We start from the raw sequence: 48218 nt of genomic DNA, 5'->3' as shown, positions 1-48218 counted from the left end.
GTGCCGGCAGCGGCAGCCGCCGCGGGCCGGGCGGCTGGGCGGCGCTGGCGGTGCTGGCGCTGCTGCTGGCCGGGGCCTTCCTGCTTTATCAGCGCATCGGCCAGCCCGAGCGCCCGGACGCGCCCATCGCCCGGCGCTTCGCCGAGGCCCGGGCGCTTTACGAGGACCGCCCCAGCCAGGCCGAGGCCGAGGCCAGGGCGCCGAAGCCGCAGCGCCCCGAGCCGGATGCCGAATATGTCGCGCTGATCGGGCGGCTGCGCGAAGCGGTGGCGAAGAACCCCAACGATCCGCGTGGCCTGGAACTGCTGGCCGAGCACGAGGAAAAGCTGGGCAACCTGGCCGCCGCCAAGGAGGCGCAGCGCCGTCTGGTGGCACTGAAGGGCGACAAGGCCGGCGCTGAGGACCTGGCCCGGCTGGCCGGCCTGACCATCGAGGCCGCCGGCGGGATCATCACCCGCGAGGGCGAGGAAGCCGTGGCCGGGGCGTTGCAGCGCGACCCGCACAACCCGCAGGCGCGGTTCATGGCCGGACTGCTGCACCTGCAGAACGGCCGCCCCGACCAGGCCTTCCCGATCTGGGCCGGGCTTCTGGCCGAGGGGCCGGAAAGCGCACCCTGGATCGCGCCGATCCGCGCCGCCATCCCCGATCTGGCCTGGTTCGCCGGCCGCCCGGACTATACCCCGCCCGAACCGGCCGCCCCTGCCCTGCCCGGCCCGGATGCCGACGCCATGGCCGCGGCCGGGGACATGACGCCCGAGGAGCGCCAGCAGATGATCGAGGGCATGGTCAAGGGGCTGGAAACCCGGCTGGCCACCCAGGGCGGCACGCCCGAGGAATGGGCGCGGCTGATCTCCTCTCTGGCGGTGATCGGACAAAAGGACCATGCCGCCGACATCCTGGGCGAGGCGCGTCAGCGTTTCTCGGGCAATCAACCCGCCACCGACCTGATCGAGGCGGCGGCGCAAAAGGCGGGGCTGCAATGATCTGCGAGGCCATCGAGGATTTCGCCGCCGCCCTGCCCCGCGCCGGTGCGGTGGCCGGGCTGGACCTGGGCACCAAGACCATCGGCGTCGCGGTCAGCGACGGGCTGCGCTCGGTCGCCTCACCCCTGACGGTGATCCGGCGCGAGAAATTCACCCTGGACGCCCAGGCGCTGCTGAAGATCGCCGCCGAGCGGGCGCTGGTCGGCCTGGTGCTGGGCCTGCCGCGCAACATGGACGGCAGCGAGGGGCCGCGGGCGCAATCCACCCGCGCCTTCGCCCGCAACCTGGAGCGGCTGACGCCGCTGCCCATCGCCTTCTGGGACGAACGGCTGTCCACCGTCGCCGCCGAGCGCGCGCTGCTGGAAGGCGACACATCGCGCAAGCGCCGGGCCGAGGTCATCGACCAGGTGGCGGCGGGCTATATCCTGCAGGGCGCGCTTGACCGGCTGCGGCATCTGGGGGCATGACCGTCTCGACCCCCTGCATCAAGGTCTGCCGCATCGACGCGGACAGCCGGCTCTGCACCGGCTGCTGGCGCTCGCTGGACGAGATCGCGGCCTGGGGCGGCATGACGGAAGCGGAAAGGCTGGCCGTGATGGCCGGCCTGCCCGAACGCAGGGCGCGGCTTATTTCGCCGCCGTCTGCGTCCCCAGCGTGAAGGACCACAGGAAGGTCTCGCCCGAGGCATCGTCCACGCCATCGTTGTCGGTCACGGTCCAGACCGTGCCGGCGGGCGCGATCGCCATGCCCTCGACCTTGTCCTGAACATAGCCGTTCCACTGCTTCAGGTCGGGGATCAGGTCGCGCTCGACCCGCTTCTCGGCCAGCGGCAACTCGCCGCCCAGGGGCGCGGGCTCCAGGCCCTCCAGCGCCACCGAAGTCACCTGCTTCAGCTTCGCCGCCTGGCCGATCAGGTTGTCGCGCTCGATCAGGTAAAGGCGGTCGCCGTGGATCGTCAGCTCGGACAGGCCCACCCAGCCCTCGCCGGATTCCAGCGGATAGCGCACGCCGGACCAGTTCCCAGTCGCCGGATCGAAGTGCAAGAGCTTGGCCTGGCCCTTGGGATCGTCCTTCCATTCGCGCTGCACCGCCATCCACAGTGTGCCGTCGCCGGCCATGGCGATACCTTCCAGCCCGAAGCGGGTCGCCTGGGCAGTCAGCGCCTCGGGCAGCGGGACTTCCTGCCGGATCGCGCCCTTGCCGTCGACATGCAGGATCTGGTGCGGGATCTGCTTTTCCGCATCGCCCTCGCTCGCCAGCCAGAAGCCGCCCTCGCCGTCGGCGGCGATGCCCTCCAGGTCCAGCTTCGACGCCGGCGCACCGTCGCGGGTCACGACGATCTTGTCGGTGATGGCGGCAGGCTGGCCGGACCGGATGCGATAGATCGCCGGCTGGTCCTTGTAGGCGCTGTCGCTGACCGCATAAAGCCCCGCCGGGTCGGCCGGATCGACGGTCAGGCCCGACAGCGCGCCCCAGCCCAGCAGGTCCTCGGACGCGATGGTCGGATAGGCCGGCACGCCCTCGGCGCGTTCGTAGATCATCACATGCGCGCGGGCGCCGCCATCCTCGCCCAGGTCGGTCTCGTTGGCGCTGGCGAAAAGATTGCGGCCGGGGATCGCCACCAGCCCCTCGGGGCCGATGCCCGAAGGCAGGATCTGCTTCAGCTTCGGCGCGGAAGGGTCGGCCACGTCATGGACGCCGATGGCGCTGCCGCGTTCCGAGCCGACGAACAGCAGTTTCTCGCCGTCGAACTCGGCATATTTCAGCGCCTCGGGCTCGACGCCCTTCTTGCCGGACCGCCCCTCGGGGTAATGGCCGATGCGGACCAGCGCCTGCTCGAAGGCGGCGCCGGATTCATGGACCACCGTGCCGTCGCGGTTCCAGATGGTGAAGCCGCGCGCGCCGCCCTGCCAGTCGCCCTCGTTCGCGGTGGCGAAATGGTCGTCGTCCAGCCAGGCCACGGTGTCGGGCTCGCGCGGCACGGCCTTGAGGCTGCCGGTGAAATCCAGCTTGCCGTCCTTGTCGATGTCGATGCCGTCCAGATCGACGCTGCCGGCGCTGAAATGCGATGCGACGGCGCCATCGGCACCGATCACCACGATGTGGTTGTTCTCCTGCAAGGTCACGACCAGATCGCCCTGGGCGTTGAAATCGACATATTCCGGCTCGGGATCATCGGGCGCGACCTCGGCCAGGCTGGTCAGGTCGATGACCTGCTTTCCGGCGCAATCAATCGCGCCGTCCTTGACCGGCAGGCGGACAACGAAACCAGCGGGCATCTGCGGGATGGCGCCGTCGTTCACCCCCTCGTCGCGCTCGTTCTCGATGGCGACGGCGATCATGTCGCCCCTGGGTGACAGGGCGACCGAATCGGGCTGGCCGCCCAGGTCGCAATTCGCCACCACCTTGCGGCTTTCCAGATCGACCGAGCGCAGCACGCCCGAGGGCTTGGTAAAGCTTTCCGAGGTGTTCACGCCCACGAAGGCGGTCTCGCCAAGGACCACGGTGGTCGTGGGCTCGCCGTCCATGGCAATGTTGCCCAGCGGCTTCGGCGCGCGGGGGTTGGCAATGTCGATCAGGCCGATCGCGCCCAGCGGGCTGTCGGAATAGATCAGCCGGTTGCCATCGGGCGTCGCGGTCATGATCTCGGCCGAGGTGGCGCGCGTCCGGTCCTCGCCCTCGGCCATGTTGTCCAGGGTGGCGAAGCTGGCGATGCGGTTGAAGACCGGCTCGGCCAGGGCGGGAGAGGCCGCGGCCAGCGCGATCAGCGAACAGAAGGTCAGGCGGAATGTCATGGCATCCTCGGGGGTTGGGTCCTCCGGGGATGTGGCGGCTTTCGGTGACAGGGCGCTGACGGATCGGTGACGTTTGGGTGACGATCAGTCCCGCACCGTCACCCGCACCTCGCGGATCGCGGCCTTGAGCCGCACCCGCGTCTCGACCGGCTCGCGCGCCACGGCGTCCAGCATCGCCCGCATGTCGCCGCGCAGCCCGTGCAGCTGATCGACCAGAGACAGCACCAGGGCCAGCGCCTCTTCGTCCAGGTGATAGCCCTCGGCCAGGTCCACCACCAGGTTCAGCCGCGCCAGGTCCAGCTCGCGGAACAGCGGTCCCTGCGCGGACTGCACCGGCACCACGACGCCGGCGCGGATATAGCGCTGCAGCTGCTCGGCCGTCAGATCCTCGACCAGGGCGAGCGTCTCGGCCAGGGTGTAATGGCGCTGGGTCATTTGCCCCTCCTCGGATCATAGGCGTGGCTCCGGCGCCATTGCTCCATGAACCGCGCCAGCTCGTCATCGACCTTGGGCGGCATGACGATCTTCAGCGCGACATGCTGGTCGCCGCGCCGGCCGCCGGCGCCCTTGATGCCGCGCCCCTTCAACCGCAGCTTCTGGCCCGAGCTGGCGCCGCGCGGCACCGTCAGCATCACCGGGCCGTCGATGGTCTGCGCCTCGACCTTGCCGCCCAGCACCGCCTCGTCGATGGTGATGGGCAGCGTGGTCTCGACATCGTCTCCGTCGCGCTTCCAGTCGGGATCCTCGGCCACGATCAGGGTCAGCAGCGCATCGCCCGGCGCGCCGTCGCCCATGCCGGGGCCGCCCTTGCCGCGCAGGCGGATGACCTGGCCGTCATGCGCGCCCTCGGGGATCCTGACCTCCAGCACCGCGCCGTCGGGCATGGTGATGCGGGTCGAGCCGCCTCGGGCGGCGGTCATGAAGTCGATCTCCAGCGTGAAGCGCTGGTCGGGGCCGCGCATGTCGAAGCTCCTTGCCCCGCCGCCGCGCCGGGCCTGCGCGCGCTGGCCGAACAGGTCCGAGAACACGTCCGAGAAATCCTCGAACCCGTGGCTCTGGCGATAGGGATTGTCGCCCTGCTCGGCATATTCGCGGTAGTAATGCCGCTGCGGCCGCTCCTGCCCCGAGGCGTCGATCTCGCCGCGGTCGAAGCGGGCGCGCTGTTCGGGATCCTTGAGCAGGTCATAGGCCGAGGATGCCGCCTTGAAGCGTTCATGTGCCGCCGGGTCGGGGTTCAGGTCCGGGTGGTCGGTCTTGGCGATCTTGCGATAGGCCTTCTTGATCTCGTCCTGCGTGGCATTCTTGCCCAGCCCCAAGGCCTTGTATGGATCGTCGGCCATCGCCGCGGCTTCCTTTCTTCACCTGTCATCCCGGGAACGCAGGGCGCGCGCCGCGGGTTTCCTGCCCGTTCCGTCCCGGCCGCGGGGCGGTGAAACTGCCGCCCGGCATGAAGCCGGCGCTGAGCGGCAGCGCCGCCGCCCCCAGCGTGCGGGCCCGGCGACCCAGGGTTCCGGCGCGCACCTCGGGCAAGGTGACACCGTGATGGCGCATCGCGGTCAGCCCGTCGGCCGTCGCCTGCACCAGCGCATCCCGCAGCGCCGCCGGCATGGCGCCGTCGATCACCACCAGCGGCAGGTCCAGCACCGCGACCGCCCCCAGCGCCGCATGGGACAGCACCCGCGCCGATTCGTCCAGCCATTGCCGGGCGACGGCCTGCGGCAACTGCCAGTCGGCATCCTCCAGCGGCAGGTCGCGACCCAGAGCCGCCTCCAGCACCGAAACCGAGGCCACGTCCAGCACCTGCCGCCCGCCCGGCACCGGGCAGGAGCCCATCGCCCCGGCATTGCGCGACGGTCCCAGCCGCAGCCGCCCGTCCAGCACCACGCCGCCGCCGCCGAAATGCGCGAGGTAGAAATACAGGAAATCCTCGGGCAGATCCTCGGTGCCGAACATCATCTCGGCCCCGCAGGCGCAGGAGCCATCGTTCTCCAGCCAGACCGGCAGGTCCAGCGCCGCGGCCAACTCGGCGCGCAGGTCGCGGCCGCGCCAGGGCTGCATCTCCTCGGCCCAGTCCCACAGGTAGAAGGGGCTGGCGATGCCCATGCCCGATAGCCGCGCGCGCTGCGCCCCGGTCAGTTCGGCCAGGATGGCGGCGGTGCCGGCGACGGCGAAATCGCGGATCGCGTCGGGATGCGGATAGGCATGCGGCAGCACCCGGATCTGCCGGATCGCGCCCGCGAAATCGACCAGCACCAGTTCCGCCACCCGGCGCCCGACCTTGAGGCCCAGGAACAGCGCCCCCTCCGGCGCCAAAGCCAGCGGCAGCAGCGGCTGGCCGACCTTGCCGCGCCGCCGCTCGCCCCCGGCATCCAGCAGGCCGGCGGCGATCAGTTCGCGGGTGATGTTGGTGACCGCCTGCGCCGACAGGCCCGTGGCCTGCGCCAGCGCGGCGCGCGGCATCGGCCCGTTGCGGCGAATCAGCCACAGGATCAGGCGCTCGTTCTGGCTGCGGACCCCTTGCGGCGTCGCCGCCGCCGGCATGGTGTTCGGCATGGTTCCATCCTCCCCTCTATATAAATCAACGAAATTGATTTATTGACAAGCCCCTCTTTCTTCGGCAGCCTTTTGGAGGAGGCGGCGGTCAGACCCGCCCAGAGGAGGAACGACATCATGACCAAGACGACACTGCTGCGCGCAGCGCTGGCGGGCACGGCCCTGACCCTGATCGCCGGCATGGCGCAGGCCGACAGCGCCTGTCTGATCACCAAGACCGACACCAACCCCTTCTTCGTGAAGATGAAGGAAGGCGCCGAGGCCAAGGCCACCGAGCTGGGGCTGGAGCTGAAATCCTATGCCGGCCGCATCGACGGCGACCACGAAAGCCAGGTCTCGGCCATCGAGGCCTGCATCGCCGACGGCGCCAAGGGCATCCTGATCACCGCCTCGGACACCAAGGCCATCGTTGATTCCGTGCAGGCGGCGCGGGATGCCGGGCTGCTGGTCATCGCGCTGGACACGCCGCTGGACCCGATCGACGCGGCCGACGCGACCTTCGCCACCGACAATTTCAAGGCCGGCGAGCTGATCGGCCAATGGGCCAAGGCCACCATGGGCGACGCGGCGGCCGAGGCCAAGATCGCGCTGCTGGACCTGGCGATCTCGCAGCCCTCGGTCGACGTGCTGCGCGACCAGGGCTTCCTGCAGGGCTTCGGCGTCGAGCTGGGCGATCCGGCAAAATGGGGCGACGAGACCGATCCGCGCATCGTCGGCCACGAGGTCACCTCGGGCAACGAGGAAGGCGGGCTGAAGGCGATGGAGACGCTGCTGGCCAAGGATCCCGACATCAACCTGGTCTACACGATCAACGAACCTGCCGCCGCCGGCGCCTATGAGGCGCTGAAGGCCGTCGGGCGAGAGGGCGACGTGCTGATCGTCTCGGTCGATGGCGGCTGCCCGGGCGTGCAGAACGTCAAGGACGGGGTGATCGGCGCCACCTCGCAGCAATATCCGCTGGACATGGCCTCGAAGGGCATCGAGGCCATCGCCGCCTTCGCCAAGGATGGCACCAAGCCCGCCGCGACCGAGGGCAAGGATTTCACCGATACCGGCGTGCAGCTGGTCACCGACAAGCCGGTCGAGGGCGTCGAATCCATCGACAGCGCCAAGGGCGCCGAGCTTTGCTGGGGCTGAGCCGCGACTGAACCGCGGGGCGGGGCCGCAGCCTCGCCCTGCCACAGGCAGCGACGCCCGGACGCGGCGTCTTGCAAAGGGGGGAGACCGTCCATGTCATCCGACACCAAGACGGCCACCAGCTACGAGGAAGGCCTGCAGGGCGCCTCGGACAAGGTTGCCGAGTTCCAGGAACAGAAGACCGCCCTGAAGCGCCTGCAGCACTGGCTGCACATGACGCCCTCGGCGGTGCCGATGATCGTGCTGATCGCGGCCATCGTCGTCTTCGGGCTGCTGTCGCCGAACTTCTTCAAGGCGGTGACGCTGTCCACCATCCTGCAGCAGATCGCCATCGTCGGCATCCTGGGCTGCGCGCAGTCGCTGGTGGTGCTGACCGCCGGCATCGACCTGTCGGTCGGCGCCATCGCGGTGTTCTCCTCGGTGCTGATGGGGCAGTTCACCTTCCGCTACGGCATCCCGGCGCCGCTTTCCATCGCGCTGGGGCTGGCGGCGGGAACGGCCATGGGCTTTGCCAATGGCTGGCTGGTCGCCCGCATCAAGCTGCCGCCCTTCATCGTGACGCTGGGCACCTGGCAGATCATCCTGGCGGCGAACTACATCTATTCCGCGAACGAGACCATCCGCTCCTCGGCCATCGGCGAAAGCGCCCCCGCCCTGCAGTTCTGGGGCAATTCCATCCAGCCGGGCGGGGTGAAGGTGCTTTACGCGGTGTTCCTGCTGATCGCGCTGGTCGCGATCCTGGCCTATGTCCTGCGCCATACCGCCTGGGGCCGGCATGTCTATGCCGTCGGCGACGACCCGGAGGCGGCGGAGCTGGCCGGGGTGCGCACCAGGCGGGTGCTGATCCAGGTCTATGCGCTGGCGGGCCTGTTCTGCGCCATCGCGGGCTGGGTGATGATCGGCCGCTTCGGCTCGGTCTCGCCCTCGGCCTCGACCGGGCAGCTGGGCAACATCCAGTCCATCACGGCGGTGGTGATCGGCGGCATCAGCCTGTTCGGCGGCCGCGGCTCGATCGTCGGCATGTTCTTCGGCGCGCTGATCGTCGGCGTGTTCGAGATGGGGCTGAAGATGGTCGGCACCGACCCGCAATGGACCTTCTTCCTCATCGGCCTGCTCATCATCCTCGCCGTGGCGGTGGATCAATGGATCAGAAAGGCATCGGCATGAACGCGAACACTTCCGCAGAACCGCTTCTGAAGGCCCGCGGCCTGGTCAAGCGCTATGGCAAGGTCACGGCGCTGGACCATTGCGACTTCGACCTGATGCCGGGCGAGATCCTGGCCGTCATCGGTGACAACGGCGCGGGGAAATCCTCGCTCATCAAGGCGCTGTCGGGCGCGGTCCAGCCCGACGAGGGCGAGATCGCGCTGGAGGGCCAGCCGGTGAAATTCGCCAGCCCGCTGGATGCGCGCGGCTACGGCATCGAATGCGTCTATCAGACGCTGGCCATGTCCCCTGCCCTGTCCATCGCCGACAACATGTTCATGGGCCGCGAATTGCGCAAGCCCGGCATCATGGGCCAGTGGTTCCGCCAGCTCGACCGCCCGGCGATGGAGAAATTCGCCCGCGAGAAGCTGACCGAGCTGGGGCTGATGACCATCCAGAACATCAACCAGGCGGTCGAGACGCTGTCGGGCGGCCAGCGCCAGGGCGTGGCGGTGGCGCGGGCCGCCGCCTTCGGTTCGAAGGTGGTGATCCTGGACGAGCCGACGGCGGCGCTTGGCGTCAAGGAAAGCCGGCGCGTGCTGGAGCTGATCCGCGACGTGCGCTCGCGCGGCATTCCGATCATCCTGATTTCCCACAACATGCCGCATGTCTTCGAGGTGGCGGACCGCATCCATATCCACCGGCTGGGCCGGCGGCTCTGCGTGATCCGGCCGCAGGATCATTCGATGTCGGACGCGGTGGCCTTCATGACCGGGGCCAAGGTTCCGGACGAGGTGGCGACGGCGGCCTGAACGGCACGGCTGCGGGGGGCTCTGCCCTCCGCCCTTCGGACTCCGCCCGGGATATGTGCGCATGAGAGAAATACTGGATCGGATTGCGGGACTGGGACCCGGACGGCGCATCGTCGCCATCGTCGGGGCGCCGGGATCGGGGAAATCGACCCTGGCCGCCCGGCTGGCGGCCGGGCTTGCGGATGCGGTGCTGGTGCCGATGGACGGGTTCCACCTGGACAACCGGCTGCTGGAAGCGGATGGGCTGCGCGGCTGCAAGGGCGCGCCGCAGACCTTCGACGCGGCCGGCTTCGTGGCGCTGGTGCAGCGCCTGAAGGCCGGGGGCGAGGTGGTCTATCCGGTCTTCGACCGCGCGCTGGACCTGGCCGTCGCCGGGGCCGGCCGGGTCGAGGCGGATACAAGGCTGGTGGTGGTCGAGGGCAATTACCTGCTGCTGGACCGGGCGCCCTGGCGCAAGCTGGCGGGCCTGTGGGACCTGTCGGTCATGCTGGACGTGCCGATGGAGGAGCTGCGCCGCCGCCTGACCGCGCGCTGGCAGGGTCTCGGCCGTTCGCCGGCCGAGGTGATGGCGCATCTGGAAAACGACCTCGGCAATGCCGAGCTTGTGCTGCGCGAATCGCTGCCCGCCGACCTGCTGCTGCGGCCCGAGCCTATGACTTCGGCCGGAACGCCTTGATGCGGGCGGGGTCGGTTTCCACATAGGCCGCGCCGATCAGGTCGAGGCAATAGGGCACCGCCGCGAAAACCGCGTCGAGGCAGGTGGCGATGGCCGAGGGCTTGCCGGGAATGGTGATCATCAGAGTCGCGCCGCGGATGCCCGCCGTCTGGCGCGACAGGATGGCGGTCGGCACCTCGCGCAGGCTGGCGCGGCGCATTTCCTCGCCGAAGCCGGGCAGTTCCTTGTCGATCACCTCGGCCATGGCCTCGGGCGTCTGGTCGCGCGGCGCCGGGCCGGTGCCGCCGGTGATCAGGATCAGGTCGGCGCCCTGTTCGTCGGCCAGGTCGCGCAGGCAGTCCGCGACGATCTCGCGCCCGTCGGGGATGATGCGGCGGGTGATGTCCATGGGCGAGGTGATGGTGGCGCGCAACCAGTCCTCGGCTCCCGGCCCGCCCTTGTCCTCATATTCGCCGCGGGCGGCGCGGTCCGAGACGGTGACGATGGCGATATGGGCGGGGCGGTCGGGGTTCTGGGTCATGCCCGCATCCTGCCGCAGGCGGCGCGGGAAGGGAAGCGCGGCTCAGCCGCGCCGCGCCGCCTCTATGGCCGCGACGTCGATGCGGGTCATCTCCATCATCGCCTCGAAGGCGCGTTTCGCCTCGTCGCCGCCGGCGGCCAGCGCATCGGTCAGCACGCGCGGCGTGATCTGCCAGGAAATGCCCCACCTGTCCTTGCACCAGCCGCAGGCGCTTTCCTGGCCGCCATTGCCGACGATGGCATCCCAGTAGCGGTCGGTTTCCTGCTGGTCGTCGGTGGCGATCTGGAACGAGAACGCTTCGTTGTGCCGGAAGGTCGGGCCGCCGTTCAGGCCGACGCAGGGGATGCCCGCGACGGTGAACTCGACCAGCAGCACATCGCCCGCCTTGCCTGACGGAAAATCGCTGGGCGCGCGCCGCACCGCGGTGACGGCGCTGTCGGGAAAGGTCTGGGCATAGAAGCGGGCGGCCGCCTCGGCATCCTTGTCATACCAGAGGCAGACGGTGTTCTTGGCCATGGTCATGTCCGGTTTCCTCCCTGGGCGTTGCCTGCGGGCGAACGCGCTATGGCCGCCGAGGTTCCCCAAGCGGGGAAGCCGGGGAGCAGTGAACGAGGGGCGGGCGCCTCCGGCGGGGGTATTTGGGGGAACGAAGAAGCCGGCCAGCCCCGTGCGTCGATGGCGCGCGGGACGGCCAGCGAAAAGGCCGCGGAACCTGCCCGCGGCCTTTTGCATGCAATGCGGGTGCGGTTACTTGAAGCGGGCGTTACGGTTCGCCACCAGCTTCAGGCGCAGCGCGTTCAGACGGATGAAGCCCGCCGCGTCCTTCTGGTCATAGGCGCCGGCATCGTCCTCGAAGGTGACGTGCTTTTCGCTGTAGAGCGAATGCTCCGACCAGCGGCCGACGGTATGGGCGCTGCCCTTGTAGAGTTTCAGCCGCACGGTGCCGGTCACATGCTCCTGGCTCTTGTCGATCAGCGCCTGCAGCATCTCGCGCTCGGGCGAATACCAGAAGCCGTTATAGATCAGCTCGGCATAGCGCGGCATGATCGAATCCTTGAGGTGGCCGGCGCCGCTGTCGAGCGTGATCTGCTCGATGCCGCGATGCGCTTCCAGCAGGATGGTGCCGCCGGGGGTCTCGTAGATGCCGCGCGACTTCATGCCGACGAAGCGGTTTTCCACGAAGTCCAGCCGGCCGATGCCGTGCTTGCGGCCGTATTCGTTCAGCCGGGTCAGGATGGTGGCAGGCGACAGCGCCTCGCCGTTGATCGAGACCGCATCGCCGCGCTCGAAGCCGATCTCGAGATATTCGGGCTGGTCGGGCGCCTCCTCGGGGCTGACGGTGCGCTGGTAGACGTAGTCGGGCGCTTCCTCGGCCGGGTTTTCCAGCGCCTTGCCCTCGCTCGAGGTGTGCAGCAGGTTGGCGTCGACGCTGAAGGGCGCCTCGCCGCGCTTGTCCTTGGCGATCGGGATCTGGTTCTGTTCGGCGAACTCGATCAGCCGGGTGCGCGAGGTCAGATCCCATTCCCGCCAGGGCGCGATCACCTTGATCGACGGGTCGAGCGCATAGGCCGACAGCTCGAACCGGACCTGGTCGTTGCCCTTGCCGGTGGCGCCATGGGCGACGGCATCGGCGCCGTGCTGATGCGCGATCTCGACCAGGTGCTTGGAGATCAGCGGCCGGGCGATCGAGGTGCCGAGCAGATAGAGCCCCTCGTAGACCGCATTGGCGCGGAACATCGGGAAGACGAAATCGCGCACGAATTCCTCGCGCACGTCGACGATGTGGATGTTTTCCGGCTTGATGCCCAGCAACTCGGCCTTCTGGCGCGCCGGCTCCAGCTCCTCGCCCTGGCCGAGGTCGGCGGTGAAGGTGATGACCTCGCAGCCGTATTCGGTCTGCAGCCATTTCAGGATGATCGAGGTGTCGAGCCCGCCCGAATAGGCAAGGACGACTTTCTTCGGCGCGTCGGACATGCGGATGACCCCCAGTGAAATTTCGGCAGGGAATAGGCGCATTCGCCGGTTGTCACAAGGGGCTGCTCCATCATTGGCCGGATGCCGGGCTGGCCAATGCCCCGCGGAACTGGCAAACCTTGGGACACCTATAGCGAGAGAGGCGCCGTGTTCGCCAAGGCCACTGCAATTCTTCGTCATTCCCGGCGCCAAGTCACCGGCAATCTGGCCGCAAGCGCACGGATCGCCGGGCCGCGCGTGCTGGGGGCGGTGCTCGTGATCCTGTGCTCGGCCATGGCCATGGTCGCCTGGCCCGCCGCCTTCCCCTTGGGCCTCCTGGGCATGGTTCTTGCCCTTGCCCTGCTCTTCTCGGTCGCGGTCCACTGGCATCGCTACGTGTTGCTCAACGAGACCGGGCCGGAGCGGGATTGGGATCGGGTCGCGGCCTATTTCGGCTGGTGGGTGGCGATCTCCTTCCTGGGAGGGCTGGCGGCCCTGCCCCTGCAACTGGTGCTGCCGGCGGCGCGTGGGGGCTGGATAGAGCTTCTCATCGGCATCCTCGCCCTCTGGATCGGCTTGCGCCTGTCGCCCAAGCTGGTCGCCGCGGCGCTTGGCCGGCAGCTTGGCCTGCGCGACGCCTGGCGCGCGACGGGGCAAGAGAACGGTGTCGTCGAAGCGGTGACCGCAATGATGGGCGGGCTTTTCATCATCCTGGGCGGGCTTGCCGCCGTGACGGAAGGCCTGCGAACCGAGGATGCGCCGCAATATGTCGCATCGGCCGCCCTGGTCCTGGCTTATCTGGGGCTGGCGCTGTTCAACCTGTCGGTCATCACCACCCTTTACGGCCATTACGTCGAAGGCCGGCCGCTGCGCTGAGAGCGCGAAAACCCTTGCGAATCCGCGCGTATCGCGCCATGGCCGGGACATGGAAAACTTTGCCGCCTCTGTCCGCCAGGCAGAGATCGCGCTGCGCGACCTCTTCGAGCCGACGCCCCTGCAGAAGAACGACCACCTCTCGGCGAAATACGGCGCCGAGATCTGGCTGAAACGCGAAGACCTGACGCCGGTGCGCAGCTACAAGCTGCGCGGCGCCTTCAACGCCATGCGCAAGATCGGCGCCGGATCGCCGGGGCATTTCGTCTGCGCCAGCGCCGGCAACCATGCCCAGGGCATGGCCTTCGCCTGCCGGCATTTCGGAACCAAAGGCACGATCTTCATGCCGGTCACCACGCCCCGGCAGAAGATCGACAAGACCCGCATCTTCGGCAACGGCGCCATCGAGATCGTGCTGACCGGCGACTATTTCGACCAGACCCTGGCTGCGGCGCAGGACTTCGCCCGCACGCAGGGCGCGACCTTCCTGTCGCCCTTCGACGACCCGGACATCATCGAGGGGCAGGCCACGGTCGGGCTGGAACTGCTCGATCAGCTGGGCGGGGCGCCGGACGTGGTGGTGCTGCCGGTCGGCGGCGGCGGGCTGGCCGCCGGCGTGACCCGGCTGCTGGCCGAGCTGGCGCCCGGCACGCAGGCCGAATTCGCCGAGCCGGAAGGCGGGGCCAGCCTGCGCGAGGCGCTGCTGGCCGGTGCGCCGGTAACCCTACCGGCGGTGGACAATTTCGTCGACGGCGCCGCGGTGGCGCGGATCGGCGACCTGCCGTTTCGCGCCCTTGCCGGCTTCGGCGCCGACCGGGTCCATACCGCGCCCGAGGACCGCATCTGCGCCACCATGCTGGAGATGCTGAACATCGAGGGCATCGTGCTGGAACCCGCCGGGGCGCTGGCGGTGGACGTCTTGCGCGACATGCCCGAGCTGGCCGGCAAGCGTGTGGTCTGCATCTGCTCGGGCGGCAATTTCGACTTCGAGCGCCTGCCCGAGGTCAAGGAGCGCGCCCAGCGTTTCTCGGGCCTCAAGCGCTATTTCATCCTGCGCATGCCGCAGCGGCCCGGCGCCTTGCGCGACTTCCTGCAGCTGCTCGGCCCCGAGGACGACATCGCCCGCTTCGAATACCTGAAGAAATCGGCGCGCAATTTCGGCTCGGTCCTGATCGGCATCGAGACCACCGTCCCCGGCAACCTGGAACAGATCTGCGAAAGGCTGGAATCGGCGGGGATCGGCTATCGCGACATCACCCGCGACCCGGTGCTGGCCGAGTTCCTGATCTGACGCCCCGTGATCTGACACCCCGTGATCCGGCGGCCCGTGGCGCCCCGGCTCAGGCATGGCGCGCCGGCAGGGGCGGATACCGCTCTGCATCCAGGCGGCGCATCAGCGCCTGTTTCGATTCGGAATAGGCGCGCAGCAACCGCTCGAGGCAGATATCGCGCGGCTTGCCCTGCGAGGCATGCCGCTCTCCCTCGTCGCAGAGATGACCGAAATCCGCAAAGCCCAGGTTCCAGGCGCAGCCCTTGAGGAAATGCAGGTCGGTTTCCAGCCGCAGCGCATCCTGGCCCGACAGGCGCATCATCACCCCTTCGACCTCGTCCAGGAACAGTTCCAGGATGGTCTGGAACTCGTCGTCGCCGACTTCGCCGCGCAGCTCGTTGATCCGGTTCCAGTCCAGCATGTACAACCCTCGGAGGAATCATGCCCCCAGGATAGCAGAAGATTCATCTACCGCGTGTTAATCGTGAAAATTGTCACGATTAACGGAGTTTTCAGACCCGACGGTTTAGATGCTCGGCATGATGATCCTCGACAGCCAGGCCGTGAATTCGATCCCGCAGCATTCGCGGCTGGTGCTGCTTGTCGACGACAGCCGGGCGCAGCGGCGCACGCTGGCCGTGCAGCTGATCCGCGCCGGCTACCAGGTGGTCGAGGCCGCGGGCGGCGAGGAAGCGATGCGCATCTGCCTGGAGCGCCGGCCGGACATCGTGATCTCGGACTGGATGATGCCGGGCCAGAGCGGGCTGGAATTCTGCCGCCGGTTCCGCGACATGCAGTCGGACCGCTACGGCTATTTCATCCTGCTGACCACCCGCAACGACAAGAAGGACATCGCCGAGGGGCTGCGGGCCGGCGCCGACGAATTCATGACCAAGCCGGTCTCGGGGGCCGAGCTGCTGGCGCGGCTGTCCGCCAGCGAGCGCATCCTGCGGATGGAGGAGAACCTGCGCAACGCCAATGCGCAGCTCAGCGCCACCCTGGCCCGGCTGCGCGAGACCCAGGCCGCGATCGACCGAGACCTGCGCGAGGCGCAGCGCCTGCAGCAGGGGCTGGTGCGCGAACGCCACGGGCGGTTCGGCGATTTCGACCTGTCGCTGCTGATGCGCCCGGCCGGCCATATCGGCGGCGACCTGGTGGGCTTCTTCCCGATCAACGGCCGGCGGATCGGGCTTTTCGCGCTGGACGTGGCCGGGCATGGCGTCGCGGCGGCGCTGCTCAGCGCCCGGCTGGCGGCGCTGCTGTCCAGCGCCGCCGATCACAATGTCGCGCTGCGCATCACCGAGCTGGGCCTTTACGATTCCCGCCCGCCGGCCGAGGTGCTGCGCCACCTCAACGCGCTGATGCTCGAGGAATTGCGCACCGATTCCTATTTCACCATGGTCTATGCCGATCTGGATTTTCTCAGCGGCCGGCTGCGGCTGGTGCAGGCGGGCCATCCCCACCCGGTCCTGCAGCGCGCCGACGGCCGGATCGAGCGGATCGGCCAGGGCGGCCTGCCGGTCGGGGTATTCCCTCGCGCCGATTACGAGGAGCTGCAGCTGGTGCTGGAGCCGGGCGACCGGCTGTTCATCACTTCGGACGGGCTGACCGAAACCGAGAACGCCCGCAGTGAGCCCCTGGGCGAGGAAGGGCTGCAGGCGATCCTGCGCACCAATGCCACGCTGCGCGGCGACGCGCTGCTGGAATCGATCTGCTGGTCGGCGGCGCATTATGCCGGCGGACAGCGCAACGACGACATCTCGGCCGTGCTGATCGAACGCAGGAAGGAGGCCGATATGCCCTGGGACTAGCCTGCCCGCACAGACCGCCCCGCCGCCAGCCGGCGCAGCGCCGCCCGGACGAAGGCGCGCGAGCCGGGGTCGGGCAGCAGCGCCTCGACCCGCGGCAGCGGCAGCCAATGCGCCTCGTGTCCCGGCTCGGCGGGCGGACCCAGCCGGGCGACGGGGCGGGCGATCCAGACCGAACACAGCTTCTCGGCCCAGAACCCGTATTCCGGCATGTAGCAGAAGCGGCGATAGGCGCCGAGCCGGCGCGGCATGCCGATGGTCCAGCCGGTTTCCTCGCGCACCTCGCGATGCAGGGCAGCCAGGGCCGATTCGCCCGGGTCGATGCCGCCGCCCGGCAGCTGGAACTCGGGCTCGGGAGCCTGCTGGAAGGTCAGCAGCGCCGCGCCGTCGCGGATCAGCAGCGCATAGGCGCCCGGGCGCAGGCGATAGGCTTGCCGCCCCGGCGGCGGTCCGAAACGCGGTATCATCCGGCCCCTTCCCTTCCTTGCCCGAGGCCGCCGGCCCCCGCAGCTCCGCAGCCCGCGCCAGACCCGGCCCCTGCCCCGATCCCAGCGCCAATCCCGCCCCGGGCCCGGGGTTGGCGGCTTCTTCGTTCCCCAAATACTCAAGCGACCGCGCCACCGGCGGCCAGCCCGGCCGTCAATGCAAAAGCCGCGCAAACCCAAGGGCTTGCGCGGCTTTTGTTTCATGGTGCCCAGGAGAGGACTCGAACCTCCACGCCTTGCGGCACACGGACCTGAACCGTGCGCGTCTACCAATTCCGCCACCTGGGCAGGTCGCGTGAGCCGGGTGATTAAGCCCAGCCGCAGGGGGTGTCAACGGGGGATCTGCAAAAAACCTTCACAGGCCGCAAAAGTTTTTCCGGCCTCCCTCCGGCACCCGCTCCGCCCCCCTCCGCCCCCCGGGAACCGGCGCCCGGCGGGCCCGGCGCGGGACCGAATCCCCCCTGCCCGGCACAGCCAGCGGCACCCTGTCCTTTCATGCAGCTTGCCGGGCCAAGCCGCGCGGGACTAGAAGGCCTTGTCAGCCAGTGCCTTTTTCACCAGTTCAGAACCGAACGGATTCCTTCATGGATGATCTCAGAACCCGCGAATGGGATGCCATCGTGATCGGCACGGGTATCGGCGGGGGCACGGCGGGGCGCCGTCTGGCCGAAGCGGGGCTCTCGGTTCTCTACCTGGAAAAAGGCCCGGACCTGGGCGATGCCGACCTGCCCGCCCTGGGCGTTGACAGCCGCGACCCGGAAACCCGCCTTGCCAACGGCGCCTGGCCGCGCCTGCTCGAGGCCCGGCTGGACGGCGACTGGTGCGAGCTGGACGGCATGATCGGCACCGGGGTGGGCGGCACCTCGGCCTTCTACGCCGCCACGCTGGAACGGCCCGAGCGCCACGACCTGGAATCGGTCGAGGGCTCCCCGCATCCGACCGGCGGCTGGCCGGTTTCCTATGACGAGATGCGGCCCTGGTTCGAGCTGGCCGAGGATTACTTCCACATCAATGGCGAGGTCGATCCGCTGGCCCCGAACGGCGCGCGGCTGCTGCCGCCGGTGCTGCCGCTGCCGGCCTCGGACGCGGCGCTGATGTCGGACCTGCGGCGGGCGGGGATGCACCCCTATCGCACACATATGGCGGCGCGCTTCCTGCCGGGCTGCGCAAGCTGCTTCGGCCGGCGCTGCCCGCGGCGCTGCAAGATGGACGGCCGCTCGGCCGGGGTGCTGCCGGCGCTGGAGACCGGGCGCGCAGCGCTGATCGACCGCTGCCCGGTCATCCGCATCGAGGCCGACGGCGCCAGCGTCACCGGCGTGACCTGCCGCCGCGACGGCCAGGACTTCACCCTGCGCGCCAAGCGCTACGTCCTGGCGGCGGGCGGGCTGGCCTCGCCCTCGCTGCTGCTGCGCTCGCGCAGCGAGACCTGGCCGCAGGGCCTGGGCAACGGCAACGACCTGGTCGGCCGCAACCTGATGTTCCACCTGAGCGAGATCATCGCCATCTGGGCCGGCCGCGACCGGGGCGAGGACGGCGCCGCGCGCTCGATCAGCATGCGCGACCTGTATTTCATCGACGGGCAGCGCTTCGGCACCGTGCAGTCCATGGGGCTTTCCGCCGGGTTCGGCGAGATCCTGCATGCGCTGAACGGCCGCTTCGACCGCTCGCCGCTGCGCCGGCTGCGGCCGCTGCGCCACGGGCTGCGCATCCCGGCCATGGCGGCGGCGCGGCTGCTGGGCAATGCCAAGCTGTTCGTGGGCGTGCTCGAGGACCTGCCCTATGCCGGGAACCGCGTGCTCTCGGCCCCGGACGACACGGACGACACGGACCGGCTGCGCTTCCATTACGACATCTCGGACGAGCTGCGCCGCCGCCGCGCCGCCTTTCGCCGGGCGATGCGCCAGGCCTTCCGGCCGCATCGCGCCATGTTCATGGGCGCTTCGCCGCAGCTCAATTTCGCCCATCCCTGCGGCACGCTGCGCTTTGGCGATGACCCCGCGGAGAGCGTGCTGGACCGCGACTGCCGGATGCACGGGCTGGACAATCTCTATGTGGCCGATTCCTCGTTCATGCCGACCTCGAACGGGGTCAATCCCAGCCTGACCATCGCCGCCAATGCGCTGCGGGTGGCGGACGCGATCGTCGCAGGCTTGCGGCCACGGCTTGCCGCTGGCGGAAGCCTTGGCTATTGAGCAGACAAGCAAGCCACGAAGGGAGCGCCGCATGTCCGCAGCCAAGCTTGTCACCATCTATGGCGGGTCTGGATTCCTGGGCCGGCAGATCGCCCGGATCATGGCGGCCGAGGGCTGGCGCGTGCGCGTCGCCGTCCGCCGCCCGAACCAGGCCGGCGTCGTGCGCACATACGGCGCGCCGGGCCAGGTCGAGCCGGTGCCCTGCAACGTGCGCGACGACCTGTCGGTGACCGCCTGCATGGCCGATGCGGACGCGGTCATCAACTGCGTCGGCATCCTGGTGCGCGAGGGCAGGAACACCTTCGACGCCATCCACGAGGAAGCCGCCGGTCGCGTCGCCCGCATCGCCGCCGAGCGCGGCGTGGCGCATTTCGTGCATGTCTCGGCGCTGGGGGCCGACCCGGATTCGCCCAGCCGCTACGCCGCCTCGAAAGGCCGGGGCGAGGCCGCGGTGCTGGCGCATCGTCCCGATGCGGTGATCCTGCGGCCCTCGATCATCTTCGGCTCGGACGACCACTTCTACAACCGCATCGCCTCGATGACGCGGCTGGGGCCGATCCTGGTGGTGCCGGGCGCGAATTGCCCGGTGCAGCCGGTCTATGTCGAGGACGTGGCCCACGCCGCCGCCATGGCCGCCGCCGGCAAGGCCGGGCCGGGCATCTACGAGCTGGGCGGCCCCGACGTGCTGACCATGCGCGAGGTGGCGCAACAGGTGCTGGCCGCGACCGACCGCCGGCGCGCCATCGTCGGCCTGCCGCACTGGCTGGCCGGGGTGATGGGTTCGGTGCTGGATGCAGGCCAGGTGGTGACCGGCGGGCTGCTGACCAACCGCATCCTGACCCGCGACCAGGCCCGCACGCTGCGGCTGCCGAACAAGGTGGGCGAAGGCGTGAAGACCTTTGCCGACCTGGGCATCGAGCCGACCGCCGCCCCCGCCGTCATCGCGGAATATCTGTGGCGCTTCCGGCCCTCGGGGCAATATGAGGCGATCACCGCCTCGGCGAAGAACCTGCGCAACAACTGATGGACCACAACACCATCGTGGCCGCCGCCCTTGGACTGCTGGAGGGGCTGACCGAGTTCATCCCCGTGTCCTCGACCGGCCATGTGCTGCTGGCCGGGCATTTCCTGGGCTTCGATTCCCCCGGCCGCGCCTTCGAGGTGCTGATCCAGTTCGGCGCCATCCTGGCAATCCTGGGCGTCTATGCCGGCCGGCTGTGGCGGATCTTTTCCGGTGCCCCGCATGACCCGCGCGCCCGGCGCTTCATCGCCGCGGTGGCGCTGGCCTTTCTGCCGGCGGTGGTGATCGGCGTTCTGGCGCACCGGATCATCAAGGAGATCCTGTTCGAGACCCCGGCGCTGATCGCCACCATGCTGATCCTGGGCGGGATCGTGCTGCTGTTCGTGGACCGGATGGTCAAGCATCCGCGCTATCACGCCGCCGAGGACATCCCGATCGGCACCGCCATCGCCATCGGCTTCATCCAGTGCCTGGCGATGATTCCCGGCGTCTCGCGCTCGGGCGCGACCATCGTCGGTGCCCTGCTTCTGGGCGCCGACAAGCGTTCTGCCGCGGAATTCAGCTTCTTCCTGTCCATGCCGACCATGCTGGGCGCTTTCGTCTATGACTTCTACAAGAACCGCGACATCCTGGATGCGGCGGCGGCCGGCAACATCCTGGTCGGCTTTCTCTGCGCCTTCCTGGCGGCGGTCGTCGTGGTGCGCTGGTTGCTCGGTTACGTCTCGGCCCATGGTTATGCGCTGTTCGCCTGGTGGCGAATCGCGGTCGGTGCCGTGGTTTTGCTGGCTTTGCAGGCAGGTTGGTAACGTATGCTGACCTATTTTTCATGCTGCGGGTGCAGAAAATCGGGGGTGGGCGCAGAAAAACGGTAAATAGGTCAGCGTAGCTGACTTTTATTTGGCTGCGGCCTGACTTATCAGGCGGTGAACACCCTCGTCATCGAAGGACGCGCAGCCATGGCCACGCAGAAGATGCTCAAATTCGTCACCGTCGGGCGCGAGATGCCCGAGAAACGGGACGCGGCATCGCGCTCGGAGGATTTCCACGAGATCTATCGCGAGTTCGCCGACGCCAAGGCCAAGGAACAGGCCAGCCGCTGCAGCCAATGCGGCGTGCCCTATTGCCAGAGCCATTGCCCGCTGCATAACAACATTCCCGACTGGTTGCGCCTGACCGCCGAGGGGCGCACGCAGGAAGCCTATCTGCGCAGCCAGGAAACCAACACCTTCCCCGAGATCTGCGGCCGCATCTGCCCGCAGGACCGGCTGTGCGAGGGCAATTGCGTCATCGAGCAATCCGGCCACGGCACCGTCACCATCGGCGCGATCGAGAAATACATCACCGACACCGCCTGGGAGGAAGGCTGGGTCAAGCCCGCCGCCCCCGCCCAGGAACGCCCGGAATCCATCGGCATCATCGGCGCCGGGCCGGGCGGGCTTGCCGCCGCCGACCGGCTGCGCCGCATGGGCTTCCAGGTCACCGTCTACGACCGCCACGACCGCGCCGGCGGGCTGCTGATCTATGGCATTCCCGGCTTCAAGCTGGAAAAGCCCGTGGTCGAGCGCCGCACCCGGCAATTGCGCGACGGCGGCGTCGAATTCGTGCTGAACACCAATGTCGGCGAGGATATCAGCTTCGACGCGATCCGTGGCAAGCATGACGCGGTGCTGATCGCGACCGGCGTCTACAAGACCCGCGACCTGGACGTGGACAATGCCGAGGCCAAGGGCGTGGTGCGGGCGCTGGACTACCTGACGGCCTCGAACCGGGTCGACCTGGGCGACGAGATCCCGGATTACGAGGATGGCGAGCTGAACGCCCGCGGCAAGCGCGTCGTGGTGATCGGCGGCGGCGACACCGCCATGGACTGCGTGCGCACCGCCATCCGCCAGGGCGCGCAATCGGTCAAGTGCCTGTATCGCCGCGACCGCGCCAACATGCCGGGCAGCCAGCGCGAGGTGCAGAATGCCGAGGAGGAAGGCGTCGAATTCGTGTGGCTTTCCGCCCCCGGCGCCTTTGTCGGCCATGTCCCCGGCGAGGCGCGGCTGGCGCAGGAGCTCGACGTGGACGGCGAGCCGGTCGCGATCAGCGCCGTGCGCGTGCAGAAGATGCGGCTGGGCGCGCCCGATGTCAGCGGCCGGCAGTCGCCCGAGCTGATCGAGGGCGCCGATTACGACGAGCCGGCCGACCTGGTGATCAAGGCCCTGGGCTTCGAGCCCGAGGAGCTGCCGCGGCTCTGGGGCGTCGAGGGGCTGGAGGTGACGCGCTGGGGCACGGTCAAGGCCGATTACCAGACGCACCAGACCAGCCTGCCCGGCGTCTTTGCCGTGGGCGACATCGTGCGCGGCGCCAGCCTGGTGGTCTGGGCGATCCGCGACGGCCGCGAGGCCGCCGACAGCATCGCCGGCTTCCTGGCCGACAGCACCCGCGTCGCCGCCGAATAAGGGGGTGTGACCATGATGCACAGCAAAGGCACAGGGCGTACACAGGGCGTACACCGGCTGCGCGCGTTGCCGGCCGGGCGCCGCGCAACGCTTGCGGCGGGTGCGGCAGCCATGCTGACCCTTTCCACGCTGCCGCCTTTCGCGCTTCCGGCCGCGGCGGCGAATTTCACTCCGCCCGACGGTTGCCGGCTGGAGATCACGGTGCAGAACCGCGGCTGCACCGTCTCGCAGCATTACCGCTGCAGCGGCGACGCGCCGGGCGACCAATGGGTGACCTATTTCACCCGCGAGGGCGCCACCTACCAGTCGCGCATCGACCGCGAGACGCGCTGGATGGAAAGCACCGACCTGCGCAGCGGCCTGGTGGACGTGCTGGAGGAGCAGGCGGCCGACCATGCCTCGTTCAGCACGCTGGCCAGGACCGGGCGGGACGATTTCGATTTCTGGACCCGCTCGAACAGCGGCGAGCGGCTGCGCCATGTCGGCCATGACGAGCTGACCGGCGAGACGGTGCAGATCGACGGCGTGACGCTGGAGGTCACGCGCTTCGAGCTGACCACCTTCAGCGCCACGGGCGAGGTGCTGATCCAGCGCCAGGGCCAGCAATTCATCAGCCGCGCCCAGGGCCGGTTCTATGGCGGGGTCGAGACCTCGGAGGACTGGACCGGCGCGCGGCAAGAGACCAACGACAGCCCGGTGACCTTCTCGTTCCCCGGACAACCCGGCTTCGGCTCGACCGTGCCGGAATATGATTGCGACCTGCAGATGGTGGGCGGCCAGGGCGCCGGCACCCTCGGGCAGCTTATGAAGGAGGCACGGACGTGAAGGACTGTGAACAGATGAGCTGGGAACAGCAGGAACAGGCCCGCCGCGACTGGATGGCCGAACATTCGCTGTATCGGGCCGAGGACGAGCATTCCTCCTGCGGCGTCGGGCTGGTGGTCAACCTGGACGGCAAGTCCAGCCGCAAGGTGGTCGAGGCCGGCATCAACGCCCTGAAGGCGATCTGGCATCGCGGCGCGGTGGACGCGGACGGCAAGACCGGCGACGGCGCCGGCATCCATGTGCAGATCCCGGTGCCCTTCTTCTACGACCAGGTGCGCCGCACCGGGCACGAGCCGGACCAGAAGAAGCTGATCGCCGTCGGCCAATGCTTCCTGCCGCGCACCAATTTCGCCCAGCAGGAGGCCTGCCGGACCATCGTCGAGTCCGAAGTGCTGCGCATGGGCCATTACATCTATGGCTGGCGGCACGTGCCGGTGAACACCAGCGTTCTGGGCGAAAAGGCCAATGCCACCCGCCCCGAGATCGAGCAGATCCTGATCCGCTGCGAAAAGGACATCGACCAGGAGCAGTTCGAGCGCGAGCTCTACATCATCCGCCGCCGGATCGAGAAGGCGGCGCTGGCGGCGCAGATCAGCAGCCTTTACCTGTGCACGCTGTCCTGCCGGTCGATCATCTACAAGGGCATGATGCTGGCCGAGCAGGTCGCTGAATTCTATCCCGACCTGAAGGACGAACGCTTCGAAAGCGCCTTCGCCATCTATCACCAGCGCTATTCCACCAACACCTTCCCGCAATGGTGGCTGGCGCAGCCCTTCCGCATGCTGGCCCATAACGGCGAGATCAACACGCTGAAGGGCAACTCGAACTGGATGCGCAGCCACGAGATCCGCATGGCCAGCCGCGCCTTCGGCGAGATGGCCGAGGATATCAAGCCGATCATCCCCGGCGGGTCGTCCGACTCGGCGGCGCTGGATGCGGTGTTCGAGGTGATGGTGCGGTCCGGCCGCTCGGCGCCGATGACCAAGACCATGCTGGTGCCCGAGGCCTGGTCCAAGGCCACCACCGACATGCCGCAGGCCTGGGCCGACATGTATGCCTATTGCAACGCGGTGATGGAACCCTGGGACGGGCCGGCAGCGCTGGCGATGACCGACGGGCGCTGGGTCTGCGGCGGCCTGGACCGCAACGGGCTGCGGCCGCTGCGCTATGTGGTGACCGGCGACAACCTGCTGATCGCCGGCTCGGAAGCCGGCATGGTGCCGGTGAACGAAACCACGGTGCGCGAGAAGGGCGCGCTGGGTCCGGGCCAGATGATCGCCGTCGACATGGCCGAGGGCAAGCTCTACCACGACCGCGAGATCAAGGATTACCTGGCCGCCGCCCAGCCCTTCGGCGAGTGGATCGAGAAGGTGGTGCAGCTGTCCGAGGTGATGCGCGACCTGCCCGAGGAACTGGCCTTTACCGGCGAGGAGCTGCGCCGCCGCCAGATCGCCGCCGGCTACACGGTCGAGGAAATCGAATCGATGCTGGCGCCGATGGCCGAGGACGGCAAGGAAGCGCTGGCCTCGATGGGCGACGACACCCCGCCGGCAGTGCTGTCGGGCCAGTATCGACCGCTGTCGCATTTCTTCCGCCAGAACTTCAGCCAGGTGACCAACCCGCCCATCGACAGCCTGCGCGAGACGCGGGTGATGAGCCTCAAGACCCGCTTCGGCAACCTCAAGAACGTGCTGGACGAATCCAGCGCGCAGACCGAGATCCTGCTGCTGGAAAGCCCCTTCGTCGCCAATGGCGAATTTGCCGAGATGATGAAGATGTTCGGCGATGCGGTGACGCAGATCGACTGCACCTTCGATGATGGCGCCGGCCCCGAGGCCATGGCCGAGGCGCTGGCCCGCATCCGCGCCGAGGCCGAGGATGCCGTGCGTTCCGGCGCCGGCCACCTGGTGCTGACCGACGAGAAGATCGGCCCGGACCGCATCGGCCTGCCGATGATCCTGGCGACCAGCGCCATCCATTCCTGGCTGACGCGCAAGGGGCTGCGGACCTTCTGCTCGCTCAACGTGCGTTCGGCGGAATGCATCGACCCGCATTATTTCGCGGTGCTGATCGGCTGCGGCGCGACCACGGTGAACCCTTATCTGGCGCAGGACACCATCGCCGAGCGGATCGAGCGCGGGCTGCTCTCGGGCTCGCTGATCGAGAACATGCGCAACTATCGCGATGCCATCGACGCCGGACTCTTGAAGATCATGGCCAAGATGGGGATCTCGGTGCTCAGCTCCTATCGCGGCGGGCTGAACTTCGAGGCGGTGGGGCTGTCGCGCGCCATGGTCGCGGAATATTTCCCCGGCATGCAGTCGCGCATTTCCGGCATCGGTCTGCACGGGTTGCAGGCCAAGCTGGAGGAGATCCACGCCAAGGGCTTCCACAGCCCGGTGACCGACCTGCTGCCGGTGGGCGGCTTCTACAAGGCGCGCCGCTCGGGCGAGAAGCACGCCTGGGAAGCCAACACCATGAAGCTGCTGCAGGTGGCCTGCGAGAAGGCCAGCTATGACGTCTGGAAGCAGTTCACCGCCACCATGCGGGCGAACCCGCCGATCCACCTGCGCGACCTGCTGGACATCAAGCCGCTGGGCAAGCCGGTGCCGCTGGAGGAGGTGGAATCGATCACCTCGATCCGCAAGCGCTTCGTGACGCCGGGCATGTCGCTGGGGGCGCTGTCGCCCGAGGCGCATATGACGCTGAACATCGCCATGAACCGCATCGGCGCGAAATCCGACAGCGGCGAGGGCGGCGAGGACCCGGCGCACAGCCACCCGCTGCCGAATGGCGACAACCCCTGCGCCAAGATCAAGCAGGTCGCCTCGGGCCGCTTCGGCGTCACCGCCGAATACCTGAACGCCTGCGAAGAGCTGGAGATCAAGGTCGCCCAGGGCGCCAAGCCCGGCGAGGGCGGCCAGCTGCCCGGCATGAAGGTCACCGACCTGATCGCGCGGCTGCGGCACTCGACCAAGGGCGTGACGCTGATCTCGCCGCCGCCGCACCACGATATCTATTCGATCGAGGACCTGGCGCAGCTGATCTACGACCTGAAGCAGATCAACCCGCGCGCCAAGATCACCGTGAAGCTGGTGGCGTCCTCGGGCGTCGGCACCATCGCGGCGGGCGTGGCCAAGGCCAAGGCCGACGTGATCCTGATCTCGGGGCACAACGGCGGCACCGGGGCCAGCCCGGCGACCTCGATCAAGTTCGCCGGCCTGCCTTGGGAGATGGGCCTGACCGAGGCGCATCAGGTTCTGGCGATGAACCGGCTGCGCGACCGGGTGACGCTGCGCACCGACGGCGGCCTGCGCACCGGCCGCGACATCGTCATGGCGGCGATGATGGGGGCCGAGGAATACGGCATCGGCACCGCGGCGCTGATCGCCATGGGCTGCATCATGGTGCGCCAGTGCCAGTCGAACACCTGCCCGGTCGGCGTCTGCACCCAGGACGAGAAGCTGCGGGCGATGTTCACCGGCTCGGCCGACAAGGTGGTGAACCTGATCACCTTCTATGCGACCGAGGTGCGGGAAATCCTGGCCAGCATCGGCGCGCGTTCGCTCGACGAGGTGATCGGCCGCGCCGACCTGCTGACCCAGGTCAGCCGGGGCGACAAGTCGCTGGACGACCTGGACCTGAACCCGCTGCTGATCACCGTCGATGGCAGCGAGAAGATCGTCTACGACCGCAGCAAGCCGCGCAACGCGGTGCCGGACACGCTGGATGCCGAGATCATCCGCGACGCCAGCCGCTTCTTCTCGGATGGCGAGAAGATGCAGCTGAGCTACGCGGTGCGGAACACCCAGCGCACGGTCGGCACCCGGACCAGCTCGATGATCGTGCAGACCTTCGGCATGCGCAACAGCCTGCAGCCCGATCACCTGACGGTGCGGCTGACCGGCAGCGCCGGGCAGTCCTTGGGTGCCTTCGCGGCGCCGGGGCTGAAGATCGAGGTCTCGGGCGATGCCAACGACTATGTCGGCAAGGGGCTCTCGGGCGGCACCATCGTGGTGCGGCCGCCGATGGCCAGCCCGCTGGTCGCGGCGGACAACACCATCATCGGCAATACCGTTCTGTATGGCGCGACCGACGGCCACCTGTTCGCAGCCGGCCGCGCCGGCGAGCGCTTCGCGGTCCGGAACTCGGGCGCCAAGGTGGTGATCGAGGGCTGCGGCAGCAACGGCTGCGAATACATGACCGGCGGCGTCGCGGTGATCCTGGGCCGGATCGGGGCCAATTTCGGCGCCGGCATGACCGGGGGCATGGCCTATCTCTACGATCCCGAGGGGCTGGCACGCGACTATATCAACGCCGAGACGCTGGTGCTGTGCCCGGTGACGCAGCCGCATTGGGAAGAGCAGCTGAGGGGGCTGGTCGAGCGGCATTACCAGGAGACCCGCTCGCGCCGGGCCGAGGGGATCTTGCAGAACTGGGAGGAAGAAAAGCTGAACTTCCTGCAAGTCTGCCCCAGGGAGATGCTGCCGCACCTGAAGCATCCCATCGCGGATGTCGAGGATCTGGCGGCGATCCCGGCGGAGTGATCCGAAGGGGCCCCGCGGGGCCCCTTTGCCTGTCGGGCGCAGCGAATGGCGGCTCGGGCCGCGGTCCTGTCCTTGCGCTGGATGGCCGCGGGCTGGCAGGCCGGGCCTTTCAGGATGAAGGGCGCGGGGCTTGCGCCGGCGGTTCTCGCATGGGAACAAGACCCGTTTCTTGCTGCTTTCAGGATGCGTTTCATGACCAGAAAATCCTTGCTGATCTCTGCCCCGCTGCTGGCCCTGGCCTTGCTGACGGGTTGCCGCGACGAACAGGGCGAAGGCCCGATGAAGCCCGGCATCTATTCGGTGGTGACCGTCGAGGGCAGCCAGAACCGCACGATCTTCAAGGAGGACGGCACCTTCGCCGACATGGAGGACAACAACCCCAAGCCGGTCGCCGAGGGCAAATGGTGGCGCGAGGACGGCAGGCTGTGCGTGCAGCCGACCGATGCCGCAGAGCCGCTCTGCGCCGAGGAAAAGCCGCTGGGCGATGACGGCAGCTTCTCGCTGATGGCGAATGGCGTCACGCTGGAATTCAAGGCGCTGGCGCAATGACCGGCGGCATGGCCGCGGTCTTCGTGCTGCTGGTGGCGCTGTTCGCCGGACCGGCCTTCGCGCTGATGTTCAAGACCCCGATGGCGCGGGCCACCTTCGACAAGCGCCGCGCGCGCTTTGCCGAGGGCAAGCTGAAGAAGGATCCGCAGACCGACCTGATCGGCCCGCACCGGCCGTTCTGGCGCAACTGGCTGCTGGCCTCGCTGATCTTCGGCGTCGTGACGGCGGCGGTGATGGCGGGGCTGGCCCGGCTGGGCGCCTGAGGCCGGAAAGGCGGTTGGCGGGGCCGGCACGGGGCGTTAGAGAACCCCCGGCGCGGGACCAGAAGGGGAATCGGCATGTCCGCCACCGAGAAGATCGCCCTGGGCAGCATCCTCGTCGGCCTGGTCGTGCTGGGGCTGAAGGCGCTGGCCTGGTGGCTGACCGGCTCGGTCGCGCTGCTTTCGGACGCGCTGGAAAGCACGGTGAACGTGGCGACGGCCCTGGCGGCGCTGATCGCCATCCGCGTCGCCGCCAAGCCCGCCGACAAGGACCATCCCTATGGCCACCACAAGGCCGAATTCTTCAGCGCCGTGCTGGAGGGGGTGATGATCATCGTCGCCGCGCTGCTGATCCTGCGCGAAGCCTGGCACGGCTTCCAGAACCCGCGCATGCTGGACGCGCCCTGGCAGGGGCTGCTGGTCAACGGCCTGGCCAGCGTGCTGAACGGGCTGTGGTGCTGGGTGCTGATCGGTCGCGGCCGCCGGCTGCGCTCGCCGGCGCTGGTCGCGGACGGGCATCACCTGCTGTCGGACGTGATCTCCTCGGCCGGCGTCGTGGCCGGGGTGGCGCTGGCGGTGCTGACCGGCTGGGCGGTGCTGGACCCGGCGCTGGCGGCGCTGGTCGCGCTCAACATCCTGTGGTCGGGCTGGAAGGTCACGGCCAGCTCGCTTTCCGGGCTGATGGACGAGGCGGTGGCCGAGGAAACGCTGGCCGACATCCGCGCCACCATCTCGGACGCGGCCACCGGCGCCATCGAGGCGCATGACCTGCGCACCCGCCATGCCGGGCCGCGCACTTTCATCGACTTCCACCTGGTGGTGGACGGCCAGACCACGGTCGATGCCGCGCATGAGATCTGCGACCGCGTCGAGCAGGCGCTGAAGAAGAAGCTGCCCGGCGCGCTGATCACCATCCATGTCGAGCCCGAGCACAAGGCCAAGCATTCGGGCGTTCTGGTGATCTAGCCCCCGGACTGCGGCAGGCGCAGCACGGTCACGTCGCAGGGCGCCTCGGCCACCACGCGGGACGAGACCGAGCCGAGATAGCGCCGGGTCGAGGAACTGGCCCGCGCCCCCATCATGATATGGTCGGCCATGATGCGGCGGGCATGGTCCAGGATCTCGCCGGCCGGGTCGGTGCCCTCGAGCACGGTGAAGGTCACGCGGTCCTCGGGCAGGCCCAGGCGCTGGCCCCAGGCCCTCAGCGCCACCAGCCGGCTGACATGCAGGTGCCGCCCCTCGTCGTCGGTGCCGGTGTCGATGCCGATGCGATGGGTGCGGATGACGTTGACGCAGGCCACCCGCGCCTGCGGCCGCACCGACAGCAGGTCGCGCATGCCGTTCAGGATGCGCTCGGACAGCCGCTCCATGTCCGGCGCCAGGTCCACGGCGGCGATCAGCACCGGGGCTTCCATGATCTGCGCCGCGGTGCCGCCGGGCGGCCGGGCGAAGCTGCGCAGCCGGCCCATCCGGCGCCGCCGGCGCCAGACCGTCCAGAAGCCGTCGCGGGTCATGCGGGTGGCGCGGGCGGTCAGCGCCACCTTCTCGGGATGTTCCAGATCGAACAGAAGCTGCGCGGCCGAGGCGGTGCGCTCGGCCGGATCGACGGCCAGGGCGCGCAGGATCACCTCCTGCAGCCAGGGCGGGATGCCCGGGTCGATGGCGCGCGGCGGCAAGGGGTCGCGCCACAGCCGCCGGCGGGCGCCGCGCAGGCCGGGCGGGTCGCCGAAGGGCAGCTGCCCGGTGACGAGCTGGTAGAGCATCGCCCCCAGCGCGAAGACGTCGCTGCGCAGCTCGTCGCGCCGGCCCAGGATCTGCTCGGGCGCGATATAGGGAAAGCTGCCCATCGGGCTGGCGAATTCCTCGGCCAGCAGGTCGGGCAGCAGGTCGCTATGCGCCAGACCGAAGTCGATGCAGACCACGGTGCCGTCCGGCCGGGTCATCATGTTGCCGGGCTTCAGGTCCAGGTGGATCACCTGCTGGCGATGCAGGTCGTGCACCGCCGCCGCCATGCGCCGCGCCAGGTCCAGCGCCCGGTCCAGGGCCAGAGGCGCGGTGTTGAACAGCGGCTGCAGGCTGGTGCCGGGAATGGCCTCGGTCACCAGATAGGGCATCGGGTCGAAGCCGCCGCTGGCGATCACCCGCGGCACATGCGGGCCGGAGAGGCGCGGCAGGATCATCTGCTCGACCTCGAAGCCGACGATGGTCGGACCGTCGAATCCGTCCAGGATGGTCGGCACCTTCATCACCATCGGCAGGTCATGGTCGGGATGCGTCACCGGCCAGATGGTGGCGAAGCCGCCCTTGTGCAGGCGCGGGCCCAGGGTGAAGCCGTCGATCCGCATCCCTTCGGCCGGCCGCATCAGCGCCCCTCCAGCAGGCGCTGCGCCAGCGCCTCGGGCAGGCCCTCGGCCCGCAGGCGCGAGGCGACGGCGGCCGCGTCATAGGCCACCCGGCGCAGGGTCAGCTCGTTGCGGTCGGTGTCGAGCAGCGCATAGCCGGCCTGCGGCACGCCGTCGCGTGGCTGTCCGACCGCGCCCAGCACCGCCAGCCAGCGCCGCGAGCCGAGCAGCGGAAAGCCCTCGCCGATGCGGGGCGGATGGTCATGCACCGTGCCGCGCAGGTCGCAGCTGTAAAGCTGCGGCACATGCACGTGGCCGCACAGGATCAGCCGGGCGTCGCAGGCGCGAAAGCTGGGCGCGGCCGAGCCGGGGCCGGTCACATAGACCCAGTCCCGCGGCGCCTGCGCCCCGGCATGGACCAGCAGCACCTCGCCCCGCCGCTCGGTCAGCGGCAGGGCCGCCAGGAAGCCGCGCTGCGCCGGTGACAGCCGCGGCCGCGTCCAGTCGATCACGGCGCGGGCCTGCGCATTCAGGCTTTCGGCCGCGTCGACGGCGCTGTCGTGATTGCCCCGAAGGCAGATCGCGCCCTCGGCCACCAGCCGCATGGCACGATCCACGCACCATTCCGGATCGGGACCATAGCCGACGATGTCGCCCAAGATGGCGAAGCCGGTCGCGCCGCGGGCCCGCGCATCCTCGAGCACGGCGGCGAAGGCCTCGCGATTGGCATGGATGTCGCTGAGCACAGCAAGCAGCACCGGCCGCCCCTCCCCCTTGCCTGCCTGAAAAAACAGTAGGAGCGGCCCGGCCGGCGCGCAAGCGCGCTGCGACAAAAGGCGTCAGCGCAGCCGCCTGCCCTGAGCGTCGAAATGAAAGGCGCGGTTCGGCTCGAAGCCCAGGCCCACCACCTCGTCCACGGCATAATCCCGTTCGCCGAACAGCCGCACGGTCAGAAGGCCGTGGTCCTCCGAGGAAAGATAGACCAGCGTCTCGCCGCCCAGCTTCTCGACATGGCTGACGCGGCCGCTGATCTGGCCGCCGCCGGGCGTCAGGTGCTCGGGGCGGATGCCCAGCCTGTCCGAGTTGAGGCCCAGCTTGCCGGCATCCAGGAAATTCATCTGCGGGCTGCCGATGAAGCCGGCGACGAAGGTGTTATCGGGGTCGTTATACAGGTCCATCGGCCGGCCCACCTGCTCGACCACGCCGCCGCGCAAGACGACGATCTTGTCGGCCAGCGTCATCGCCTCGACCTGGTCATGGGTGACATAGATCATCGTCGCGCCCAGCTCGCGATGCAGCCGGGCGATCTCGATCCGGGTCTGCACGCGCAGCGCCGCGTCCAGGTTCGACAGCGGCTCGTCGAACAGGAACAGCTTCGGCCGCCGCACGATGGCGCGGCCGATGGCGACGCGCTGGCGCTGGCCGCCCGACAGCTCGGCCGGGCGCCGCTCCAGCAGATGGTCCAGCGCCAGCATCTCGGCCGCCTTGCCGGTCGCCGCCTCGATCTGCGCGCGGGGCGTGCCGGCCTGCTTCAGCGCCAGCCCCATGTTGTCGCGCACGGTCAGGTGCGGGTAAAGCGCATAGCTCTGGAACACCATGGCGATCTCGCGCCGGGCCGGGGCCAGGTCGTTGACGCGCGCGCCGTCGATGGCCACGTCGCCCGAGGTCACGTCCTCGAGCCCGGCGATCATGCGCAGCAGCGTGGACTTGCCGCAGCCCGAGGGGCCGACGAAGACGCAGAACTCGCCATCCTCGACCGCCAGGTCCACGCCCTTGATGACCTGGGTGGCGCCGAAGGACTTGGTGACTTGGGTAAGGGTCAGGGCTCCCATCGGGATCTCCTTGCTGCAAGACGGATCATTTGACGGCGCCGGCGGTGATCCCGCGGATCAGCTGGCGCGAGAAGATCAGGTAAAGCACCAGCACCGGCAGGATGGCGAGGCTCAGCGCCGCCAGCACCGCGTTCCAGTTGGTGACGAACTGGCCGATGAAGACCTGGCTGCCCAGGGTGACGGTCTTGGTCGCCTCGCTGGGCGCCAGGATCAGCGGGAACCACAGGTCGTTCCAGATCGGGATCATGGTGAAGACGGCGACGGTGGCCATGGCCGGCCGCACCAGCGGCAGGACCAGCCGGAAGAAGATGGTGTATTCCGACAGTCCGTCGATGCGGCCGGCATTCTTCAGGTCGTCCGAGACGCCGCGCATGAACTCGGACAGGATGAACACCGCCAGCGGCAACCCTTGGGCGGTATAGACCAGCACCAGCGCCGTCAGCGTGTTCACCAGCCCGGAGGCCACCATCATCTGCAGGATGGCGACGGTGCCCAGCCGGATCGGGATCATGATCCCCAAGGCCAGATACAGCCCCATCAGCATGTTGCCGCGAAAGCGGTATTCCGACAGCGCGAAGGCCGCCATGGCGCCGAACAGCAGCACGAAGAACAGGCTGGCCACGGTGACGATCAGCGAGTTCTGGAAATAAAGGACGAAATCCCCCTGCGCCAGCACCGTGCGATAGCCGACCAGGTCGAAGCTTTCCGGCCCCGGCACGGCCAGCGGATCGGCGAAGATCGCGCGGCGGTTCTTGAAGCTGTTGATGACCACGACGAAGACCGGGAACAGCGCGATCGCGGTATACAGGATCAGCACGGCATGGGCGGCCAGGCTGCGAGCAGTGGAATGGCGGGCTTGGCTCATGGCTCTCCCCTCAGAACTGATAGCGGCGCAGCCGGCGCTGGATGGCGAACAGGTAGAAGCCGACGCCCAGCAGGATGATGCCGAACATGGCGGTGGCGATGGTCGCGCCCATATGCGGGTCGCCGATCTGCAGCTGGAAGCCGAAGAAGGTGCGGTACAGGAAGGTCCCCAGGATGTCGGTCGAGAAATTCGGCCCGGCCAAGGCGCCCTGCGTCACGTAGATCAGGTCGAAGGCGTTGAAATTGCCGACGAAGGTCAGGATCGAGATGATGCCGATCGAGGGCAGGATCAGCGGCAGCTTGATCTTCCAGAACTGCGACCAGCCGGTGACGCCGTCCATCTCGGCCGCCTCGATCACCTCGTCGGGGATCGACAGCAGCGCGGCATAGATCAGCATCATCGGGATGCCGACGAATTGCCAGACCGAGATCAGCGCCAGCGTGGTCAGCGCCGTGCCCTCGCGACCCAGCCAGGGCGCGAACAGCGATTTCAGCCCGACGGCGTCCAGCATCCCCGGCGCAATGCCCCAGATCGGCGACAGGATCAGCTTCCAGACGAAGCCGACGATGACGAAGCTCAGGATGGTCGGGATGAAGATCGCGGTGCGATAGAAGGCCGCCCCGCGCAGCCGCGGCGAGCTCAGCAGCGCCGCCAGCGCCACGCCGACCGGGTTCTGCACCAGCATGTGCACCAGGAAGAACCAGGCATTGTTGCCCAGCGCGTTCCAGAAGCTCGCCGACCAGCGCGGATCGCCGAACAGCGTGGCGAAGTTCCGCAGCCCGACGAAGACCCGCCCGCCCTCGCCGGTATTGAACAGCGACAGGTTCAGCGTCCCGAACAGCGGCACGATCATGATGGCGGTATAGACCAGCACCGCGGGGGCAAGAAACACCGCGATATGCCAGCGAAACGCTTTCCGCTGCGCCATGACGCCCTCCTCTTTTCCGTTTGAAAAATACCCTCGGGGGGTGCGGGGGGCGGAAAGCCCCCCGCCATCGCCGGGCCGTCAGGCCCGGCCAGCATTTCACTTCGGGCCGTCAGGCCCGGCAAGGATTTCGTCTCAGCAGATCACTTCTGCTGCGGCGCATACCAGCTTGCCAGGCCCTGCTGCAGCCGCTCGGCCGCGGCCTCGGGCGTCTCGGCGCCGGTGATGACATTGGCCGAGGCGGTCCAGGTCTCGTTCTCCAGGTTCGGCGTGCCGCGCGACAGGATCTGGTAGGTCGAGCGGATGGTCGGCTCGCAGCTCTCGCGCCAGGACACGAATTCCTTCGCCAGCGGGTCCTGCATCTCGACCGGGGCCGCGTTCAGCGAGAAGAAGCCCGGCAGCGCATTGGCATAGAGCGTGGCGAATTCCGACGAGCCCACCCATTCCAGGAACTTCCTGGCCTCTTCCGGATGCTCTGTCGCCGCGTTCATCCCCAGCGCGATGTCGGTGTGGTCGCTGATATAGCACTTGTCGCCCTCGGCCGGGACCGGCGGCGGGAAGGCGCCCATCTCGAAGGCCCCGCCGATCTGCGGGCCGAAGACGCCGATCTCCCAGGACCCGGCCGGATAGATCGCTGCACGGCCCAGGGTGAACAGGTTCTGGCTGTCGGGATAGGTCTGCGCCTCGAACCCGTCGCCCAGATAGTCCTTCCATTTCGCCAGCTGGCGGAAGGGCGCGACCCAAGGCTCATCCGTCAGGCTCGAGGTGCCCTCGATCAGCGCCTTGCGGCCTTCCTCGCCCTTCCAGTAGTTCGGGCCGATGTTCTGATAGCCCATGGTCGCGGCCTCCCATTGGTCCGCCGTGCCCATGGCCATCGGGATATAGGTGCCGTCCTGCTTGATCTTGTCGAGCAGCGCAAAGAACTCCGCCTCGGTCTTGGGCGGCGTGAGGCCCAGCTCCTCGAAGGCGGTCTTGTTGTAGATGAAGCCGTGGATGACCGAGGCCATCGGCACGCAGAAGGTCTGCTTGCCGTCATCGGTCTGCCAGGCCGATTTCGCCACGTCCGAGAAATTCGCCATCGCCGCCAGATCGCTCAGATCGGCCAGCTTGCCCTTCTTGAACAGCTCCAGCGAGGCGTCGAAGGGCCGGCAGGTGATCAGGTCGCCGGCCGAGCCCGCATCCAGCTTGGAGTTCAGCACCGCGTTGTATTCCGGCGGCGCCGAGGGCGCGAAATTGATCTTGATGCCGGGATTGGCCGCCTCGAAGGCCGGGATGATCTTTTCCTGCCAGATGGCGAGGTCGTCGTTGCGCCAGCTTTCGATGGTCAGCGTCACGTCCTGGGCCCAGGCGGCGCTGCCCAGCAGGGTGCTGGCCAGCAGCGCCAGGCGGATGGTCTTGGTCATGGTCTTCTCCCTTCGGCATCGGGTCTCTCGCGGACCCTCCGGTTGCAATCATATCAGCGGGGCCAGCAGGCCCCCGGTTTCGGCCAGCCGCGCCCGGGCCGCGTCGGGCGTCATGCCGCGCGCGACCAGGATGGCGGGCTTGACCGCGCCGCCGGTGTGCGACAGCGCCGCCTCGGCCGCGTCGCGCCCGACCCCGGCCACGGCGGCGACGATGCGGGCGGCGCGGTCCACCAGCTTGATATTGTCGGCCACCAGATTGACCATGTAGCCGTCATGGACATGACCCAGCCGGATCGCCACCAGCACAGACAGCATGTTCAGCGCCACCTTCTGCGCCGTGGCCGCGCCCATGCGGGTCGAGCCGGAAACCACCTCGGCCCCGGTCTCGATCAGCACCGGGATGTCGGCGCGCTCCAGCAGGGCCGAGCCCGCCACATTGGCAAGGCCGGCCACGGTCACCCCCCGTTCCTGCGCCGCCGCGCAGATCGCCAGCGCATAGGGCGTCCGCCCCGAGGCCGAGAGGCACAGAAGCACATCCCCCGCCGCCAGCCCGGCGCGGTCCAGGTCGGCCAGCGCGAGTTGCGGGTCGTCCTCGACACTGCCTTGCAGATGCAGAAGCGCCTCGGCCCCGCCAGCGAACATCATCGGCGTGCGCTCCGGCGCGATGCCGAAGGTGCCGGCCAGTTCCAGGCAATCCGCCAGCGCCATCAGCCCCGAGGAACCGGCCCCGGCATAGCCGAGCCTGCCGCCCCGGCGCAGCGCGGCGCTTGCGGCCTCGGCCGCACGCTCCAGCGCCGGCAGCGCGGGCTGCAACGCCGCCAGCGCCGCGACCTGCGCGTCCAGCAGGACGCGCAGCACCTCGCCGCCCGGGCGGGCGTGAAGCCCTGCGGATGCCGGATGCCTTGCCTCGGTGCCGGATGCGGTCATGTGATTCCCCCTGTTCCGCTGATAATGCCAAAACAATACCACTTGTAAAGACCCTTCTTCAATCCCGCCTGAAATCGGCGTTTCCCGGCGATTCCAAAAATAGCTCTTCCCTTTTGGTATTGTTTTGGTATCGTGCAGCCAAAGGGAGTCGCCATGTCATATTTCCTGGGCATAGACGGAGGGGGCACCGGCTGCCGCGCCGCCATCGCGGACGGCGCGGGCCGGATCATCGGCCAGGGCGCGGCCGGGCCGGCCAATATCTCGGTCGAGACCGAGGGGGCCTGCGCCAACATCCTCGCCGCCGCCCGCGCCGCGCTTCAGGACGCCGGACAGGGCCATCTGGACGAGCTGACCGCGGTGCTGGGCCTGGCCGGGGCCAATGTCACCGCCGCCGCCCGCAGCCTTCGGGCCATGCTGCCCTTTCGCCGCACGCGCATCGTCACCGATGCGGTGACCGCCGCCACCGGCGCGCTGGGGGGCGGGGACGGCATCGTCGCCGCCATGGGCACCGGCTCGGTCTTCGCGGTGCAGATCGGCGGCGAGATGCGGCAATATGGCGGCCGCGGCTTCGTCCTGGGCGACGAGGGCAGCGGCGCGGTGCTGGGCCGGGCGCTGCTGGCCGAGGCCCTGCGCGCCGAGGACGGCTTCGCGCCGATGACCCCGCTGCTGCAGGCGGTGCTGGACGAGCTGGGCGGGATCGAGGGGGTGATCTCCTTCGGCTTCCGCGCCCGGCCGGCCGAGTTCGCGCAATTCGCGCCGCGCATCATTCCCGGCACCGATCCGGCGGGCGAGCGCATCTTTGCCGCCGCCGTGGCCGAGATCCGCGCCATGATCGACAGGCTGCAAGCCGGCCGCGACCTGCCGGTGGTGTTCCTGGGCGGGCTGGGCACGCATTACGCCGCCCGCCTGCAGGGGCTGTGGCGCATCGAGGCGCCCAGGGGCTCGGGCCTGGACGGGGCGCTGCACCTGGCCCGGCAGGAGGCGTGATGGGCGAGCTGTTCACCCCCGAGGCCTTCGAGGAAACCGGCGGCGGGCCGCTTTACCTGCAACTGCATCGGCTGATCGCCGAGGCCATCGCCTCGGGGCGGCTGCAACCCGGCGACAGCCTCCCGTCCGAGCGCGAGCTGGCGGCGATGACCGGCCTGTCGCGGGTCACCGTGCGCAAGGGGGTGGCGGAACTGGTCGCCTCGGGGCAGCTGGTGCAGAAGCGCGGCTCGGGCACCTTCGTGGCGCCGAAAGTCGAGAAGCTGGAGCAGGCGCTGTCGCTGCTGACATCCTTCACCGAGGACATGGCCCGGCGCGGCCGCAGCGTCGAAAGCCGCTGGATCGCGCGCGGCCTGCACGCCCCGGCGCCCGAGGAGGTGATGGCGCTTGGCCTCGGCGTCGGCGAGAAGGTGGCGCGGCTGGAGCGGGTGCGCAGCTCGGACGGGGTGCCGCTGGCCATCGAGCGCGCCTCGCTGTCCCAGGCCATCCTACCCGATCCCGATGGCGTCACCGATTCGCTTTACGCGGTGCTGCAGGACCGCGGGCTGCGGCCGGTGCGGGCGGTGCAGCGCATCTCGGCCGCGAACCTGAACGCCAAGGACGCGGAATTGCTGGGCGTCAGCCCCGGCGTGGCCGGGCTGCGCATCGAACGCATCTCCTACCTGCCCTCGGGCAAGGTGGTCGAGTTCACCCGCTCGCTCTATCGCGGCGATGCCTATGATTTCGCCGTGGAACTGAAACTTGCCCCGGAAGGCGAAAGGAACCCGTGATGAGCCAGACGCATATGGCGCGCGAAGTGGCCGAGATCCCCGAAGCCGCAGCCCGATTCCTGGAACGCTCGCGCGATGCGGTCGCGGACGCCGCCAGCGCCCTGCGCCGCAAGGACCCCGATCTGGTGGTGACGGTGGCGCGGGGATCCTCGGACCACGCCGCGACCTATCTGAAATACGCGATCGAGCTGGAGGCCGGGGTGCCGGTCGCCTCGGTCGGCCCCTCCATCGCCTCGATCTATCGCCGGCCCCTGCGGCTGGGCAAGGCGGCCTGCATCGGCATCTCGCAATCCGGCCGCAGCCCGGACGGGGTCGAGATGATGCGCGCCTCGGGTCAGGGCGGGGCGCTGTCCATCGCGATCACCAATGTCGAGGACAGCCCGATGGCGCAGGTCTCGGCCCATTGCCTGCCCTTGCAGGCGGGCGAGGAGAAAAGCGTCGCGGCCACCAAGACCTTCGTCTGCTCGGTGCTGGCCGGCCTGTCGCTGCTGGCGGAATGGCGCGAGGATCATGCCTTGCAGGATGCCGTCGCCGCCCTGCCCGAAGCGTTCGGACAGGCCGTCGGGCTGGACTGGTCGCCGCTATCGGCGCGGCTGGCGCGGGCCAGCTCGGCCTTCGTGCTGGGCCGCGGCCCCAGCTTCGCCATCGCCTGCGAATCGGCGCTGAAATTCAAGGAGACCTCGGGCATCCATGCCGAGGCCTATTCCGCCGCCGAGGTTCTGCACGGCCCGGCCGCCATCGTGCAGGCCGGCTTCCCGGTTCTGGCGCTGGGGATCGAGGATGCCGCCCTGCCCCAGCTCAAGGCCACGGCCGAGCGGCTGGCGGCGCAGGGCGCAGACGTGTTCGTGACCGGCACCGAGGTCGGGGGTGCCGTCACCCTGCCCTCGGTCCCCGGGCTGCATCCGCTGGTGGCGCCGCTGGTGACCATCGCCGGCTTCTACGCCTTCATCGAGGGGCTGGCGCGGCGACGCGGCTTCGACCCCGACACGCCGCCGCATCTGCGCAAGGTGACGGAGACGGTGTGATGGCGCGCGAGGTCCTGACCGGGGCGCGGATCTTCGACGGCGCGCGTTTCCTCGATGGCCATGCGCTGGTGATCGAGGCGGGAAAGATCGCCGCGATCCTGCCCGAACCCGAGGCACCGGCCGAGGGGAGGCGGGCGGTGTCGGGCATCCTCGCGCCGGCCTTCCTGGATTTGCAGGTGAACGGCGGCGGGGGGCTGATGCTGGACGGCACGACCGACCTGGAGGGCCTGCGCCGCATCTGCGCCGCGCATCGGGCGCTTGGCACCGCGGGCGTGCTGCCCACCCTCATCACCGACACGCCCGAGGCCACCGCCCATGTCATCGCGCTGGGGATCGCCGCGGCCGAGGCCGGGGTGCCGGGCTTCCTGGGCCTGCATCTGGAGGGGCCGCATCTGGACCCGCGCCGCAAGGGCGCCCATGATCCGGCGCTGATCCGGCCGATGACGGACGAGGATCTGGCCCGGCTTTGCGAGGCCGCCCGCCGGCTGCCGGCGCTGATGGTGACGCTGGCGCCCGAGGCGGCGAGCCCGCAGCAGATCGCGGCGCTGGCCGGGGCTGGCGCCGTGGTCAGCCTGGGCCACAGCGATTGCAGTTTCGAACAGGCGCAGGCCGCCTTTTCCGCCGGCGCGCGCTGCGCCACGCATCTGTTCAACGCCATGAGCCAGATCGGCAACCGCGCGCCGGGACTGGCCGGCGCGGTGCTGGCCGGCGAGGCCGGCGCCGGGCTGATCGCCGACGGCATCCATGTGCATCCGGCGGTGATGCGGCTGGCGCTTGGCGCGCGGCCCGAGGGCATCTTCCTGGTCAGCGATTGCATGGCCTTTGCCGGCACCGACCTGACCGAGATGGAGTTGGGCGGCCGCAAGGTGCTGCGCCGCGACGGACGGCTGACCCTGGCCGACGGCACGCTGGCCGGGGCCGACCTGACGCTGCCGCAGGCCATCGGCGTTCTGGTCCATCAGGTCGGCATCGCGCCGGAACGGGCGCTGCGCATGGCCTCGGCCATCCCGGCGGCGCTGCTGAACCTGCAGGACCGTTACGGCGCCCTGGCCCCCGGCCGCGCGGCCGATCTGGTGCTGCTGGCCGAGGATTTCGGCCTGCGCGAGCATTGGCTCTAGCCGCGCAGCATCAGCACCAGCCCGCTGACGATGGCGAAGACCAGCACCGCCAGCCGCAGCGACGGACCGTTGATGCGGGAATGTACCACGCGCGACAGGGCGCTGCCCAGCAGCACCGCCGGGGTCAGCCACAGCGCGGCCAGCGCCTGGTCCAGGTGCAGCCGCCCGGCCACGGCCAGCACCACCAGCGAGATCAGCTCTCCGACCAGGAAGCAGGTGGCGACGGTCGAGCGCAGCACCGGCCCCGAGCTGTGCTGGTAGAGCAGCGCCAGCGGCGGGCCGCCGATGCCGGTCGCGGTCTCGGTGACGCCGGTGAACAGGCCCACCCCCAGCGCCGGGCCGGGGCGCGGGGCAAAGGGGCGCGCGACCAGCGCGATCACCGCCGCCAGGATGGTGAACAGCCCCACTGCCAGTTCCAGCTGCCGCACCGACAGCGCGATCAGCACCCACATGCCCAGGAAGGTGCCGAAGAACCGCCCCAGCGTGATCCAGCTGGCGCCGCGCCGGTCGATCGAGGCCCGCTCGCGCCAGGCGACGTGGAAGTTCAGCGGCAGCATCAGCAGCAGCAGCGTGACCGGCAGGTAGCTGGCATCGACCAGCCCGAAGACCGGGGCGATGATCAGCGCGAAGCCGATGCCGACCGCGCCCTGCACGAAGGCCGCAGCCGCGACGACGCCGGACAGCAGCAGGAAGGTCGCCAGGGTCACGACGCCCTCGCCGCAAGCTGGCTGTCGGCGGTCGGATGGATGCGCTGGATCGGCGCCCCGGCGATGGCGGGGGCGGCAAGGGCGCGAACCTCCTCCAGCAGCGCGCGAGCGTCCCAGTCGACCGGCCAGCCGTGCAGCAGCCGCAGCCGGCCGTTGGTGAAGACTGCGTCGATCTGGTCGCGATTGCCGTAGCGCACCAGTTCCCAGCTGAGATCGTGCGAGGGGGTGAATTCCGGCCGGTCCAGATCGACCAGCAGGAAATCGGCGGCCAGCCCCTCGGCGATGCGGCCGGTGACGGCGCCCAGCCCCGCCGCATCCGCCGCCATCGCGGTCGCGGCCTGCAGCCAGAGCCAGCCCGCGCCGCAGGAATTGTCCCCCGAGGCGAGGCCGTAGCCGGCGCGCTGCAGCGCCTCGGCCGCATCCATCAGCCGGAAGCCGTCGGCGCGGGTGCCGTCGGTGCCCAGCCCGAAGCGCACCCCCAGCGCCGCCATCTGCAGCGCCGGGGCGATGGCATTGCCCTTCCAGACCGAGGCCACGGGGTTGTAGGCCACCGCGGTGCCGGTGTCGCGCAGGATGTTCAGTTCCTGCGGGGTGACCAGCGTCGAATGCGCGATCAGCACCTGCGGCCCCAGCGCGCCCAGATGCGCCAGATGCTCCAGCGGGCGGCGGCCATGCGCGACCAGCGAGCGCTCGACCGCGACCAGATGCTCGTTCACATGGGTCTGGAAGATCGCCCCCGCCTCGGCCGCCATGGCCGAGATGCGGCGCAGCATGGCGTCGCTGGCCGCCTCGGGGATCGAGATGGCCAGCGACGGATGCACCAGCGCATCACCCCGCCAGCGCGCCAGATGCGCCTCGGCGGTGCGGACGATCTGCTCGGGCTCGGGCACATGCGCGGCGCCGCCCAGATCGTTGCAGATCTGGCCGACGACCAGCCGCAGCCCGGTCTCGTGCGCGGCCTCGGTCAGCCGGCCGATATGCCCGGCCGAGCGGGTGCCGGCATCGACGGCGGTGGTGAAGCCGCCGCGCAGGCATTCCAGCGCCGCCAGCCGCGAGGACAGATGCACCATGTGCTCGTCCAGGCTGCCCTCGAGCGGCACCCAGATGCGGCGGAAGATCTCGGAGGGCTCGCCGAAGACCAGCGACTTGCCCAGCGACTGCGTCAGATGCGTGTGGCTGTCGATGAAGCCGGGCATCAGCAGGTGCCGGGGCAGATCGGCCGCGGCCAGGCCGGGATGCCGGGCGCAAAGCGCCGCGGCCTCGTCGATCTCGGCAAAGCGCCCGTGGCGCAGCAGCACCGCCATGCCTTCGCGCGGGCCGGTCTCCAGAAGCAGGCGGCCGGGCTTCACGATCACCTCGCCGGCCTGCGCAAGGTCCTTGAGGTCGAAGGACGGGCGAAGGTCCTGCATCATGCGTTCTCCTTGATGGGTTCGGGGGCGGGTTCGGGGGCGCCACGCGGGGCGCTGAGCTGGAACAGGGCGTTGACGACGGCGGCGGTGATCGTGCCCATGGCCAGGCCGTTGCCCAGGATCATCTGCGACCATTGCGGGAACTGGCTGTAGATCCCCGGCACCAGGATCGGCATCAGCCCCATCGCCAGCCCCGAGGCCAGCGTGAACATCGCGCCATGCCCGCGCAGATCGACACGGCCCAGCAGGTCGATGCCGATCACGCCGATGATCGAGAAGACGATGACGGCGGTGCCACCGACCACCGGCCCCGGCAGGGCGCTGGCCAGCCGCGAGACCGGCGCGATCAGCGCGATCACCACCAGGATCACCCCGGCCATGGCGGTGACATAGCGCGACTTCACGCCGGTGGCCCGGACGATGCCGACATTCTCGCCCGAAGTGATGATCAGCGAGGTGCCGAACAGCCCGCCGGCCAGCGAGGCCACGGCATCGCCGCGGATGGTGCGCGGCACGATGGCATGGGCGTCGCCCTTGCGGCCGGCGATCTCGGCGGTGGCAATGGTCTGGCCGGTCGCCTCGGCCATCGAGATCACCGAGAAGACGATCAGCGGCAGCGAGGCGATCAGGTCGAATTTCGGCATGCCGAAGGGAAACAGCTGCGGCACGCCGATCAGCGGCCCCTGCATCACCCCGGCCAGCTCGATCCGGCCCAGGGCGGCGGCCAGCAGCGTGCCGGCGATCAGCCCCAGCATGACCGAGATGCGCTGCAGCGTGCCGGTGAAGATGCGCGAGAACAACACCGTCAGGCCGATGGTCGCCAGCGCCAGCCCGACATTGACCGGATCGGCGAAATTCGCCTCGCCCGAGCGCCCGGTGATGGTGCCGCCATAGATCTTGACCAGGTTCACCGCCACCAGCAGCAGCATGGTGCCGACCACGATGGGCGGGAAGAAGCGCAGCAGCCGGCGAAACACCGGCAGCGCCAGGAAATAGAAGACCGAGGTCATCAGCACCGCGCCCACCGCGGTCTGGATGTCGGTCTGCACGGCGATGGCCAGGAAGATGGCGATGGGCGCTCCGCCCGGCACCATGATGAAGGGCAGCCGGGCGCCGAATCCCCCCGGCCCGAAGCTTTGCAGGATCGAGCCGAGCCCGCAAATCAGAAAGGTGGCGCTGATGATCGAGACCGTCAGCGCCGTGTCGAAGCCCAGCGTCTGCGCGACCAGGAACACCGCCGTGATCGGCGAGGCCGCCATCACCAGCACATGCTGCAGGCCGAACAGCAGCAGGCTTTTCAGCGGCAGCTTCTCGTCGGCCGGCTCCTGCGCGGCAACGGGCGGAGTTTCGCTATGTGTCATCTCTGTCTTCCCTGTGTGGATTACTGGGGTGCAACCTTATGCAAATCGGTTTGCTTACCTTTGGCATAACACGGATCGCGATTCGCACAAATCGTTTTGTGTCAGCTTGCCCGGCAGGATCGGCTGTGCTTCCCTGCCATCAGGCATCATGCCGGAATGAGGACGCATTGGGCAAACCGACCATTTCCGATCTGGCGCGGGCGGCGGGCGTCTCGCCCACCACGGTCTCGCATGCCTTCAGCGGCCGCCGCCACGTGGACCCCGAGACGCGCGAGCGCATCCACGCCCTGGCGCGCGAGATGGGCTATCACCCGAACAGCGCCGCGCAACGGCTGCGCAGCGGCCGCACCGGGATCATCGCGCTGGCTTCCTCGATGCCCTTCGCCATCGCGGCCGGGCCGTCGCGGCTGGGCTTCCTGATGGAGATCGCGGCCTCGGCGGCCATCTCGGCGCTGACCCGCGACATCGCGCTGTGCCTGATCCCGCCGCAGCCGCCGGAAAAGAACCTGGACATGCTGGGCTTCGACGGGGTGATCCTGGTCGAGCCGGCCTGCGACGACCCGCTGGTCGGCCATTTCGAGGCCCGCCGCACGCCGGTGATCTCGATCGGCAAGGTGCCGGGGCGCGAGGACATCCCGGCCATCGACCTGCGATCCCGCGACACCGCCCTGCTGCTGCTGGACCACCTGCACCAGCAGGGCTGCCGCCGCATCGCGCTGGTGACCGGCACCAGCCCGCGCACCAGCCAGATCGAGACCCGCGCCGCCTATCGCGATTTCGCCGCCGCCCGGGCCATGCCGCCCGAGGTGCTGGAGCTGGACGAGACCGGCGGCGAGGACCTGGCGCGCGCCCGGGTGCGCGAGCTGCTGCAGGTCCGGCCGGAACTGGACGGGCTGATGGTGCCGGTCGATGCCTTCGCCAGCGGCGCGCTGGCCGCCGCGCATGAGCTGGGCCGCGCCCTGCCCCGCGACCTGCGCATGGTCACCCGCTATGACGGGCTGCGCGCCAAGCTGGCCGCGCCGCCGCTGACCGCCGTGGACCTGCACCTGGCGCAGATCGCCGGCATGGCGGTCGAATTGCTGCTGGACCGCATCGACGGCAAGCCGCGCCAGGTGCAGGCGCCGCGGCCGACGCTGGTGGCGCGGCGATCCTCGGTCGCCGACGATAATGGAAAGTTATCATCGTGATTGATAAATATAAATTCTAATAATCCGCAGAACTGCTAGAACCATCTGGCAAGGAGTGCATATCTAACGGGAGAGCCATCCGTCGCGGCCCGGCCAAGCGCCGCGATACGCACCCGGTCAAAACGGCGCCGCAGCCGCGGCGCGACCCAGCAAAGGAGAGCCAGCATGGACGGAAATGACATCAAGACGACCGGGAAATGCCCGGTCATGCATGGCGGGAACACCGCCCTGGGCAGTTCGGTCATGTCGTGGTGGCCGAACGCGCTGAACCTCGACATCCTGCACCAGCACGACAGCAAGACCAACCCGCTGGGCCCGGACTTCGACTATCACGAAGAGCTGAAAAAGCTGGACGTCGAGGCGCTGAAGGCCGACCTGCGGGCGCTGATGACCGACAGCCAGGACTGGTGGCCGGCCGATTACGGCAGCTATGTCGGCATGTTCGCCCGCGTCGCCTGGCACGCGGCGGGATCCTATCGCACCTCGGACGGCCGCGGCGGCGCCAATACCGGCAACCAGCGCTTCGCGCCGCTGAACAGCTGGCCCGACAACGTCAACACCGACAAGGGCCGCCGCCTGCTGTGGCCGATCAAGAAGAAATACGGCAACAAGATCAGCTGGGCCGACCTGATCGTGCTGGCGGGCACCGTGGCCTATGAGGTCGCCGGCCTGAAGACCTTCGGCTTCGCCTTCGGCCGCAAGGACATCTGGCACCCCGAGAAGGACACCTATTGGGGCGAGGAAAAGGAATGGCTCGCGCCCAGCGACAACCGCTATGGCGACGTGGCCGACGCGAAAAGCCTCGCGAACCCGCTGGCCGCGGTGCAGATGGGCCTGATCTACGTCAACCCCGAGGGGGTGAACGGCAAGTCCGACCCGCAGACCACCGCCAACATGATGCGCGAGACCTTCGCGCGCATGGGCATGAACGACGAGGAAACCGTGGCGCTGACTGCCGGCGGCCATACCATCGGCAAATGCCACGGCAACGGCAATCCCGCCGATCTGAGCCCGGATCCCGAAGCCGCCGGCCCGGAATACCAGGGCCTCGGCTGGATGAACACCAAGGGCCGCGGCATCGGCCGCAACACCATGGTCTCGGGGCTGGAGGGCGCCTGGACCACCCATCCGACGAAATGGGACAACGGCTATTTCGAGATGCTGTTCAGGCATGAATGGACGCTGACCCACAGCCCGGCCGGCGCCTCGCAATGGCAGCCGATCTCGATCGCCGAGGAGGACAAGCCGGTCGATGTCGAGGATCCGCAGGTCCGCCGCATGCCGATGATGACCGATGCCGACATGGCGCTGAAGGTGGACCCGATCTATCGCGAGATCTCGCTGCGCTTCATGAACGATTTCGAGGCCTTCAGCGACGCCTTCGCCCGCGGCTGGTTCAAGCTGACCCATCGCGACATGGGGCCGAAATCGCGCTATCTCGGGCCCGACGTCCCGGCCGAGGACCTGATCTGGCAGGATCCGATCCCCGCCGGCCGCAGCGATTACGACGTGGCGGCGGTCAAGGCCCGGATCGCGGCCTCGGGGCTCAGCACCTCGGACCTGGTCGCCACCGCCTGGGACAGCGCCCGGACCTATCGCGGCTCGGACCATCGCGGCGGCGCCAACGGCGCGCGCATCCGCCTGGCCCCGCAGAAGGACTGGGAGGGCAACGAGCCCGAGCGCCTGGCCCGCGTGCTGTCGGTGCTGGAACCCATCGCCGCCGAGACCGGGGCGAGCCTCGCGGACGTCATCGTGCTGGGCGGCAACCTGGGCGTCGAGCGGGCCGCGCAGGCCGCCGGCTTCGACATCACGGTGCCCTTCGCCCCCGGTCGCGGCGATGCCACGGCCGAGCAGACCGATGCCGAATCCTTCGCCGTGCTGGAACCGCTGGCCGACGGTTTCCGCAACTGGCAGAAGCAGGAATACGTCGTCTCGCCCGAGGAGATGCTGCTGGACCGCGCCCAGCTCATGGGCCTGACCGGGCCCGAGATGACGGTGCTGCTGGGCGGCATGCGGGTGATCGGCACCAACCATGGCGGCAGCAAGCATGGCGTGTTCACCGAACGCGAAGGAGCGCTGACCAACGACTTCTTCGTGACCCTGACCGACATGGGCAATGCCTGGGTGCCGGTGGGCAACAACCTCTACGAGATCCGCGACCGCAAGACCGGCGCGACCCGATACACCGCGACCCGAGTGGACCTGGTCTTCGGCTCGAACTCGATCCTGCGCGCCTATGCCGAGGTCTATGCCCAGGACGACAATGCCGGGAAATTCGTGCGCGATTTCGTGGCCGCCTGGACCAAGGTGATGAACGCCGACCGCTTCGACCTGGAAGCCTGATCCCTTCGGATCTGTCCGCCGCGCTCCGGCGCGGCGGAATGTGGGTTGACGAGTGGCGGGGCCGGATTCCGGCCCCGGTTTCATTCTAGAGCGTATCGCGGGCATCAAGATTCAGGATTCCCGGCCTGCTCGTGATGTGCTTCCCTTTTGCTGAGGCAGGTATGGGGGAGC

Annotated in this window: 45 protein-coding genes and 1 tRNA gene; 25 read left to right on the top strand and 21 right to left on the bottom strand. The window is 69.0% G+C overall.

What is annotated here, in order from left to right; genetic code table 11:
• From I9P22_RS06460 to I9P22_RS06450, 3 genes are all read left to right on the top strand, one after another.
• Nucleotides 1–983 (top strand): tetratricopeptide repeat protein (locus tag I9P22_RS06460; RefSeq protein WP_199258535.1); only part of this gene is annotated, 983 nt, incomplete at its 5' end.
• Nucleotides 980–1450, top strand: a complete 471-nt coding sequence (ruvX, locus tag I9P22_RS06455; protein WP_199258534.1) for a Holliday junction resolvase RuvX — start codon at nucleotides 980–982, stop codon at nucleotides 1448–1450. The genes I9P22_RS06460 and ruvX, both read left to right, overlap by 4 nt.
• A complete protein-coding gene (locus I9P22_RS06450; RefSeq protein WP_199258533.1) occupies nucleotides 1447–1641 on the top strand; it encodes a DUF1289 domain-containing protein in 195 nt (64 codons plus the stop codon). Before ruvX ends, I9P22_RS06450 begins: the two co-directional genes overlap by 4 nt.
• Here I9P22_RS06450 and I9P22_RS06445 read toward each other — a convergent pair.
• From I9P22_RS06445 to I9P22_RS06430, 4 genes are all read right to left on the bottom strand, one after another.
• Nucleotides 1610–3778, bottom strand: a complete 2169-nt coding sequence (locus tag I9P22_RS06445; RefSeq protein WP_199258532.1) for an esterase-like activity of phytase family protein — start codon at nucleotides 3776–3778, stop codon at nucleotides 1610–1612. The genes I9P22_RS06450 and I9P22_RS06445 overlap by 32 nt on opposite strands.
• An 84-nt stretch (nucleotides 3779–3862) precedes the next feature.
• Nucleotides 3863–4213 (bottom strand): hypothetical protein, encoded by a 351-nt coding sequence (locus I9P22_RS06440; protein ID WP_199258531.1) that lies wholly within the window; start codon nucleotides 4211–4213, stop codon nucleotides 3863–3865.
• Nucleotides 4210–5118: a DnaJ C-terminal domain-containing protein gene (locus I9P22_RS06435; protein WP_199258530.1), complete on the bottom strand. Its 909-nt coding sequence runs from the start codon at nucleotides 5116–5118 to the stop codon at nucleotides 4210–4212. Before I9P22_RS06435 ends, I9P22_RS06440 begins: the two co-directional genes overlap by 4 nt.
• A gap of 25 nt (nucleotides 5119–5143) precedes the next feature.
• Entirely contained in the window at nucleotides 5144–6331 is a 1188-nt protein-coding gene (locus I9P22_RS06430; RefSeq protein WP_233253248.1) for an ROK family transcriptional regulator, read from the bottom strand.
• Nucleotides 6332–6448: 117 nt separating this feature from the next.
• Here I9P22_RS06430 and I9P22_RS06425 point away from each other — a divergent pair, with 117 nt between their 5' ends.
• From I9P22_RS06425 to I9P22_RS06410, 4 genes are all read left to right on the top strand, one after another.
• Nucleotides 6449–7468 carry a sugar ABC transporter substrate-binding protein gene (locus I9P22_RS06425; protein WP_199258529.1) on the top strand — a complete coding sequence of 340 codons (1020 nt, stop codon included), beginning with the start codon at nucleotides 6449–6451 and terminating at the stop codon, nucleotides 7466–7468.
• A 93-nt stretch (nucleotides 7469–7561) separates the two neighbouring features.
• Nucleotides 7562–8635, top strand: a complete 1074-nt coding sequence (locus tag I9P22_RS06420; RefSeq protein WP_199258528.1) for an ABC transporter permease — start codon at nucleotides 7562–7564, stop codon at nucleotides 8633–8635.
• Nucleotides 8632–9426 carry an ATP-binding cassette domain-containing protein gene (locus tag I9P22_RS06415; protein WP_199258527.1) on the top strand — a complete coding sequence of 265 codons (795 nt, stop codon included), beginning with the start codon at nucleotides 8632–8634 and terminating at the stop codon, nucleotides 9424–9426. The genes I9P22_RS06420 and I9P22_RS06415 overlap by 4 nt, the downstream gene beginning before the upstream one ends.
• Nucleotides 9427–9487: 61 nt before the next feature.
• Entirely contained in the window at nucleotides 9488–10102 is a 615-nt protein-coding gene (locus tag I9P22_RS06410) for an AAA family ATPase (protein WP_199258526.1), read from the top strand.
• On the opposite strand, the gene mog is transcribed toward I9P22_RS06410, so the two are convergent.
• From mog to I9P22_RS06395, 3 genes are all read right to left on the bottom strand, one after another.
• Nucleotides 10077–10622: a molybdopterin adenylyltransferase gene (gene mog, locus I9P22_RS06405; RefSeq protein WP_199258525.1), complete on the bottom strand. Its 546-nt coding sequence runs from the start codon at nucleotides 10620–10622 to the stop codon at nucleotides 10077–10079. The genes I9P22_RS06410 and mog overlap by 26 nt on opposite strands.
• A 42-nt stretch (nucleotides 10623–10664) precedes the next feature.
• Entirely contained in the window at nucleotides 10665–11144 is a 480-nt protein-coding gene (locus I9P22_RS06400) for a VOC family protein (RefSeq protein ID WP_199258524.1), read from the bottom strand.
• Nucleotides 11145–11369: 225 nt separating this feature from the next.
• Nucleotides 11370–12596: an argininosuccinate synthase gene (locus I9P22_RS06395; RefSeq protein WP_199258523.1), complete on the bottom strand. Its 1227-nt coding sequence runs from the start codon at nucleotides 12594–12596 to the stop codon at nucleotides 11370–11372.
• Between the two features lie 147 nt (nucleotides 12597–12743).
• Here I9P22_RS06395 and I9P22_RS06390 point away from each other — a divergent pair, with 147 nt between their 5' ends.
• Both I9P22_RS06390 and ilvA read left to right on the top strand, forming a co-directional pair.
• Complete coding sequence (locus I9P22_RS06390; protein ID WP_199258522.1) at nucleotides 12744–13451, top strand: V-type ATP synthase subunit I domain-containing protein; 708 nt, start codon at nucleotides 12744–12746, stop codon at nucleotides 13449–13451.
• A gap of 49 nt (nucleotides 13452–13500) precedes the next feature.
• Nucleotides 13501–14739, top strand: coding sequence for a threonine ammonia-lyase IlvA (ilvA, locus tag I9P22_RS06385; protein WP_199258521.1), 1239 nt, complete (start codon nucleotides 13501–13503; stop codon nucleotides 14737–14739).
• 49 nt (nucleotides 14740–14788) lie between these two features.
• Here the strand turns inward: ilvA and I9P22_RS06380 are convergent, their stop codons facing one another.
• Entirely contained in the window at nucleotides 14789–15139 is a 351-nt protein-coding gene (locus tag I9P22_RS06380; RefSeq protein ID WP_199258520.1) for an Hpt domain-containing protein, read from the bottom strand.
• 118 nt (nucleotides 15140–15257) lie between these two features.
• On the opposite strand from I9P22_RS06380, the gene I9P22_RS06375 reads away from it, so the two are divergent.
• The gene (locus tag I9P22_RS06375) at nucleotides 15258–16529 is read left to right on the top strand and encodes a PP2C family protein-serine/threonine phosphatase (protein WP_199258519.1); all 1272 of its coding nucleotides are present in this window, start codon (nucleotides 15258–15260) and stop codon (nucleotides 16527–16529) included.
• Here I9P22_RS06375 and I9P22_RS06370 read toward each other — a convergent pair.
• A complete protein-coding gene (locus I9P22_RS06370; RefSeq protein WP_199258518.1) occupies nucleotides 16526–16993 on the bottom strand; it encodes an NUDIX domain-containing protein in 468 nt (155 codons plus the stop codon). The two genes, I9P22_RS06375 and I9P22_RS06370, sit on opposite strands and share 4 nt — an antisense overlap.
• Before the next feature lie 221 nt (nucleotides 16994–17214).
• Nucleotides 17215–17299: transfer RNA gene (locus I9P22_RS06365), tRNA-Leu, on the bottom strand.
• Nucleotides 17300–17595: 296 nt separating this feature from the next.
• Here I9P22_RS06365 and I9P22_RS06360 point away from each other — a divergent pair.
• The 9 genes from I9P22_RS06360 to I9P22_RS06320 all read left to right on the top strand — a co-directional run bounded on the left by I9P22_RS06360 (nucleotide 17596) and on the right by I9P22_RS06320 (nucleotide 29815).
• Nucleotides 17596–19203: a GMC oxidoreductase gene (locus I9P22_RS06360; RefSeq protein ID WP_199258517.1), complete on the top strand. Its 1608-nt coding sequence runs from the start codon at nucleotides 17596–17598 to the stop codon at nucleotides 19201–19203.
• A gap of 31 nt (nucleotides 19204–19234) precedes the next feature.
• A complete protein-coding gene (locus I9P22_RS06355) occupies nucleotides 19235–20227 on the top strand; it encodes a complex I NDUFA9 subunit family protein (protein WP_199258516.1) in 993 nt (330 codons plus the stop codon).
• Complete coding sequence (locus I9P22_RS06350) at nucleotides 20227–21030, top strand: undecaprenyl-diphosphate phosphatase (RefSeq protein WP_408635151.1); 804 nt, start codon at nucleotides 20227–20229, stop codon at nucleotides 21028–21030. The genes I9P22_RS06355 and I9P22_RS06350 overlap by 1 nt, the downstream gene beginning before the upstream one ends.
• Nucleotides 21031–21180: 150 nt before the next feature.
• Nucleotides 21181–22668, top strand: coding sequence for an NAD(P)-dependent oxidoreductase (locus I9P22_RS06345; protein ID WP_199258515.1), 1488 nt, complete (start codon nucleotides 21181–21183; stop codon nucleotides 22666–22668).
• Between the two features lie 111 nt (nucleotides 22669–22779).
• Nucleotides 22780–23493 (top strand): hypothetical protein, encoded by a 714-nt coding sequence (locus tag I9P22_RS06340; RefSeq protein WP_199258514.1) that lies wholly within the window; start codon nucleotides 22780–22782, stop codon nucleotides 23491–23493.
• Nucleotides 23494–23507: 14 nt separating this feature from the next.
• Nucleotides 23508–28040, top strand: a complete 4533-nt coding sequence (gene gltB / locus I9P22_RS06335; protein WP_199258537.1) for a glutamate synthase large subunit — start codon at nucleotides 23508–23510, stop codon at nucleotides 28038–28040.
• Nucleotides 28041–28232: 192 nt separating this feature from the next.
• The gene (locus I9P22_RS06330; protein WP_199258513.1) at nucleotides 28233–28589 is read left to right on the top strand and encodes a hypothetical protein; all 357 of its coding nucleotides are present in this window, start codon (nucleotides 28233–28235) and stop codon (nucleotides 28587–28589) included.
• Nucleotides 28586–28852: a hypothetical protein gene (locus I9P22_RS06325; protein WP_199258512.1), complete on the top strand. Its 267-nt coding sequence runs from the start codon at nucleotides 28586–28588 to the stop codon at nucleotides 28850–28852. The genes I9P22_RS06330 and I9P22_RS06325 overlap by 4 nt, the downstream gene beginning before the upstream one ends.
• Before the next feature lie 75 nt (nucleotides 28853–28927).
• Nucleotides 28928–29815, top strand: a complete 888-nt coding sequence (locus tag I9P22_RS06320) for a cation diffusion facilitator family transporter (RefSeq protein ID WP_199258511.1) — start codon at nucleotides 28928–28930, stop codon at nucleotides 29813–29815.
• Here I9P22_RS06320 and I9P22_RS06315 read toward each other — a convergent pair.
• From I9P22_RS06315 to I9P22_RS06280, 8 genes are all read right to left on the bottom strand, one after another.
• Nucleotides 29812–31212 carry a bifunctional serine/threonine-protein kinase/universal stress protein gene (locus tag I9P22_RS06315; RefSeq protein ID WP_199258510.1) on the bottom strand — a complete coding sequence of 467 codons (1401 nt, stop codon included), beginning with the start codon at nucleotides 31210–31212 and terminating at the stop codon, nucleotides 29812–29814. The two genes, I9P22_RS06320 and I9P22_RS06315, sit on opposite strands and share 4 nt — an antisense overlap.
• Nucleotides 31212–31949, bottom strand: a complete 738-nt coding sequence (locus I9P22_RS06310; protein WP_199258509.1) for a metallophosphoesterase family protein — start codon at nucleotides 31947–31949, stop codon at nucleotides 31212–31214. The genes I9P22_RS06315 and I9P22_RS06310 overlap by 1 nt, the downstream gene beginning before the upstream one ends.
• Nucleotides 31950–32030: 81 nt before the next feature.
• Complete coding sequence (locus I9P22_RS06305) at nucleotides 32031–33023, bottom strand: ABC transporter ATP-binding protein (RefSeq protein WP_199258508.1); 993 nt, start codon at nucleotides 33021–33023, stop codon at nucleotides 32031–32033.
• A gap of 25 nt (nucleotides 33024–33048) precedes the next feature.
• Entirely contained in the window at nucleotides 33049–33888 is an 840-nt protein-coding gene (locus tag I9P22_RS06300; RefSeq protein WP_199258507.1) for a carbohydrate ABC transporter permease, read from the bottom strand.
• A gap of 10 nt (nucleotides 33889–33898) precedes the next feature.
• Entirely contained in the window at nucleotides 33899–34816 is a 918-nt protein-coding gene (locus I9P22_RS06295; protein WP_199258506.1) for a carbohydrate ABC transporter permease, read from the bottom strand.
• Between the two features lie 140 nt (nucleotides 34817–34956).
• Entirely contained in the window at nucleotides 34957–36216 is a 1260-nt protein-coding gene (locus tag I9P22_RS06290) for an ABC transporter substrate-binding protein (protein ID WP_199258505.1), read from the bottom strand.
• Nucleotides 36217–36264: 48 nt separating this feature from the next.
• Nucleotides 36265–37143, bottom strand: a complete 879-nt coding sequence (locus I9P22_RS06285; protein WP_199258504.1) for an N-acetylmuramic acid 6-phosphate etherase — start codon at nucleotides 37141–37143, stop codon at nucleotides 36265–36267.
• Nucleotides 37140–37298: a hypothetical protein gene (locus tag I9P22_RS06280; RefSeq protein WP_199258503.1), complete on the bottom strand. Its 159-nt coding sequence runs from the start codon at nucleotides 37296–37298 to the stop codon at nucleotides 37140–37142. The genes I9P22_RS06285 and I9P22_RS06280 overlap by 4 nt, the downstream gene beginning before the upstream one ends.
• On the opposite strand from I9P22_RS06280, the gene I9P22_RS06275 reads away from it, so the two are divergent.
• The 4 genes from I9P22_RS06275 to nagA are packed head-to-tail and all read left to right on the top strand — an operon-like array spanning nucleotide 37297 to nucleotide 41040.
• The gene (locus I9P22_RS06275) at nucleotides 37297–38130 is read left to right on the top strand and encodes a BadF/BadG/BcrA/BcrD ATPase family protein (protein WP_199258502.1); all 834 of its coding nucleotides are present in this window, start codon (nucleotides 37297–37299) and stop codon (nucleotides 38128–38130) included. The genes I9P22_RS06280 and I9P22_RS06275 overlap by 2 nt on opposite strands.
• The gene (locus I9P22_RS06270; protein WP_199258501.1) at nucleotides 38130–38897 is read left to right on the top strand and encodes a GntR family transcriptional regulator; all 768 of its coding nucleotides are present in this window, start codon (nucleotides 38130–38132) and stop codon (nucleotides 38895–38897) included. The genes I9P22_RS06275 and I9P22_RS06270 overlap by 1 nt, the downstream gene beginning before the upstream one ends.
• A complete protein-coding gene (locus tag I9P22_RS06265; protein WP_024842996.1) occupies nucleotides 38897–39922 on the top strand; it encodes an SIS domain-containing protein in 1026 nt (341 codons plus the stop codon). The genes I9P22_RS06270 and I9P22_RS06265 overlap by 1 nt, the downstream gene beginning before the upstream one ends.
• Nucleotides 39922–41040, top strand: coding sequence for an N-acetylglucosamine-6-phosphate deacetylase (gene nagA / locus I9P22_RS06260; protein WP_199258500.1), 1119 nt, complete (start codon nucleotides 39922–39924; stop codon nucleotides 41038–41040). Before I9P22_RS06265 ends, nagA begins: the two co-directional genes overlap by 1 nt.
• On the opposite strand, the gene I9P22_RS06255 is transcribed toward nagA, so the two are convergent.
• Genes I9P22_RS06255 through I9P22_RS06245 form a run of 3 tightly spaced genes read right to left on the bottom strand, consistent with a single transcriptional unit; the run spans nucleotide 41037 to nucleotide 44517 of the window.
• Entirely contained in the window at nucleotides 41037–41747 is a 711-nt protein-coding gene (locus I9P22_RS06255) for a sulfite exporter TauE/SafE family protein (protein WP_199258499.1), read from the bottom strand. The genes nagA and I9P22_RS06255 overlap by 4 nt on opposite strands.
• On the bottom strand, nucleotides 41744–43159 hold the full coding sequence (locus I9P22_RS06250; RefSeq protein WP_233253247.1) for an amidohydrolase family protein: 1416 nt from the start codon (nucleotides 43157–43159) through the stop codon (nucleotides 41744–41746). Before I9P22_RS06250 ends, I9P22_RS06255 begins: the two co-directional genes overlap by 4 nt.
• Nucleotides 43156–44517 (bottom strand): uracil-xanthine permease family protein, encoded by a 1362-nt coding sequence (locus I9P22_RS06245; protein WP_199258498.1) that lies wholly within the window; start codon nucleotides 44515–44517, stop codon nucleotides 43156–43158. Before I9P22_RS06245 ends, I9P22_RS06250 begins: the two co-directional genes overlap by 4 nt.
• A 167-nt stretch (nucleotides 44518–44684) precedes the next feature.
• Between I9P22_RS06245 and I9P22_RS06240 the strand changes: the two genes are divergently transcribed.
• A complete protein-coding gene (locus tag I9P22_RS06240; protein WP_233253246.1) occupies nucleotides 44685–45704 on the top strand; it encodes a LacI family DNA-binding transcriptional regulator in 1020 nt (339 codons plus the stop codon).
• A gap of 165 nt (nucleotides 45705–45869) precedes the next feature.
• Entirely contained in the window at nucleotides 45870–48047 is a 2178-nt protein-coding gene (katG, locus tag I9P22_RS06235) for a catalase/peroxidase HPI (protein ID WP_199258496.1), read from the top strand.
• The last annotated feature ends 171 nt before the right edge of the window (nucleotides 48048–48218 follow it).

The organism is Paracoccus binzhouensis (genome assembly GCF_016446475.1).
Classification (GTDB): Bacteria; Pseudomonadota; Alphaproteobacteria; order Rhodobacterales; family Rhodobacteraceae; genus Paracoccus; species Paracoccus binzhouensis.
The sequence above is the reverse complement of the archived record's forward strand: the minus strand, read 5'-3'. Positions and strand labels throughout refer to the sequence as shown.

Excerpts from the sequence above, each read along its gene's own strand:
- I9P22_RS06450 (WP_199258533.1), top strand. The coding sequence starts at position 1,447 with ATGACCGTCTCGACCCCCTGCATCAAGGTCTGCCGCATCGACGCGGAC.
- I9P22_RS06340 (WP_199258514.1), top strand. The coding sequence starts at position 22,780 with ATGCTGACCCTTTCCACGCTGCCGCCTTTCGCGCTTCCGGCCGCGGCG.
- I9P22_RS06290 (WP_199258505.1), bottom strand. The coding sequence starts at position 36,216 with ATGACCAAGACCATCCGCCTGGCGCTGCTGGCCAGCACCCTGCTGGGC.
- gltB (WP_199258537.1), top strand. The coding sequence starts at position 23,508 with ATGAGCTGGGAACAGCAGGAACAGGCCCGCCGCGACTGGATGGCCGAA.
- ilvA (WP_199258521.1), top strand. The coding sequence starts at position 13,501 with ATGGAAAACTTTGCCGCCTCTGTCCGCCAGGCAGAGATCGCGCTGCGC.
- I9P22_RS06375 (WP_199258519.1), top strand. The coding sequence starts at position 15,258 with ATGATGATCCTCGACAGCCAGGCCGTGAATTCGATCCCGCAGCATTCG.
- I9P22_RS06425 (WP_199258529.1), top strand. The coding sequence starts at position 6,449 with ATGACCAAGACGACACTGCTGCGCGCAGCGCTGGCGGGCACGGCCCTG.
- I9P22_RS06300 (WP_199258507.1), bottom strand. The coding sequence starts at position 33,888 with ATGAGCCAAGCCCGCCATTCCACTGCTCGCAGCCTGGCCGCCCATGCC.
- I9P22_RS06435 (WP_199258530.1), bottom strand. The coding sequence starts at position 5,118 with ATGGCCGACGATCCATACAAGGCCTTGGGGCTGGGCAAGAATGCCACG.
- I9P22_RS06440 (WP_199258531.1), bottom strand. The coding sequence starts at position 4,213 with ATGACCCAGCGCCATTACACCCTGGCCGAGACGCTCGCCCTGGTCGAG.
- I9P22_RS06250 (WP_233253247.1), bottom strand. The coding sequence starts at position 43,159 with ATGATGCAGGACCTTCGCCCGTCCTTCGACCTCAAGGACCTTGCGCAG.
- I9P22_RS06355 (WP_199258516.1), top strand. The coding sequence starts at position 19,235 with ATGTCCGCAGCCAAGCTTGTCACCATCTATGGCGGGTCTGGATTCCTG.
- I9P22_RS06420 (WP_199258528.1), top strand. The coding sequence starts at position 7,562 with ATGTCATCCGACACCAAGACGGCCACCAGCTACGAGGAAGGCCTGCAG.
- I9P22_RS06295 (WP_199258506.1), bottom strand. The coding sequence starts at position 34,816 with ATGGCGCAGCGGAAAGCGTTTCGCTGGCATATCGCGGTGTTTCTTGCC.
- I9P22_RS06445 (WP_199258532.1), bottom strand. The coding sequence starts at position 3,778 with ATGACATTCCGCCTGACCTTCTGTTCGCTGATCGCGCTGGCCGCGGCC.
- I9P22_RS06330 (WP_199258513.1), top strand. The coding sequence starts at position 28,233 with ATGACCAGAAAATCCTTGCTGATCTCTGCCCCGCTGCTGGCCCTGGCC.
- I9P22_RS06270 (WP_199258501.1), top strand. The coding sequence starts at position 38,130 with ATGGGCGAGCTGTTCACCCCCGAGGCCTTCGAGGAAACCGGCGGCGGG.
- I9P22_RS06325 (WP_199258512.1), top strand. The coding sequence starts at position 28,586 with ATGACCGGCGGCATGGCCGCGGTCTTCGTGCTGCTGGTGGCGCTGTTC.
- I9P22_RS06380 (WP_199258520.1), bottom strand. The coding sequence starts at position 15,139 with ATGCTGGACTGGAACCGGATCAACGAGCTGCGCGGCGAAGTCGGCGAC.
- mog (WP_199258525.1), bottom strand. The coding sequence starts at position 10,622 with ATGACCCAGAACCCCGACCGCCCCGCCCATATCGCCATCGTCACCGTC.
- I9P22_RS06370 (WP_199258518.1), bottom strand. The coding sequence starts at position 16,993 with ATGATACCGCGTTTCGGACCGCCGCCGGGGCGGCAAGCCTATCGCCTG.
- I9P22_RS06305 (WP_199258508.1), bottom strand. The coding sequence starts at position 33,023 with ATGGGAGCCCTGACCCTTACCCAAGTCACCAAGTCCTTCGGCGCCACC.
- ruvX (WP_199258534.1), top strand. The coding sequence starts at position 980 with ATGATCTGCGAGGCCATCGAGGATTTCGCCGCCGCCCTGCCCCGCGCC.
- I9P22_RS06245 (WP_199258498.1), bottom strand. The coding sequence starts at position 44,517 with ATGACACATAGCGAAACTCCGCCCGTTGCCGCGCAGGAGCCGGCCGAC.
- I9P22_RS06410 (WP_199258526.1), top strand. The coding sequence starts at position 9,488 with ATGAGAGAAATACTGGATCGGATTGCGGGACTGGGACCCGGACGGCGC.
- I9P22_RS06265 (WP_024842996.1), top strand. The coding sequence starts at position 38,897 with ATGAGCCAGACGCATATGGCGCGCGAAGTGGCCGAGATCCCCGAAGCC.
- I9P22_RS06315 (WP_199258510.1), bottom strand. The coding sequence starts at position 31,212 with ATGCGGCCGGCCGAAGGGATGCGGATCGACGGCTTCACCCTGGGCCCG.
- I9P22_RS06395 (WP_199258523.1), bottom strand. The coding sequence starts at position 12,596 with ATGTCCGACGCGCCGAAGAAAGTCGTCCTTGCCTATTCGGGCGGGCTC.
- nagA (WP_199258500.1), top strand. The coding sequence starts at position 39,922 with ATGGCGCGCGAGGTCCTGACCGGGGCGCGGATCTTCGACGGCGCGCGT.
- katG (WP_199258496.1), top strand. The coding sequence starts at position 45,870 with ATGGACGGAAATGACATCAAGACGACCGGGAAATGCCCGGTCATGCAT.
- I9P22_RS06320 (WP_199258511.1), top strand. The coding sequence starts at position 28,928 with ATGTCCGCCACCGAGAAGATCGCCCTGGGCAGCATCCTCGTCGGCCTG.
- I9P22_RS06430 (WP_233253248.1), bottom strand. The coding sequence starts at position 6,331 with ATGCCGAACACCATGCCGGCGGCGGCGACGCCGCAAGGGGTCCGCAGC.
- I9P22_RS06400 (WP_199258524.1), bottom strand. The coding sequence starts at position 11,144 with ATGACCATGGCCAAGAACACCGTCTGCCTCTGGTATGACAAGGATGCC.
- I9P22_RS06275 (WP_199258502.1), top strand. The coding sequence starts at position 37,297 with ATGTCATATTTCCTGGGCATAGACGGAGGGGGCACCGGCTGCCGCGCC.
- I9P22_RS06360 (WP_199258517.1), top strand. The coding sequence starts at position 17,596 with ATGGATGATCTCAGAACCCGCGAATGGGATGCCATCGTGATCGGCACG.
- I9P22_RS06415 (WP_199258527.1), top strand. The coding sequence starts at position 8,632 with ATGAACGCGAACACTTCCGCAGAACCGCTTCTGAAGGCCCGCGGCCTG.
- I9P22_RS06285 (WP_199258504.1), bottom strand. The coding sequence starts at position 37,143 with ATGACCGCATCCGGCACCGAGGCAAGGCATCCGGCATCCGCAGGGCTT.
- I9P22_RS06345 (WP_199258515.1), top strand. The coding sequence starts at position 21,181 with ATGGCCACGCAGAAGATGCTCAAATTCGTCACCGTCGGGCGCGAGATG.
- I9P22_RS06350 (WP_408635151.1), top strand. The coding sequence starts at position 20,227 with ATGGACCACAACACCATCGTGGCCGCCGCCCTTGGACTGCTGGAGGGG.
- I9P22_RS06280 (WP_199258503.1), bottom strand. The coding sequence starts at position 37,298 with ATGGCGACTCCCTTTGGCTGCACGATACCAAAACAATACCAAAAGGGA.